The following is a 56,000-nucleotide window of genomic DNA, read 5'->3' as shown; positions in this document are numbered from 1 at the left end:
GCTGATGGCCCAGCACCCGGAAATCAAGGGCGTGCGTGCCGACACCATCCGCCTGCTGCGGGAAAACCGTCACCTGATCGACGACAGGTTCCGCAACGACATCCGCAATACCAGCCTGTTCATCGAGCTGTTCAAGTGCGAGATCGGAATCCACCGCAACCTGCGAAGGATGAACCGCTACGGCATCCTCGGCCGCTACCTGCCGGAGTTCGGCCTGATCGTCGGGCAGATGCAGCATGACCTGTTCCACATCTATACGGTGGACGCCCACACCCTCAACCTGATCAAGCACCTGCGCAAGCTGCAGTACACGCCGGTGTCGGAAAAATTCCCGCTGGCCAGCAAGCTCATGGGCCGCCTGCCCAAGCCGGAGCTGATCTACATGGCCGGGCTCTACCATGACATCGGCAAGGGCCGCCAGGGCGACCACTCCGATCTGGGCGCGGTGGACGCCCGGGCCTTCTGCGAGCGCCATCAATTGCCGGCGTGGGACAGCCGCCTGATCGTCTGGCTGGTGCAAAACCACCTGGTGATGTCGACCACCGCCCAGCGCAAGGACCTTTCCGACCCGCAGGTGATCCACGACTTCGCCCAGCATGTCGGCAACCAGGTCAATCTCGACTACCTCTATGTGCTGACCGTCGCCGATATCAATGCGACCAACCCCAGCCTGTGGAACTCCTGGCGCGCCAGCCTGCTGCGCCAGCTCTACACCGAGACCAAGCGCGCCCTGCGCCGCGGCCTGGAAAACCCGCTGGACCGCGAGGAGCAGATCCGCCAGACGCAAAGCGCGGCGCTGGACATCCTGGTTCGCGAAGGCAACGACCAGGACGACGTCGAACAACTCTGGTCGCAACTGGGCGACGACTATTTCCTGCGTCACACCGCCGCCGACGTGGCCTGGCACTCCGACGCGATTCTCCAGCAGCCGGCCGACAGCGGCCCGCTGGTGCTGATCAAGGAAACCACCCAACGCGAGTTCGAGGGCGGTACGCAGATCTTCATCTACGCCCCGGACCAGCACGACTTCTTCGCCGTGACCGTGGCCGCCATGGACCAGTTGAACCTCAACATCCACGATGCGCGGATCATCACCTCGAGCAGCCAGTTCACCCTCGACACCTATATCGTGCTGGACAACGACGGCGGCTCGATCGGCAACAACCCGCAGCGGGTCAAGCAGATCCGCGACGGCTTGAGCGATGCCCTGCGCAACCCGGACGACTACCCGAGCATCATCCATCGCCGGGTACCGCGCCAGCTCAAGCACTTCGCCTTCCCGCCGCAGGTCACCATCCTCAACGACGCCCAGCGCCCGGTGACCATCCTCGAACTGATCGCTCCCGACCGCCCGGGCCTGCTGGCGCGTATCGGCAAGATCTTCCTGGACTTCGACCTGTCGCTGCAGAACGCCAAGATCGCCACCCTCGGCGAGCGCGTGGAAGACGTGTTCTTCATTACCGATGCCGACAACCAGCCACTTTCCGACCCACAACTGTGCAGCCGCCTGCAGGACGCCATCGTCGAGCAGTTGCGGGTCGACCAGGCCAGCGGAACCGAATCCTTTCGCCTGACCATTTGATGCCTTGACGAGACCTTGCGCCGATGAACAACGCTTTGAACCAGCTTCAGCCCTACCCGTTCGAGAAACTCCGCGCCCTGCTGGGCGGCGTTACCCCTGCGGCGGACAAGCGCGCCATCGCCCTGTCGATCGGCGAGCCGAAGCACACCTCGCCGGCCTTCGTGGCCAAGGCGCTGGCCGACAACCTCGACCAGATGGCCGTCTACCCGACCACCCTCGGCCTGCCGGCCATGCGCGAGTCCATCGCCCACTGGTGCGAACGGCGTTTCGGCGTGCCGGCCGGCTGGCTGGACGCCGCGCGCCATGTGCTGCCGGTCAACGGCACCCGCGAGGCGTTGTTCTCCTTCACCCAGGCAGTGGTCAACCGCAGCGATGACGGCCTGATCATCAGCCCGAACCCGTTCTACCAGATCTACGAAGGCGCGGCGCTGCTGGCCGGGGCCAAGCCGCATTACCTGGCCTGCCTCGACCGCAACGGCTTCAACCCGGACTTCGACGCGGTGCCGGCGGACGTCTGGCAGCGCTGCCAGATCCTCTTCCTGTGCTCGCCGGGCAACCCGACCGGCGCACTGGTGCCACTGGAAACCCTGAAGAAGCTGATCGCCCTGGCCGACCAGTACGACTTCGTCATCGCTGCCGACGAATGCTACAGCGAACTGTACTTCGACGAACAAAGCCCGCCACCAGGCCTGCTCACCGCCTGCGCCGAACTGGGCCGCAGCGACTTCAAGCGCTGCGTGGTGTTCCACAGCCTGTCCAAGCGCTCCAACCTGCCGGGCCTGCGCTCCGGCTTCGTCGCCGGCGACGCCGAGATCCTCAAGGGTTTCCTGCTGTACCGCACCTACCACGGCTGCGCGATGCCGGTGCAGACCCAACTGGCGAGCATCGCCGCCTGGAACGACGAAGCCCACGTGCGCGACAACCGCGACCTGTACCGCGAGAAGTTCGACGCCGTGCTGGAAATCCTCGGCCCGGTGCTGGACGTGCAAAAGCCGGACGGCGGCTTCTATTTGTGGGCCAAGGTTCCGGGCAACGACGACGCGGCGTTCTGCCGTGGCCTGTTCGAGCAACAGCATGTAACCGTGGTGCCGGGTTCCTACCTGTCCCGTGAAGTCGACGGCGTCAATCCGGGCGCTGGCCGGGTGCGCATGGCGCTCGTTGCCCCGCTGGCCGAGTGCGTCGAGGCAGCCAAACGGATTCGGGCGTTTATCGAAGGCTGATCGCTTTTTCGCAACCGCTGCGGTTCGGCAGCCCGACAAGCCAGCTCTCACAGGGTTTTGCAGTGACCCGGTCCCTGTGGGAGCTGGCTTGCCAGCGATGAGGCCTTCAGCAACAACGAAGATCTCACTTCACCTGCCCAAGATTGGCCTCGCTCATATCCAGCTCGCCCAGCACCTTGCGCACCACGTCATCGCCGACCTCGTGATGCCGGTGCATGCGGTACAGCTCAAGCCGCTGCGCCCGCAGCGCGCGCAGGCGCAGGCGGCGTTCGAGCTGGTCCATCTGCTCGGCCAGGGCCCGTGCCTCGGCGCTGTCGTTGTAGGCGTCCAGTTGCTGGCGGTATTCGGCCATCAGGCGGGCCTTGAGCTCTGCCGCCAATGCCGCCTGCGAGGCATCCTGGGCGGCGCCCGGTTCGGCGGTTTCCTCCGCTTCGAGCGCGTGGATCGCGGCAACCGCGGTTCGCCGCCAGGTTTCGTCGGCCTCCTGTTGCAAGGCGTCGTCCGGACTTTTCTCGACGCCGCGAAGCAACAACGGCAGCGCAATGCAGGCGGCAACCAGCGACAGCAGGATCACCCCGGCCGCAATGAAGATCAGCAGATCCCGTTCCGGGAAGCCGGTGCCAGCACTGATCAGCAAAGGCACCGACATGACGCCCGCCAGGGTCACCGCCCCCCGCACACCGCCGATGGTCAGCAACCAGCAGGAGCGCGCGTCCGGCAGCAGCACCAGCTCCGATTTGCCACGCCAGCGCCGCATCACGCCAATCAGGCGCCAGATGCTCTGCACCCAGACGAAACGCAGGACCACCAGCACGGCGAAGATCGCCACCACATCCAGGCAGCGCCAGGCCAGGGTCGGCCACAGCGAAGCCTCGTGACTGGTCACCGCCTTGATGATGTCCGGCAGTTGCAGGCCCAGCAGCAGGAAGATCAGACCGTTGAAAGCGAACTCCAGCAATGACCAGACACTGCGGTTGAGCAGGCGCGTGCTGGTCTGGCGCGGCAGCAGGTCGAGCCAGCTCTGCATCATCCCTGCCGCCACCGCCGAGAGGATCCCGGAAGCGCCAAGGCGTTCGGCCAGCACATAGGCGGCGAACGGCAGCAACAGCATGAACACCACGTGAGTGGCCGGATCATCCCAGCTACGGGCGATCATCCAGGCGCGCAGGCGCCCTACCAGCCAGCTCAGGGCCACGCCGATGGCCAGGCCGCCGAGGGCGACAAGGACGAAGGTCAGGCTGGCTTCGGTGAGGGAGAATACCCCGGTGATCGCGGCGGCCAGGGCGAACTTGAAGGTCACCAGGCCAGAGGCGTCGTTCATCAGGGCCTCGCCCTGGAGCATATGCATCAACGGCGTGGGCAGGCGGTCCTGGGCGATCGCCGACACCGCCACCGCGTCGGTCGGCGAGAGCACGGCGGCCAGGGCGAACGCCACCGGCAGCGGGATGCTCGGGATGATCCAATGAATGAAGTAGCCGGCCCCGACCACGGTGAACAGCACCAGGCCCACCGCCAGGGTCAGGATCGGCCCGCGCAAGCGCCAGAGCTCGCGCTTGGGCATGCGCCAGCCGTCGGAGAACAAGAGCGGCGGCAGGAACAGGAAAAGAAACAGTTCCGGATCCAGCGCCACGTGCAGGCCGAGCGTCGGCCAGGCCAGCAACGCCCCCGCCCCGATCTGTACCAGCGGCAGGGGCAACGGAATCATCCGTCCCACCAGCTTGGACACGCTGACCAGCATCAGCAGGATAAGGACGGTATAGGCTGACTGCATGTAACGCGTTTCCTGTTCGATTCAAAAGCTTGCCTGCCCGGGCTGGACAGGCGCCGGGCATTGGACACATATAGTAACGAGCCGTGCCACCGACAAGCCGCTGAACCTAAGTCGCAGGTCGCCGGGCAATATGTAACACCATGCTACACAACTGGAATATCCAGAACGCCCTGCCATGATCCGCAGCGTGATTACCAGGAAGGCCCCGATGAGCACAGCAACGAGCAACGATGCAGTAAAGACCGATAGCCCAGACCGCGCCCTGTTGGTGATCGATATCCAGAACGACTTCACGCCCGGCGGCGCTCTCGAAGTGCCTCGTGGCGACGAGATCGTGCCGCTGGTCAACCAGATCGCCGCAGGTTTCCGCAATGTGGTCCAGGCACAGGACTGGCACCCGGCCGGACATGCGTCCTTCGCCTCCAGCCATCCAGGCAAGCAGCCCTTCGACATCATCGAGCTGCCCTATGGTCCACAGGTCCTGTGGCCGGACCACTGCATCCAGGGCAGCCACGGCGCCGGATTCCACCCCGGCGTGGACCTGGCCCACACCCAGCTGATCGTGCGCAAGGGCGGCAATCCGCTGGTAGACAGCTACTCTGCCTTCTACGAAGCCGACCAGCAGACCACCACCGGCCTCGCCGGCTACCTGCGGGAAAAGGCGATCAAAACCGTCTATGTCGTGGGCCTGGCCCTGGATTTCTGCGTGGCCTGGACCGCCCTCCACGCGCGCCGCGAAGGCTTCGCCACCTATGTAGTGCTCGATGCCTGCCGGGCCATCGACAACGACGGTTCGCTGGAAAACGCCATGAACGAGATGCGCCGGGCCGGGGTGGTGTTCATCGAATCCCGACAGTTGCTCGGCGATGCCTGAAACTCGTCGGTCAGAAGCCGGCGCCACAGCCGTGGCGCCGTGCCGTTCGATCCCGCATAATCCCGCCCACCCCACTTTTCGAGGAGTTGCGGGGTCGCCCCGGGCAAGCCCGGCGCCCCTTTGAGTTCAATGGCTTACATTCTCTACGGCATCAAGGCCTGTGACACGATGAAGAAGGCGCGTACCTGGCTCGAAGAAAAAGCCATCGGCTACGACTTCCACGACTACAAGACCCAGGGCATCGACCGCGACAGCCTGAACCGCTGGTGCGACGAGCATGGTTGGGAAAAGATCCTCAACCGCGCCGGCACCACCTTCCGCAAGCTCGATGACGCGCAGAAGGCCGACCTCGACCAGGCCAGGGCCGTCGAGCTGATGCTGGCCCAGCCGTCGATGATCAAGCGGCCGGTCCTCGACCTTGGCGGCAAGACCCTGGTGGGTTTCAAACCGGACCTGTACGCGGCCGCCCTGCCGTGAGCCGCCCGCTTTCAATCAATTTCAGTACGAGGTAACCGCATGTCCAATTCCCTGTTCAGCCTGGCCTTCGGTGTCGGCACCCAGAACCGCCAGGGCGCCTGGCTGGAAGTCTTCTACGCACTGCCCCTGCTCGATCCGTCCGCCGAACTGGTCGCTGCGGTCAGCCCGCTGCTGGGCTATGAAGGCGGCAACCAGGCGATCGCCTTCAGCCCGGCCCAGGCCGGTCAACTGGCCGACGCGGTGAAGTCGATCGACCCACTGCAGGCCGCCCTGCTGACCCGCCTGGCGGAAAGCAGCAAGCCGCTGGTCGCCACCCTGCTGGCCGAAGACGCTACCCTCAGCTCGACTCCGGAAGCCTACCTGAAGCTGCACCTGCTCTCGCACCGCCTGGTCAAGCCGCATGGCCTGAGCCTGGCCGGCATCTTCCCGCTGCTGCCGAACGTGGCCTGGACCAGCCAGGGCGCCATCGACCTGGCCGAACTGGCCGAAGCGCAACTGGAAGCACGCCTGAAGGGCGAGCTGCTGGAAGTGTTCTCCGTCGACAAGTTCCCGAAGATGACCGACTACGTGGTACCGAGCGGCGTGCGCATCGCCGACAGTGCCCGCGTACGCCTGGGCGCCTACATCGGCGAAGGCACCACGATCATGCACGAAGGCTTCGTCAACTTTAACGCCGGCACCGAAGGCCCGGGCATGATCGAAGGCCGCGTCTCCGCGGGCGTCTTCGTCGGCAAGGGCTCGGACCTGGGCGGCGGTTGCTCGACCATGGGCACCCTGTCCGGCGGCGGCAACATCATCATCAAGGTCGGCGAAGGCTGCCTGATCGGCGCCAACGCCGGTATCGGCATCCCGCTGGGCGACCGCAATACCGTGGAAGCCGGCCTCTACATCACCGCCGGCACCAAGGTGCAACTGCTCGACGAGCAGAACCAGCTGGTGAAAGTGGTCAAGGCCCGCGACCTGGCCGGCCAGACCGACCTGCTGTTCCGCCGCAACTCGGTGACCGGCGCAGTGGAATGCAAGGCCCACAAGTCGGCGATCGAGCTGAACGAAGCGCTGCACGCCCACAACTAAGTGGTACGATCGGGTCTGGCCATTCGCCAGACCCGATACCCAGGCCCTACGAATATGTTCCAACCCTCTTCCTGGCGCGCGGACTTTCCCGCCATCGCCACCCTGCAACGCCAGCACCAGACCTACCTGGACAGCGCGGCGACCACGCAGAAACCCCAGGCCCTGCTCGATGCCCTGAGCCATTACTACGTACATGGCGCAGCCAACGTGCACCGCGCCCAGCATTTGCCCGGTGCATTGGCGACCCAGGCCTTCGAAGCCAGCCGCGACAAGGTCGGCGCCTGGTTGAATGCCGGGGCCGGCAGCCAGATCGTCTTCACTCACGGCGCCACTTCTGCGCTGAACCTGCTCGCCTATGGGCTGGAACACCGCTTCGAAGCGGGTGAAGAGATTGCCGTCAGCGCCCTTGAGCATCACGCCAACCTGCTGCCCTGGCAACAACTGGCCAAGCGTCGTGGCCTCAAGCTGGTGATCCTGCCCCTGGCGGGCAACGGCCAGATCGACCTTGACGCCGCCTTGCAGTTGATAGGCCCCAGGACCCGGGTGCTGGCGGTCAGCCAGCTATCCAACGTGCTGGGTACCTGGCAACCACTGCAACCCCTGCTCAACCACGCCCGCGCCCAAGGCGCGATTACCGTGGTCGATGGCGCCCAGGGCATCGTCCACGGTCGCCACGACGTCAGTCAGCTGGGCTGCGACTTCTATGTGTTTTCCAGCCACAAGCTCTACGGCCCGGATGGCCTGGGGGTTCTCTACGGGCGCAACGACGCCCTGGCGAAGCTGCGCCACTGGCAGTTCGGCGGCGAAATGGTGCAACTGGCCGGTTACCAGGACTCCAGCTTCCGCCCTGCCCCGCTGGGCTTCGAAGCCGGCACCCCGCCGATCGCCAGCGTGATAGGTCTGGGTGCGACCCTCGACTACCTGGCCAGCCTCGATGCCACTGCCGTGGCCGAGCATGAAGCGGCCCTGCACCGTCATCTGCTGCGCGGCCTCAACGACCGTGAGGGCGTGCGCATCCTCGGCGCCCCGCAAGCGGCACTGGCCAGCTTCGTGGTGGAAGGCGTGCACAATGCCGACCTGTCCCACCTGCTGACCGAGCAGGGTATCGCCGTGCGCGCCGGTCATCACTGCGCCATGCCACTGGTCAACAGCCTTGGCCTGGACGGCGCGATACGCGTGTCGCTGGCGCTGTACAACGATTCGGACGACCTGCAGCACTTCTTCAGCGCCCTGGACCAGGCGCTGGAGCTGCTGCGATGAGCTTGCCGCCGGATGCCCGGGAAGCCCTCGACAGCTTCGCTGCCGCCGCCGGCTGGGAACAGCGCGCCCGCTTGCTGATGCAGTGGGGCGAGCGCCTGGCACCGTTGACGGACGAAGAGAAATCGGACGACAACCGTGTCCATGGTTGCGAAAGCCAGGTCTGGCTGGTGGCCCGTCAGGACGACGGGCACTGGCGCTTCGCAGCGGCCAGCGACGCACGCCTGATTCGCGGCCTGCTGGCCTTGCTGCTGGTGCGGGTCGAGGGTCTGTCCAGCGCCGAGCTGCGGCAATTGGACCTGCCGGGCTGGTTCAGGCAACTGGGCCTCGACCGCCAGCTTTCCCCTTCGCGCAGCAACGGCCTGAACGCCGTGCTGCAACGCATGGCTCAGCTGGCTTCGGGCGCCTGAGCCGCCTTGCGCTCGGACGGCCGCCGTGCGCCGGCCACCAGCTTGTCCACCGCCTTGCTCGCCGCGACCATGCCAAAGGTCGCGGTAACCATCATCACCGCGCCAAAGCCTCCGGCGCAGTCCAGCCGGGTGCCTTCGCCCACGAAACCCTTGTCCAGGCACACGCTGCCATCTGGCTGCGGGTAGCGCAGTTGCTCGGTGGAGAACACCACCGGCACGCCGTAGCTGCGGCTCTGGTTGCGCGAGAAGTTGTAGTCGCGACGCAGGGTCGAGCGCACCCGTGAGGCCAGCGGATCGTTGTAGGTGCGGTTGAGGTCGGCAACCTGGACCTGCGTCGGGTCGATCTGTCCGCCAGCGCCACCGGTGCTGATGATGGTGATCTTGCGCCGCTTGCACCAGGCGATCAGCGCCGCCTTGGACATCACGCTGTCGATGCAGTCGATGACGCAATCGATCCCTTCGGTGATGTATTCGGCCATGGTCTCGCGGGTGACGAAGTCGCTCACTGCATGCACCCGGCAGGCCGGGTTGATGGCGCGCAGGCGCTCGGCGGTGACCTCTACCTTGGCCTTGCCCACGTTGCCTTCCAGGGCATGGGCCTGGCGGTTGGTATTGCTGACGCAGACATCGTCCAGGTCGAACAGGGAGATCTCGCCCACCCCGCTGCGCGCCAGGGCTTCGGCCGCCCACGAGCCGACGCCGCCGATGCCGACCACCGCCACATGGGCATCGCGCAAGCGTTGCAGGCCATCGAGGCCGTACAGCCGGGCGATGCCGGCGAACCGTGGATCTTCGTTGCTCATGAGGCACACCCCGCAAAAAACCGGCGCGCATTATAGGCCCCTGCGATGGCAATGACAGCGCCTTCGGACAGCCCGTGCATTGGCATGAGGGAGGGCAATGCTGCTTTAATGTCCGCCGGAATGTCCTACGCTGCAAAAAGTCTTGGACGACACTAACGGGCTTGAGAACTTAGCCTTCTGAAGAAAATCCAATGGCTGCCCGGTCGAAATTCCCACAAGAACTGACCCGACGCTGCCCTGGATCCGCGCTTCCCGCGCCGGCCCGTTCCACTCTCCGGAACCAGAACTACTTATGTCATCGCGTAAATTTGGTATCAACCTGGTGATCGTCATGGCGATCGCCGCGCTATTCACCGGGTTCTGGGCGTTGATCAACCGCCCGGTATCCGCGCCGAACTGGCCGGAACAGATCTCCGGTTTCTCCTATTCGCCGTTCCGTCTTGGTGAAAGCCCGCAAAAGGGCCAATACCCCACCGAGGCGGAGATGCGCGAAGACCTCGAGCAAATGAGCAAGCTGACCGACAGCATCCGGATCTACACCGTCGAAGGCACCCAGGCGGAGATTCCGCGCCTGGCCGAGGAATTCGGCCTGCGGGTGACGCTGGGCGTGTGGATCAGCCCCGACCAGGAGCGCAACGAGCGGGAAATCCAGAAGGCCATCGAACTGGCCAATACCACCCGCAGCGTGGTGCGGGTGATGGTGGGCAACGAAGCGCTGTTCCGCGAGGAGATCACGCCCGAGGAACTGATCAAGTACCTGGACCGGGTGCGCGCTGCGGTGAAGGTGCCGGTGACCACCTCCGAGCAGTGGCACATCTGGAAGGAGCACCCGGAGCTGGCCAAGCACGTCGACCTGATCGCCGCGCACATCCTGCCGTACTGGGAATTCATCCCGATGAAGGACGCCGGGCAGTTCGTCCTCGACCGCGCCCGCGACCTGAAACATCTGTTCCCGCGCAAGCCGCTGCTGCTGTCCGAGGTCGGCTGGCCGAGCAACGGGCGCATGCGCGGCGGCGCCGACGCGACCCAGGCAGACCAGGCCATCTACCTGCGTACCCTGGTCAACAAGCTCAACCGCCAGGGCTACAACTACTTCGTCATCGAAGCCTACGACCAGCCGTGGAAAGCCAGTGACGAAGGCTCGGTGGGCGCCTACTGGGGCGTGTTCAACGCCGCCCGCCAGCAGAAATTCAACTTCGAAGGGCCGGTGGTGGCGATCCCGCAATGGCGGGTGCTGGCGGTGGGCTCGGTGGTCCTTGCCCTGCTCTCCCTGACCCTGCTGCTGATCGACGGCTCGGCCCTGCGCCAGCGCGGCCGCACCTTCCTGACCTTCATCGCGTTCCTATGTGGATCGGTGCTGGTGTGGATCGGCTATGACTACAGCCAGCAATACAGCACCTGGTTCAGCCTGACCGTAGGCTTCCTACTCGCCCTCGGAGCGCTGGGGGTGTTCATCGTCCTGCTGACCGAAGCCCACGAACTGGCCGAGGCGGTCTGGACCCACAAGCGCCGCCGCGAATTCCTCCCGGTGCATGCCGACGAAGCCTACAGGCCGAAAGTCTCGGTGCATGTGCCGTGCTACAACGAGCCGCCGGAGATGGTCAAGCAGACGCTGAATGCCCTGGCCGCGCTGGATTATCCGGACTACGAAGTCCTGATCATCGACAACAACACCAAGGATCCGGCCGTGTGGGAGCCGATCAAGGCCCACTGCGAGCTGCTCGGCGAACGCTTCAAGTTCTTCCACGTCTCGCCGCTGGCCGGTTTCAAGGGCGGTGCACTGAACTACCTGATCCCGCATACCGCGCCGGACGCCGAGGTGATCGCGGTGATCGACTCGGACTACTGCGTCGACCGCAACTGGCTCAAGCACATGGTCCCGCACTTCGCCGATCCGAAGATCGCCGTGGTGCAATCGCCGCAGGACTATCGCGACCAGAACGAAAGTACCTTCAAGAAGCTCTGCTATTCGGAATACAAGGGCTTCTTCCATATCGGCATGGTCACCCGCAACGACCGCGACGCGATCATCCAGCACGGCACCATGACCATGACCCGCCGCTCGGTCCTGGAAGAACTGGGCTGGGCCGACTGGTGCATCTGCGAGGACGCCGAGCTGGGCCTGCGCGTGTTCGAAAAAGGTTATTCGGCCGCCTATGCCCACAACAGCTATGGCAAGGGACTGATGCCGGACACCTTCATCGACTTCAAGAAACAGCGGTTCCGCTGGGCCTATGGCGCCATCCAGATCATCAAGCGCCACGCCGCCGCGTTGCTGCGCGGCAAGGACACCGAGCTGACCCGCGGCCAGCGCTACCACTTCCTGGCCGGCTGGCTGCCCTGGATCGCCGACGGCATGAATATCTTCTTCACCATCGGCGCGCTGCTCTGGTCGGCGGCGATGATCATCGTCCCGCAACGGGTCGATCCGCCGCTGCTGATCTTCGCCATTCCGCCGCTGGCACTGTTCGTGTTCAAGGTGGGCAAGATCGTGTTCCTCTACCGCCGTGCGGTCGGGGTCAACCTCAAGGACGCCTTCGCCGCAGCGCTGGCCGGGCTGGCGTTGTCCCACACCATCGCCAAGGCGGTGCTGTACGGGTTCTTCACCAGCAGCATTCCGTTCTTCCGCACGCCGAAGAATGCCGACAGCCATGGTTTGCTGGTGGCCCTCTCCGAGGCGCGCGAAGAGCTGTTCATCATGCTCTTGCTATGGGGCGCGGCCGCCGGGATCTACCTGGTCCAGGGCCTGCCGAGCAATGACATGCGCTTCTGGGTGGCGATGCTGCTGGTGCAGTCGCTGCCGTATGTCGCGGCGCTGGTGATGGCAATGCTGTCATCACTGCCCAAGCCGGCCGAGGCCGTGGAGCCTGCACAAGCCTCCTGATTCACCCCCTCCCCCCTGTGGGAGCGGGTTCACCCGCGATTACGGTGTTGAATTCACCGACGCAATCGCGGGTAAACCCGCTCCCACAGGGTCAGCGGTGCTCCTGCCAGCGCGCTTTTGCTATAAGATAACGCCCCAAAATCGTACCCCTGCCTTGCACCCGGAGTCCTTCATGACGGCCCCCGCCGAACTCTCGCCTACCCTCGAACTGGCCTGCGACCTGATCCGCCGGCCCTCGGTGACCCCGCTCGACTTCGATTGCCAGAAACAGATGATGCAGCGTCTGGGCGACGCGGGTTTCACCCTCGAGCCGATGCACATCGAGGACGTGGACAATTTCTGGGCCACCCACGGTACCCAGGACGGCCCGGTATTGTGCTTCGCCGGCCATACCGACGTGGTCCCCACCGGCCCGGTGCAGGCCTGGCAGAACGATCCGTTCGAGGCGCTGATCGATGCCGACGGCATGCTGTGCGGGCGCGGCGCCGCCGACATGAAGGGCAGCCTGGCCGCGATGATCGTCGCCACCGAGCGTTTCGTCGCCGACTACCCGAACCACCGCGGCAAGGTTGCCTACCTGATCACCAGCGATGAAGAAGGCCCGGCCCATCATGGCACCAAGGCTGTGGTCGAGCGCCTGCGCGAGCGTGGCGAGCGCCTGGACTGGTGCATCGTCGGCGAACCGTCGAGCACCACCCTGGTCGGCGATGTGGTCAAGAACGGCCGTCGCGGCTCCCTTGGCGCCAAGCTCACCGTGCGCGGCAAGCAAGGCCATGTGGCCTACCCGCACCTGGCCCGCAACCCCATCCACCTGGCCGCCCCGGCCCTGGCGGAACTCGCCGCCGAGCATTGGGACGAAGGCAACGCGTTCTTCCCGCCGACCAGCTTCCAGATCTCCAACCTGAACTCCGGCACCGGCGCCACCAACGTGGTCCCGGGCGAACTGACCGCGCTGTTCAACTTCCGCTTCTCCACGGAATCGACCGTCGAAGGGCTGCAGCAGCGCGTCTCGGCGATCCTCGACAAGCACCAGCTGGACTGGGACGTGGAATGGGCGCTGTCCGGCCTGCCGTTCCTCACCGAGCCGGGCGACCTGCTCGACGCCGTGTCGGCCAGCATCAAGGCGGTCACCGGGCGCGAAACCGAGGCCTCCACCAGCGGCGGAACCTCGGACGGACGCTTCATCGCCACCCTGGGAACCCAGGTGGTCGAGCTGGGTCCGGTCAACGCCACCATCCACCAGGTCAACGAGCGCATCCTCGCCAGTGATCTCGACGTACTGACCGAGATCTACTACCAGACCCTGGTCCGGTTGCTCGCCTGATGCTCACCTGTCCCCTCTGCCGCGAGCCATTGCGCGACCTCGACAACGGTGTCGGCTGCCCTGCCGGCCACCGTTTCGACCGGGCCCGCCAGGGCTACCTGAACCTGCTGCCGGTGCAGCACAAGAACAGCCGCGATCCCGGTGACAACCAGGCCATGGTCCAGGCCAGGCGCGATTTTCTCGACGCAGGCCATTACGCGCCGGTAGCCAGGCGCCTGGCCGAGCTGGCAGCCGAGCGCAATCCGGGGCGCTGGGTGGACATCGGTTGCGGCGAGGGTTACTACACCGCGCAGCTCGCCGAAGCCCTGCCGACCTCGGAAGGCTACGCGCTGGACATTTCCCGCGAGGCCGTCAAGCGAGCCTGCAAGCGCAGCCCGCGCGTGACCTGGCTGGTAGCGAGCATGGCACGGGTTCCGCTGGCCGACGCCAGTTGCCAGTTCATCGCCAGCGTCTTCAGCCCGCTGGACTGGCAGGAGGCACGCCGCCTGCTCGGTCCCGGTGGCGGGCTGATGCGGGTCGGCCCGACCAGCGGCCATCTGATGGAACTGCGCCAGAAGCTTTACGACGAAGTTCGCGAATATGCCGACGACAAGCACCTGGCCCTGGTCCCGACGAACATGGCCCATGCCCACAGCGAAACCCTCGAATTCCGCCTGAGCCTGGCCAATCCCGCCGACCGCGCCAACCTGCTGGCAATGACGCCCCACGGCTGGCGCGCCAGCGCCGAGCGGCGCGCGGCGGTCATCGACCAGGCGGAGCCGTTCGACGTCACGGTGTCGATGCGTTACGACTATTTTGTCCTGCAGGACTGACCCCTTTCCGGAGAATCCCATGCGCCAACCCGATATCGAGATCTACCTGAAGGACGCCGACGTCGACCACAAGCAGATCACTGCCTGGCTGACCGAGGCCGTTGGTCCGTGCAGCGAATGGAAGCAAAAAGGCCAGACCTTCAAATGCACTGCCGGTGACATTCCTGTTACCTGGCTGCCCAAGGCCGTAGGAAAATGGAACAGTCTTTACCTGGAAAGTGACAACACACCGTGGGAAGACGACATAGCCTGTGCTCGCGCTGCCTTCGCCGCATTGAACGTCGAAGTACGCTGCGCACCTGGAAGCTGGGTCGAGGAAGAAGGCGAGGACGACGCCGATCGCTGGATCCGCATCAGTGCCGATGGAGAAGAGGAAATCACCTGGCGCACCAGTTGAGGGACTGCAAGCTGCAAGCCTGGCGCGGTCAGCTTGCAGCTTGTGGCTGAAACCTTACAGTCCGACCACATCCTCGGCTTGAAGGCCTTTCTGGCCTTGGGTCAGGCTGTACTCGACCTGCTGCCCTTCGAGCAGCGTGCGATGCCCTTCACCCCGAATCGCACGGTAGTGAACGAAAACGTCCGCCCCGCCTTCACGTTGAATGAAGCCATAGCCCTTGGCGTCATTGAACCACTTCACACTTCCAGTCTCACGAGACGACATCAGTAACACTCCGGATTTTTATTTTGGACTCGCCTTGTCGACGGGGGTGGGAACCCCTGCCTACGCCGCTTGCCGAATATTCCTGCAAACAGCGGACCGAGTATAAGACAGCGATAAATTATTTTTCATGACCAGGGCGGTTTTTGCTCAACTTGCGCGGATACGTCACACTTGCCCGCCTGTCTGCACGACCGTTCCATTTTCCAGAGCACACTCCACATGATCCATTCCCCCCTGCGCCGCCTGATCTTCGGCGCACTGCGCCGACTGTTGTACCTGTGGGTTCGCTCCGAGACCATCAACCAGTCCGCTTTCACCCTCAACCTGGACCGTAGCCGTCCGGTGTTCTATGCCATCCAGTCGCCGTCGCTGACCGACCTGGCCGTACTGGACAAGGAATGCACCAAAGCAGGGCTGCCGCGCCCGGTATTGCCCGTGGCCGTCGGCAGCCTGATGGAGCCCGCCGCCTTCTTCTACCTGACCCCGGAGCCGGACTGGCTCGGCCGCCAGTACAAGCGCGGTGCCCCGCCGACCCTCGGCCGGCTGGTCAGTGCGGTCAGCCAGCAGCCCGAGCAGGATGCGCAGATCATTCCGGTCAGCGTGTTCTGGGGCCAGACACCGGCCAGCGAATCGAGCCCGTGGAAACTGCTGTTCGCCGATAGCTGGGCCGTCACCGGACGCCTGCGCCGGCTGCTGACCGTGCTGATTCTCGGGCGCAAGACCCGCGTGCAGTTCTCCGCACCGATCCACCTGCGCGAGCTGGTCGATCACAACAAGGGCCACGAACGCACCGTACGCATGGCCCAGCGCCTGCTGCGGGTGCACTTCCGCAACCTGAAGACGGCCGTGATCGGCCCGGACATCTCCCACCGGCGCAACCTGGTCAAGGGCCTGATCCATGACCCGCTGGTGCGCCAGGCGATCCTCGACGAAGCCGAGCGCGAGAAGATCCCGGTGGCCAGGGCCGAAGCCACGGCGCTGAAGTACGGCAACGAAATCGCCTCGGATTACACCTACACCGCAATCCGCTTCCTCGAGGTGGTGCTGAGCTGGTTCTGGAACAAGATCTACGACGGTATCAAGGTCAACCATATCGAGCAGGTGCAGGGCATCGCCCCGGGTCACGAGGTGATCTACGTGCCGTGCCACCGCAGCCATATCGACTACCTGCTGCTGTCCTACCTGCTGTTCCGCAACGGCCTGACCCCGCCGCACATCGCTGCCGGGATCAACCTGAACATGCCGGTGATCGGCGGCCTGCTGCGCCGCGGCGGGGCCTTCTTCATGCGTCGCACCTTCAAGGGCAACCCGTTGTACACCGCCGTGTTCAACGAGTACCTGCACACCCTGTTCACCAAGGGCTTCCCGGTGGAGTACTTCGTCGAGGGTGGCCGTTCCCGCACAGGACGCATGCTGCAACCCAAGACCGGCATGCTGGCCATTACCCTGCGCAGCTTCCTGCGTTCGTCGCGCACGCCGATCGTCTTCGTACCGGTGTACATCGGCTACGAGCGGGTGCTGGAAGGCCGCACCTACCTTGGCGAACTGCGCGGGGCGAGCAAGAAGAAGGAATCGATCTTCGACATCTTCAAGGTACTTGGCGCGCTCAAGCAGCGGTTCGGCCAGGTCTCGGTGAACTTCGGCGAACCGATCCGCCTCAACCAGTTCCTCGACCAGCAGCAACCCGGTTGGCGCGAACAGCAACTGGCGCCGCAATTCCGTCCGGCCTGGCTGAACGAAACGACTTCGCGCCTGGGCGAGAAAGTGGCCCGTCACCTCAATGAAGCTGCGGCGATCAATCCGGTCAACCTGGTGGCCCTGGCCCTGCTCTCTACCAGCCGCCTGGCCCTGGACGAACTGGCCCTGACCCGGGTGCTCGATCTTTACCTGGCGTTGCTGCGCCAGGTGCCCTATTCGCCCCACACCACCCTACCGGAAGGCGACGGCCTGGCGCTGATCGGCCATGTCCGCGGCATGGACCTGCTGGCCGAACAGCGCGACGCCCTGGGCAGGATCCTCTACCTGGACGAGCAGAACGCCGTCCTGATGACCTACTACCGCAACAATGTCCTGCACATCTTCGCCCTGCCGGCGCTGCTGGCGAGCTTCTTCCAGATCAGCTCGCGGATGAGCCGCGAGCTGATCCTGCAATACGTTCGCGCGCTGTATCCGTATCTGCAATCGGAACTGTTCATCCGTTGGGAGCTGGATGAACTGGACGACGTGGTCGACCAGTGGCTGGCAGCCTTCATCGAGCAGGGCCTGCTGCGCAAGGAGAACGACGTTTACCTGCGTCCGCCACCGAGCTCGCGACAATTCGTCCTGCTGACGCTGCTGGCACGGGCCATCACCCAGACCCTGCAGCGCTTCTACATGGCCACCGCGCTGCTGCTCAACAGCGGCCAGCACAGCCTCAGCGCCGAGGAGCTGGAGGACCTGTGCGTGGTCATGGCCCAGCGCCTGTCGATCCTGCACGGCCTGAACGCCCCGGAGTTCTTCGACAAGAGCCTGTTCCGCCACTTTATCCAGACCCTGGTCGAGCAGGGCGTGCTGCGCCCGGACGAAGCCGGCAAGCTGGGCTTCCACGACAAGCTCGGCGAACTGGCCGAAGGCGCGGCCAAGCGCGTGCTGTCGGCTGAGGTGCGCCTGTCGATCCGCCAGGTGGCCCTGCACCGCGATGAAGCCAGCAGCGGCGAATAATCCCATGGCATCGCGGGAAGTCGACTACCGAAAAATCCGCTAAAGTCCTGGGTGCCGGCCGCAAGCCGGTATCTAGGATCGGAGACCCCATGAAAAAACTCTTTCTGCTGTGCTGCGCCTCGCTGGTCGCGGCCTGCTCCAGCCACGCCCCTGTCGAAAAGGCTTCGCTGCATGGCGAAGTGTTCTACCTGCAACGCATTGCCCTGCCACCGACGGCCACCCTTAATGTAGCCTTGCAGGACGTTTCCCTGGCCGACGCCCCGGCGGTCACCCTCGCCAGCCAGAACGGCCCGGTCAAGGGCCAGGTGCCACTGCCCTTCCAACTGTCCTACGACAAGGCCCAGCTCAAGCCCGGCCATCGCTACGCGGTCAGTGCGCGTATCGAGCTGGACGGCAAGCTGCTGTTCATCAACACCGAGCAGCACAGCGTCAAGCTCGACGGCAGTGATCCGCAGCCGCTGCGGATCAAGGTCGATGCGGTCCGCTGATATTCCGTATTCCCCGCTTTCTCCAATAAGGATGTCGTCATGATTCGCCGTACCCTCACCTTTACCGGCCTGTGCGCCGGCCTGTTGCTGTCCGCCAGCGCCATGGCCCTCTCCTTGAACGACCTGTCGCAGAAAGACGCCTCCGGGGGCCTCAAGGACGCCCTGAGCCAGGGCGCGCAGATTGCCGTCAAGCAACTGGGTAAGCCGGGCGGTTTCAGCAACAACCCGGACGTGCGCATCGAGTTGCCGGGCAACCTCGGCAAGGCAGCGAAAAAGCTCAAGCAGTTCGGCATGGGCGCGCAGGTCGACGAGCTGGAAACCAGCATGAACAAGGCCGCCGAAGCAGCGGTTCCGCAGGCCCAGGCACTGTTGCTGGATGCCGTGAAGAAGATGACCGTGGACGATGCCAAAGCCATTCTCGGCGGTGGTGACAATGCCGCCACCCAATACCTGAGCAAGACCAGCCGCGAGCAGATCCGCGAGAAATTCCTGCCGATCGTGAAAAGCGCGACCGACAAGGTCGGCGTGGCGCAGAAGTACAATCAGTTCGCCGGCCAGGCCGCAGCCTTTGGCGTGGTGGACGCCAAGAGCGCGAACCTGGAAGGTTATGTCACCGAGCAGGCACTCAACGGCCTGTTCGAGATGATCGGCAAACAGGAAGCCAGCATCCGCGAGAACCCGGCGGCAGCGGCAACCAGCCTGGCGAAGAAGGTCTTCGGGGCTCTGTGATCCGGGCCTGCTTTGCAGGCCATCGCCGGCAACGCCGGCTCCCACAGGATTAGCGGTGCACACGGCCTCTGTGGGAGCTGGCGTTGCCAGCGATGAGGCCGGCACTGACACAGAAAATGCCAGTGCCGGTCAGATACCTCACTCCTCTCTCTTGACCCTGAACCACGCCGCATACAACGCCGGCAGGAACAGCAGGGTCAAGGCCGTCGCCACGATCAGCCCGCCCATGATGGCCACCGCCATCGGCCCGAAGAACACGCTGCGCGACAGCGGGATCATCGCCAGCACTGCCGCCAGCGCGGTCAGCACGATGGGCCGGAAACGCCGCACCGTGGCTTCGATGATCGCTTGCCAGCGTCCCAGCCCCGCCGCGATGTCCTGCTCGATCTGGTCCACGAGGATCACCGAGTTGCGCATGATCATCCCCGACAGGGCGATGGTCCCGAGCATCGCCACGAAGCCGAACGGCTGGCGGAACACCATCAGGAACAGCACCACGCCGATCAGCCCCAGCGGCGCGGTGAGGAAGACCATGGCGGTGCGCGAGAAGCTGCGCAGTTGCAGCATCAGCAGGGTCAGCACCACCACGACGAACAGCGGCACCCCGGCGTTCACCGAGTTCTGCCCGCGGGTCGAATCCTCCACCGTGCCGCCGACCTCCAGCAGGTAACCGTCGGGCAATTCGGCCCGCACCGGCTCCAGTGTCGGCAGGATCTGCTTGACCAGGGTCGCCGGCTGGTCCTTGCCGTAGATATCGGCGCGCACGGTCACTGTCGGCAGACGGTTGCGGTGCCAGATGATGCCCTCCTCGAAGCCGTACTCCAGGGTCGCCACCTGGGACAAGGCGATGCTGCGGCCATTGTCGGTGGGTACCGACAGGCTCGACAGATGCTCCAGTTGGGTACGCTCTTCCTGGGTCCCGCGCAGGAGGATCTCGATCAGCTCGTTGTCCTCGCGGTACTGGCTGACGCTGCTGCCGGTCAGGGAGCTCTGCAGGAAGCGCGACAGCGCGGCGGTACTGACGCCCAGGGCCCGGGCGCGGTCCTGGTCGATATTCAGGTAGACCACCTTGCTCGGCTCTTCCCAGTCCAGATGGACGTTGGCCACGTGCGGGTTCTCGCGCACCCTGGCCGCCACCTTGCGGGCCAGGGCGCGGACTTCCTCGATATGCTCGCCGGTCACCCGGAACTGCACCGGGTAACCCACCGGCGGGCCGTTTTCCAGGCGGGTGACCCGCGAACGCAGGTCGGGGAACTGTTCGTTGAGGGTTTCGATCAGCCAGGTGCGCAGGGCCTCGCGGTCCTCGATGGTTTTCGCCAGCACTACGAACTGGGCGAAGCTGGCAGCCGGCAATTGCTGGTCCAGCGGCAGGTAGAAGCGCGGCGAACCGGTGCCGACATAGGCCACGTAGCTATCGATGCCTTCGCGCTTCTTGAGCATGGCCTCCAGGCGCTTGACCTGCTCGGCGGTATTGCTCAGGGAAGCCCCCTCGGCCAGCTTCAGATCGACCATCAGTTCCAGGCGCCCGGAGGCCGGGAAGAATTGCTGCTCGACGAAACGGAAGCTCATCACGCTACCGACGAACAAGGCAATGGTCAGCACGATCACCGTCTTGCGCCGGCTCACGCACCAGCTCACCACCCGGCGCACACGCTGGTAGAACGGCGTGCCGTAAGGGTCGGTCTCGCCGTTGGTGGTGCCATGTTTCTTCGCATGCAGCCTGGCCAGGTCCGGCAGCAGGCGCTCGCCCAGGTAGGGCACGAACACGACCGCCGCGATCCACGAGGCCAGCAAGGCGATGGTCACCACCTGGAAGATCGAGCGGGTGTATTCGCCGGTGCCGGACTGCGCCGTCGCGATAGGCAGAAAACCCGCCGCCGTTATCAAGGTGCCGGTGAGCATCGGGAACGCCGTGCTGGTCCAGGCGTAGCTGGCCGCCTTGAGCCGGTCGAAGCCCTGCTCCATCTTGATCGCCATCATCTCCACGGCGATGATCGCGTCGTCCACCAGCAGGCCGAGGGCCAGCACCAGGGCGCCGAGGGATATCTTGTGCAGGCCGATGCCCAGGTAATACATGGTGGCGAAGGTCATCGCCAGCACCAGCGGAATGGCCAGTGCCACCACCAGCCCGGTACGCATGCCAAGGGAGAAGAAGCTCACCAGCAGGACGATCGCCAGCGCCTCCACCAGCACCTGGACGAACTCGCCCACGCCGGTCTTCACCGCCGCCGGCTGATCGGACACCTTGCGCAACTCCATGCCGGCCGGGAGGTTGGTGGAAATCCGGGCGAATTCCGCCTCCAGGGCCTTGCCCAGCACGAGGATGTCGCCGCCGGGCTTCATCGAAACCGCCAGGCCGATGGCATCCTCGCCCATGAAGCGCATGCGCGGCGCAGGCGGATCGTTGAAGCCGCGATGGACCTGGGCCACATCGCCGATGCGGAAGGTGCGCTCACCCACGCGGATCGGGAACTGCTCGATCTGCTCGACGCTGTCGAAACGCCCGGTCACCCGCAATTGCAGGCGCTCGCTCGGGGTCTCGAAGAAGCCGGCGGTGCTCACCGCGTTCTGCTCTTCCAGCGCTTGCTGCACCGCAGCCAGCGGCAGGCCAAGGGTGGACAGCTTGGTGTTGGACAGCTCGATCCAGATTTTCTCGTCCTGCAGGCCGAGCAACTCGACCTTGCCCACGTCCTTGACCCGTTGCAGTTGGATCTGCACGCGGTCGGCGTAATCCTTGAGCACGGCGTAGTCGAAGCCCTGCCCGGTCAGCGCGTAGATATTGCCGAAGGTGGTGCCGAACTCGTCGTTGAAGAACGGGCCCTGGATGCCTGGAGGCAAGGTGTGGCGGATATCCGCGACCTTCTTGCGGATCTGGTACCAGAGCTCGGGGATATCCGCCGAATGCATGGAATCCCGCGCCATGAAGGTCACCTGGGATTCGCCGGGCCGCGAGAACGACACGATCTTTTCGTACTCGCCGGTTTCCATCAGCTTCTTTTCGATGCGTTCGGTGACCTGGCGCGAGACTTCCTCGGCGCTGGCGCCGGGCCACAGGGTGCGGATGACCATCGCCTTGAACGTGAAGGGGGGGTCCTCGCTCTGTCCGAGCTTGGTATAGGACAGCGCCCCGACAAGGGCGAGAAGAATCATCAGGAACAGTACGATCTGCCGATTGCGCAGGGCCCAGGCGGAAAGGTTGAAACCCATCGGGACTTACTCCTTGGCCGCCAGATTCACCGTACGATTGGACCGGTCCACCGGTCGTATCCGCTCGCCCTCATGCAGCACATGGCCACCGGCCGCCACCACCCAGTCGCTGGCGCTGAGGCCTTCGAGCACCGGAACGCTGTCCTGGCCGTAGGCGCCGACCCGCACCGGCACGCGCTGCAAGGTACTGTTGGCATCGACACGCCAGACGTAGGTCTGGCCATTCTCCGCGCTCAGCGCCGACAACGGCACCGCCAGCGGAATCTGCTCGGCATGCTGGATGAACACCCGGGCGCTCTGGCCCAGCTCGGCGGGAACCTTGCCGGTATTGAAGGCGATGCGCGCGGCGAAGGTACGCGAACGCGGATCGGCGGCCGGCGACAGCTCGCGGATACGGCCGTCGAAGCGCTGCCCAGGTTGCGACCAGAGCTCCACGGTCACCGGCTGGCCCACGCTGAAACGGCCGAAGTTCTGCTCCGGCAGGCTGATCAGCACTTCGCGCTCGCCATCGGCGGCGAGGGTGAACACGGTCTGCCCGGCAGCCACCACCTGGCCGACTTCCACCTGGCGCTTGGACACGACCCCGTCCTGGGACGCGCGCAACACCGAGTAGCCGGCCTGGTTGCCGGCCACATCGAACTCGGCGCGCATCTGCTTCACCCGGGCAAGGCCGGCGCGATAGAGGTTTTCCGCGTTGTCGTACTGCGACTGGCTGACCATCTGCCGCTCCAGCAGCCTCTTGTAGCGATCGCGCTCGGCCTGCACCAGGTTCAGGTTGGCCTCGGCCGCGGCGACCTGGGCGCGGGTCGCTTCCAGTTGCAGGCGCACATCCTGCGGATCCAGTTCGGCCAGCGGCTGATCCGCCTTGACCCGCTGCCCCTCCTCCACCAGGCGCTTGCTCACCTTGCCGCCGATCCGGAACGCCAGCTCCGGCTCGAAGCGCGCGCGCACCTCGCCGGGGTAGCTGTCCACCGCGGCCGAAGCCGGCTGCGGCTGCACCACCATGGCGGGACGGATAACGGTGGGTGCCGCGGCTTCCTGCCCGCAAGCGGACAGCAGCGCGGCCAGGATGGCAGGCAGAGCGAGGGGCAAGGCATGACGCAACATGAGTGATGACCTTTCGCGAAGGGGGTGCTTCGAATATTTATACTGGCGGGTATATTAAATCAGCGGGTTGCGGTGGGGAAGGTGGATTTTTCGGTCTGGATAGATCAATAAATGCGCATTGTTTTACGTATTACATTGCATATACTCCAACTCATGTGTGCCGCGCTCAGTGCGGCCATCCTCTGCAAACATATTGAGGCAAATGACATGAGCGCACTTCTTGACCGGGCCGAACAGGCGGTGTCTGCTACCGCGATGGTTCGAAGCTTCAGCGCCAAACTGAAGGAGGTTACCAGCGGGAAGCACTCCCACTTGGTAATTTTCAAGGACAACGAGCCCGCTGCGGTACTGATTGGAGTCAAGTCCTTTCAAGCGCTGCAGGACGAACTCGAAGACCTTCGCGCCGAGCGGCTCGCCATCGATCGCCTGTCCACCCTGGATGAAGAGAAAACAGTGAGCCTTGAAAACATGGAGGCTCGCTTCAGGTAACCAGTTGTTCAGGTAATGGCAGTTGTGCGTGTGGGCACTTTATGTGCGCCGGGATGCCTATGACCCGGTCTGTCAACCCGCGCATGATTGCCTCCCTGAATAACGAAATTGTCGCTGTCAGGAGGCCTTCGCAGGCAAGCCAGCTCCTACAGGGGACCGCGCTCAGGCTTCACGATCTTGTTGCAAATGACCAGGGAACTTCACCGATTTCCGACTTCCTTGTAGGCAATTTCCCAAGCATACTCGCTGGCCCTATCAGTCGTTGCGTTCCCGAGAGATCACACCTAGTCTCCGTCGGTCGTTGAAAAATCAACGACAGGGCTTTGACAGGCTCTTGGGTCATTACGCTCGGTTGCTATGGCGGCTGTGCGTGTGGGCACCTTCGGGTGCGCCAGGCTTTCTATGGCCCCTGGTCTGTCAACCCGCGCACAGTTGCCACCCTCCGTTTGACAGCGGACTTGGCAATCCCGATCAACGGCCATAGAGATACACCATGAAAAAACTCGTCCCCGATCCACCTCCCGTCCTCTGCATCCGCGCCGGGATCTCTCACGAAAAATCCATCCATCTGGCGCAGCAGCACATCGACAGCGCCATGAACATCGCCCACGAAATCGCCGCACATGCCTGCACTGACCAACAGGAGCGGATCAACGCGGCCATCCTGCAGATGCAGATCACCCGTGCCTTGCTGAAGGTCTCGGCGGCAACGCTGGAGGTGGTGGTGTAACCGCCAATCGCGACGGTTCGGCAGCCTCGCGGCCGTCGCGATTGCAGCATTTCGACAACCTGACCTGACCCCGCCTCGCCCGCGTTGTACTATTCCTCGCTTCAATCCCTGCAAAAGTGACCCATGTCCCAAGATCCCACCGTATCCAGCGGCCCAGGACGGCCCAAGGATCTGGCCAAGCGCCAGGCCATCCTCGAGGCCGCCAAGGACCTGTTCCTCGCCAATGGTTATGCCAGCACCAGCATGGATGCGGTCGCGACAGCGGCAGGTGTGTCGAAACTCACGGTCTACAGCCATTTCAATGACAAGGAAAACCTGTTCGCCGAGGCCATCATCGCCACCTGCCAGGCGCAGTTACCGGGGCTGATCTTCGAGCTGCCCGAAGGCGTGCCGCTGGAGCAGGTACTGATGAAGATCGGCCGCGGGTTCCAGGTGCTGATCAACAGCGATCATTCGGTGAAGCTGCATCGCCTGATCATCACCCAAGGGCCACAGGATCCGAAGCTGGGGCAGATGTTCTTCGAGGCGGGACCGGCACGGGTACTGCGCGAAACCGAGGCACTGCTGAGGCTGGCGGACGAACGCGGCATGCTGCGGATTGCAAATCCGGCTTCGGCGGCAGAGCATTTTTTCTGCCTGCTCAAGGGTGGGGCGAATTTCAGGCTGCTGCTCGGGTGTGCCGGGCCGTTGGAGGCTGAAGAGGCCGAGGCCCATGTGCGGGAGGTGGTGGAGCTGTTTCTGCGGGCTTATCGCGTCTAGCCCAGGCACCGCACCCCCCTGTGGGAGCTGGCTTGCCAGCTCCCACAGGGATTTGTGGGGTCTGCCAAATCGAGTCAGATCAGGGCTTGAGCGCCTTCTTCGGATAGATGTCATACCGGCTGGATTTCCCCTCCAGGCTATGACTCGGCTTGGCGCCCTCGATGATCGGCGCTTTGCGCGGGCGCTTGACCACTACCCGGTGGGTCGCCAGGGCCAACGCCGCTTCGAGCAGGGCCGGGGCATCAAGGTCGTCCCCCACCAGCGGCCGGAACACGCGCATTTCCTTTTTCACCAACGCGCTCTTGTCGCGATGGGGGAACATCGGGTCGAGGTAGATCACCTGCGGCGGCTCGCCTTGCCAGTTGCGCATGCGCTCGATGGAGTTGCCGTGCAGCAGTTCCATGCGCGCCACGATCGGGCCGACCTCTTCATCCCCGGCAGCCCGTGCCAGACCATCCTCGAGCAGTGCCGCGACCAGCGGCTGGCGCTCGATCAGTTGCATCCGGCAGCCGAGGGTGGCGAGCACGAACGCGTCCTTGCCAAGCCCGGCCGTGGCGTCCAGCACATGGGGGCGCACGCCCTGGGCGATACCGACCGCCTTGGCGATCATCTGCCCCGCACCGCCGCCATACAGGCGCCGATGGGCCGCACCGCCTTCAAGAAAGTCGACCCGCACCGGGCCCGGTGCCTGCGGCCCGAGCTGCTGGATCTGCAGGCCGTCCACGCCCACCTGCACGGCGAACGCCGCCTCGGCATCGTCCAATGGCAGCCCCAGGCGCGCCGCCCATTGCTCGGCCTGCGCCTGATACCCGGCGTCCAGTGCCTCGACCCGGATCCCGCCTTCGACCTGCTGCTCCACGCTCACCTTCCTGCCCAAAAAAAGTTAAAGATCGGCGCCTGCGGCCGATACACAAAGTACGCGCCATTTTGCCAGAGCTCTTCGACAACCATGTCAGAGATTCTTCAACTTCCCTCAGGCTACCTGTCACCCGTCGGTGACTACAGCCGCCACAACACCCAGGCCCTGGGCGGCGTCAGCCACCTGTGGTCGGACTTCTTCGCCCGCGCCCTGGCTGCGCAGCAGGAAGAAGGCGTGGTGCGCGAGGCGCTGCCGGTCGAAGAAGTGGACGTGCAGACCGGCGAACCGATCAGCGGCAGCCAGACCCTGGCGCAGATCCACAGCCAGCGCCTGTGCGAAGTAACCGACACCGAGATCGCCCCGCCGGAGCCCCTGTTCCTGCCGATCGCCGAATTCGAGCTGGACCTGCTGGACAAACCCGCCCCACCCTTCAGCGCCGCCGAACTGATCGAGCAGCAACGCCAGCTGGACATCAGCAACAACTGGGTGCGCCCGGTGGTCATGAGCCAGGGCCATCCGCTTCCCGAACCGGGCCCGGCACCGGCGCCTTATCCGTTGCACCTGCCGATCGCCGAACTGGAGCGCAAGCTGCTGGACCCGGCGCCGGAACCTTTCGACGAGGCCACCCTGGCCAAGCAGCAGCACGACCTGGAATTCGATATCCACTGGGCTCGCCCGGTCGTGCTGAACAACGTGCGCATCGCCGCCTAACGGCAGACCCGCCAACGCCCCATGTCCAGATGAAAGTGGTTGTGATGGGCGCTGTTGTAGTCCGGCCCGAGTACCGTGTTGAAGCTCTCGCAGGCAGCATCCCGCGCTTCGCGCAGAAAGCGGGCCTTGGGCCCGTCGCCGCTCCAGTCCTTTTGCAATTCGATGCGCCGGCCGTCCTTCAGGCGAAACCCGGAGATATCCAGGGCATTCGCCGTAGCATGCTGGCTGAGCCGGCCTTCGGCGCGGTTGTAGACGTTGCGACAGGCATAGCTGCCCAGATGATCGACCTGGGTCACCGGCTGCCCGAAAACCCGTTGCGCCGCCGGTTGCAGGCCATGCCGCTCGAACAGGGCGAAGGCTACGGCTACCGGGCAGGTAGCAAGGAAGCTGCTGCTCAGTTTCACGTCTGCGCCCTGGACGCGGACCACGTTGGTCAGCGGGCAATGGCCGCCAGTGGTATCCGCCTGCGGGCTGTAACGCAGGCCGGACGTGGCCAGCACCTCGGCGCACAGCCGCGGATCATCGCGCAGGCGGCCCAGTTTCCATGAAGTCAGGAGGTTGGGCGGCTCGCGCACATCCAGCGGCGCCCAGGGGTTCCATTGCCCGGGCAGGCGCCAGCCCTGTCGCCAGCCGAACAGCGCCACGCCGGCCAGCACCGCCAACAGCACCAGTGCGCCATGGCGCATGGTCACCTCAGCGCCGGAACAGGTCGTTGAGCCGGGCGAAGGTCATGGCTTTGTCGCCATGGTCAAAACGCCCTTCCCCGCGAATCCGCGTCGCCGCCTCGAAGAATGCACCGTAGGCGACCCGGGCCAGGGACGAACCCACACTGATGCGCTTCACGCCCAGCGCCTTGAGGTCCTCGAAGCCCAGGTCCATGCCTGCAAGCCCCATCAACACATTGACGGGTTTCGGTGCCACCGCCTTGACCACCCGCTGGATGTCCTCGGCAGTGCGCAGTCCCGGCGCATAGAGCACATCGGCCCCAGCCTCGGCGAAGGCCTGCAGGCGGGCGATGGTGTCGTCGAGATCATTGCGCCCGTGCAGCAGGTTTTCCGCACGGGCGCAGAGCATGAAGGGAAAGTCCAGGCTGCGGGCGGCCGCAACCGCGGCCTCGACCCGCTCCACGGCGCGATGGAAGTTGTAGATGGGCTCATCCTCGCGACCGCTGGCGTCCTCGATGGAGCCGCCTACCAGGCCCATCTTCGCTGCCTGCAGGATGGTGTCGGCGCAACCGCCCGGCTCATCGCTGTAGCCGTTCTCCAGGTCCGCCGCCACCGGCAGGGCCGTGGCATCGACGATGGACTGCGCATTGGCCAGGGTCTCGTCGCGACTCACCGCACCTTCGGCATCCGGGCGCCCAAGGGCGAACGCCAGGCCGGCGCTGCTGGTAGCCAGGGCCTCGAAGCCGAGGCTGGCGAGCAGCTTGGCCGAACCGGCATCCCACGGGTTGGGAATGACGAAGGTTCCGGGGCGTTCGTGCAGCGCCTTGAAGGCTTCGGCACGCAGGGTTTGCACATCCATGGTGGAACTCCCAGGCAGACGACGGGAAATCACAACAGTCCGAGTTGTTCGACCTGCGGCCCCCGATCGGGTTCATGCAACGGCGCAAGCCCAGGCAGGCGTTCCATCAAGCCTTGATGGAAACGCCGGGCCAGGGCTGCGGCCAGGCGGTTGTCAGCGGTATGCAGGAAAACGTAGGGGCTGCGCCCTTCCTCGATCCAGGCGGCGACCTTGTCCAGCCACGGCACCAGGAACGGCTCGTTCGCCGCCAGTTCCGGATGGCCGATGAAACGCACCTGCGGTTGCTGGCTGAAGGCAGCGGGACGCGGCGGCACCCGTGGCTTTTTCGATTGGGCGTGGAGCACGCTCGGGTCGCGGGAGGTGCAACTGAACAGTGCCCGCGGGTCGAGACAGATGCGCTCGATGCCTCGCTCGTTGAGCAACCGGTTCAGCAGGCGCTCGTCCTCGCCCTTGGCGAAGAAAGCGTCGTTGCGCACCTCGACGGCCAGCGGCACGGCAAGTTCGTCGATGAACTGCATGAGTTCGCCAAGCCGCGCCGGCCCGAAGCTCGCCGGCAACTGCAACCAGTACGGCGATACACGGGCGCCCAGGGGCTGGAGCAACTGCACGAAGGTGCCCGCGGCCTCCAGTTGCGCATACAGGTCGCCGCTGTGGCTGATATCACCGGGAAACTTGGCAGTGAAGCGAAAGTGCGCGGGCATGACCTGGGCCCAGCGCTCGATAGTGGCCGGCGCAGGCCGGGCATAAAAGGTGGTATTGCCCTCGACGGCATTGAAGACCTGGCAGTAGAGGCCAAGAAAATCGCTGCTTTTCGCGTCGCTGGGGTACAGATAGTCGCGCCAGGCGTTTTCACTCCAGGACGGACAACCGAGGAAATAAGGTAAGGATGCTGAGCTCATTGGCTCAAATGTACAGATCCAGCCCCAGCACTTCCATCTCCCAATCGACGAACCCGGCCGTGGTCAGGTAGCTGGCCAGGGCGCCGGCGGTGCGCCGGTCGCGGGCCCGGGGGAAGATCATGTCCTGCGGACGGGCCGGCAGGTTGGGGAGGGCGCGCTGCGAAGTGCCGGGGTTATCGGCGGCTTGCGCCTCGACTTCGAACTCGCCGGCGATGTCTTCCTGCGACTCCTCCACCCGCACCGGCCCTTTGCGCTGAGGGCGCTTGAGCGGGTAACTCGATGAGGAAAAGCCGTCGATACGCATGGCAATGAACTCGGGGTCGATGATGGCAATTTAGCGGCACCTGACACCTTGCGCAAATGCCCTACTGATAACTGGACCACATATACACAAATTGGTTTACCGCCTTTGGCGATAACCGACCGGAGGTCGTCAGCCTTTCTTCGGCGTGGCAACCTTGTCACGCAGGTACACCGGCTGGGCCTGCTCGGCCGGCACGCTCTCGCCGCGCGCCCAAGCGAATCCGGCCAGGGTCAGCAGGTCGAGCGCGTGGGGCAGCATGGCCTGGTCCTGCGCGGCGACCTTGACCGCCAGGCGTTCGGCATAGCCCCAGCCGGTACCGGCACCGAACCAGGAATCGCCGTTAGCGTCGGGAAGCGCCACCTGCCCGGGCGGCAGCACGGCCTCGCTCCCCTGCAATTGCATTTCGCCCTTCACCTCTTGATAGCAGCCCCAGTAGACCTCGTCCATGCGCGCATCGATGGCCGCCGCGACCCGGGTGGCGCCGTGTTCGCGCAAGGCGCGCTGGGCCAGCACCGCCAGGTTGGACACCGGCAGCACCGGGCGCTCCAGGGCGAAGGCCAGGCCCTGGACCACGCCGATGGCGATACGCACCCCGGTGAAGGCTCCCGGGCCGCGGCCGAAGGCGATCGCATCCACCGACGAAAGCGCCACACCGGCATCGGCCAGCAGGGCCTGGATCATCGGCAACAGCTTTTGCGCGTGCAGGCGCGGAATCACCTCGTAATGGCTCGTGATCTTGCCCTCGTGCAGCAGGGCGACGGAGCAGGCTTCAGTGGCGGTATCCAGGGCCAGCAAGGTGGTCATCGGGGTGTTCCAGGCGAGAAAAAAGAGCGGCAGTATAAACGACAACGGCCCGCAAGCGGGCCGTTGGCGGTACAACGAACGGGATCAGCTCAGGGCTGCCAGGACCTTGGCGGTGATCGCCTCGACCGAACCGACGCCAGGAATGTGGCTGACCTTCGGCTTGCCATTGGCGGCTTCGAGCTTCTGGTAGAAGTCCACCAGCGGCTTGGTCTGCTCGTGGTAGACCTTCAGGCGGCCACGCACGGTTTCTTCGTTGTCGTCCGGGCGCTGGATCAGGTCCTCGCCGGTGACGTCGTCCTTGCCTTCCACCTTCGGCGGGTTGTACACGACGTGGTAGACACGACCGGAGTCCAGGTGAACGCGGCGGCCGGCGATGCGCTGGACGATTTCTTCATCATCGACAGCGATCTCGACTACCGCATCCAGAGACACGCCAGCGGCAACCATGGCTTCGGCTTGAGGGATGGTGCGCGGGAAACCGTCGAACAGGAAACCGTTGGCGCAGTCAGGCTGGGCGATACGGTCCTTGACCAGGTTGATGATCAGGTCGTCGGAAACCAGCTTGCCGGCATCCATCACGGCCTTGGCTTCCAGGCCCAGCGGAGTGCCGGCCTTGACCGCGGCACGCAACATGTCGCCGGTGGAGATCTGCGGAATACCGAATTTTTCGGTGATGAACTTTGCCTGAGTACCTTTACCGGCCCCGGGAGCTCCCAGCAGAATTACGCGCATCTTGTGCTCCTCATTTTTTATAAGCAAATCAATGGATTCGCGAGCGTTGGCGAATCGCAGGAAATCGGGCGATGACCATAAATCGGTCAAAAGGCTGCCCAAGATACACAGCGCATGGGGACCATACAAGCGGTCGAAAGTCGGAAAAACCTGCGACAGGACGCCACGGTGTATACAGGTTGCGCCCGGCGCAACCTGCCCTTTATACGGTCATTTCCTACGCGCCTGGGAATACATTCCGACACCTGACAGCCATCCAGCCGACACTCAACCCGTGTTGCGCAACCCTGCGGCGATGCCTGCTACCGTCACCAGCAAGGCCTGCTCCAACGGGCTGTCCAGAGCGGCTTCGCGCTCTCGCGAGCGGGCCAGCAGCTCGGCCTGGAGCAAGTGCAACGGATCCAGGTAGGTATTGCGCAGGCGGATGAACTCCAGGGTCTCCGGGCTGTGCGCCAGTAGCACCGGCTGCCCGGTCAGGCCCAGCACCACCTGGCATGCCTGCGACAATAGGTCGCGCAAATGCTCACCCAAAGGTCGCAGGTGCGGTTGCACCAGACGTTCGTCGTAGGACGCGGCGATTTCCGCGTCGGCCTTGGCCAGCACCATCTCCAGCATGTCGATGCGGGTGCGGAAGAACGGCCACTGCTCGCGCATCTGCTCCAGCAGCGGCCCTTGGCCACGAGCCAGGGCGTTGTTCAGCGCGGCTTCCCAGCCGAGCCAGGCTGGCAGCATCAGGCGGGTCTGGGTCCAGCCGAAGATCCACGGGATGGCCCGCAGGCTTTCGATGCCACCGGCGCGGCGCTTGGCCGGGCGGCTGCCCAAGGGCAGGCGGCCAAGCTCCTGCTCCGGCGTGGATTGGCGGAAATACTCGACGAAATCAGGGGTTTCCCGCACCACGCCACGGTAGGTCTTCACCCCGTCGGCGGCCAACTGGTCCATCACCTCGCGCCAGGCCGGCCGAGGGGGCGGCGGCGGCAGCAAGGTGGCTTCCAGCACGGCGGCCAGGTACAGGTTGAGGTTCTGCTCGGCGATATCGGCCAGCCCGAACTTGAAGCGGATCATCTCGCCCTGCTCGGTAGCGCGGAAACGCCCGGCCACCGACCCCGGCGGCTGCGACAGGATCGCCGCGTGGGCCGGCGCGCCGCCGCGCCCGACGGTGCCGCCGCGGCCATGGAACAGCAGCAGCTCGACTTCCTGCTCCCGGCAGATCTGCACCAGGGTTTCCTGGGCGCGGTACTGCGCCCAGGCTGCAGCGGTGGTGCCGGCGTCCTTGGCCGAGTCGGAATAGCCGATCATCACTTCCTGCGGGCCGTGCAGCCCGGCGCGGTAACCCGGCAGGGACAGCAGGCGCTGCATCACCGGCCCGGCGTTATCCAGGTCGGCCAGGGTTTCGAACAGCGGCACCACGCGCATCGGCCGTTGCAGGCCGGCCTCCTTGAGCAGCAGTTGCACCGCCAGCACGTCGGACGCCGCGCCGGCCATGGAGATGACGTAGGACCCGAGGGACGCGGCGGGCGCCGCAGCGATCTCGCGGCAGGTGGCAAGCACTTCGGCGGTGTCGGCCTGGGGCTGGTAATGCGCCGGCAAGAGCGGGCGGCGGCTGGCCAGCTCGCGCTGGAGGAAGTCGATCCGCGCTTCCTCGTTCCACTCGGCATAGCTGCCCAGGCCAAGGTACTCGGTGATTTCGCTGAGCGCGGCGGCGTGGCGGGTGGAGTCCTGGCGCACATCGAGGCGCACCAGGAACAGGCCGAACGTCACGGCGCGGCGCAGGCAATCCAGCAGCGGACCGTCGGCGATCACCCCCATGCCACATTCATGCAGGGACTCGAAGCACAGGTGCAGGGGCTCGAAGAGTTCGCGGTTGTCCTGCAGCACCAGCGGGCCCGGTGCCTGCGCCGTGGTCAGGGCCGACTGGGCCCAGGCACGGGTTTCCCGTAGCCGCTCGCGCAGCGGCTTGAGCAGCGCACGATAGGGTTCGGCGCAATCACCGACCCTGGCGCGCAGGGCCGGGCTGGCCTGCTGCATGGACAGCTCGGCGGCGAGGGAATGCACGTCGCGCAGGAACAGGTCGGCAGCCATCCAGCGCGCCAGCAACAGCACTTCGCGGGTGACGGCTGCGGTGACATTGGGGTTGCCGTCACGGTCACCGCCCATCCACGAGGCGAAGCGGATCGGCGCAGCCTCCAGCGGCAGGTGCAGGCCGGTGGCGGCGTGCAGGGCCTTGTCGGCCTTGCGCATGTGGTTGGGAATGGCGTGCCAGAGTGAGTGCTCGATCACCGCGAAGCCCCACTTGGCCTCGTCCACCGGAGTCGGTCGGGTGCGGCGGATTTCCTCGGTGTGCCAGGCCTCGGCGATCAGCCGTTGCAGGCGCTCGCGGACCTGCTCGCGTTCGGCGGGGGTCAGGTCGCGGTGATCCTGGACGGCAAGCTGCGCGGCGATGGCGTCGTACTTCTGGATCAGCGTGCGCCGCGCCACCTCGGTGGGGTGGGCGGTCAGCACCAGTTCGATGTTCAGCTTGCCGAGCTGGCGGGCCAGGGCGTCGTCGCTATGGCCGGCGGCCTTGAGGCGGGCCAGCAGCTCGGGCAGCACCCGGGCCTCGAACGGCTCCGGCTGGTCGGCGTCGCGACGGCGGATCAACTGGTACTGCTCGGCGATATTGGCCAGGTTGAGGAACTGGTTGAAGGCCCGGGCCACCGGCAGCAGCTCATCGTCGGCGAGGTCGGCGAGGGTCGAACTGAGCTGCTCTTCGCCGCCGCTACGGTCGGCCTTGGCGCTGTGGCGGATCGCCTCGATCTTCTGCAGGAACGCCTCGCCATGTTGCTCGCGTACCGTATGGCCCAGCAGCTCGCCCAACAGATGAACATCTTCCCGCAAACGCACATCGATATCGGTCATCAACCTTCTCCACCCTGGAAATACTGCGTCGTTGCAGAGTGCCCCACTACCGGTCGTGCTTTCAAGGCACGGGCGCGGGCGAACTGGCTACGCTGTAACCAGTCGCCATGGTTTTACGGAGGGCATCATGAAGATTCGCGAACTTGCACAGTACTGGGAACAGCACGCCAAAGGACGTCTGAGCCCGACCGGTCATGTCCTGCACCTGGACGTCGAGGCCTCGGCGCGCCTGGCGGCGCTGGCCGAGATGTACCCCAAGCGCACCCCGGAAGAATTGCTCGGCGAACTGCTGGGTGCGGCACTGGAAGAGCTGGAAGCGAGTTTTCCGTACGTCAAGGGGCAGCAGGTGATCGCCACCGATGAAGAGGGCGATCCGCTGTACGAGGATGTCGGGCCGACGCCGCGCTTCCTGGCGCTGTCGCGCCAGCATCTGCATGCGCTGAGCAGTGGCGAGGATGGTTCTACCTAATGACGCATTGGTCCTCTGTGGGAGCGGGTTCACCCGCGATTGCGTCGTTGAACTCACTACCGTAATCGCGGGTGAACCCGCTCCCACAGGGTTTGGTACGCGCAGGAAAATTCCTCGATACCACTCCATCCCCGCAAAAGTTCCCGCCCCTCCCCGCTGACCGATCAGTCAGAAAAACTCGCCCATCAAGCGGCACTTTTTGTGAACTTTTCAAAAAACCGGCGACTCCGAGCCAATAGCCACTACGGCAAAATTCCTCCCGGCTCCCTCCGGAGAGGTGTGTCGATGGACTGTTACGGATGTTCATCAGGAGTGATCCAATGGAGTTGACCACCATGAAGACCCGCATCGAGAAATCCCCGTTCCAACTGCGCGGGATCAAGCTGGCCGCCCTGGCCCTGGGCAGCAGCCTGGTTCTGGCCGGCTGTGCTGGCAAGCCACCCACCGAGCAGTACGCCGTGACTCAGTCGGCCGTTAACTCTGCGGTGAGCGCCGGTGGCACCGAGTTCGCCGCCGTCGAGATGAAGGCCGCGCAGGACAAGTTCAAGCAAGCCGAAATCGCCATGCACGACAAGAAGTATGACGAAGCGAAGATTCTCGCCGAACAGGCCGAATGGGATGCCCGTGTTGCCGAACGCAAGGCCCAGGCCATGAAAGCCCAGAAAGCCGTGCAGGATGCCCGCCAAGGCGTCCAGGACGTACGCGAGGAAGGCATGCGTGCCGCTGACCCGCTGCAGCCGCAGCAGTAAGCGCCGCCGCGCTCCGTGCATTCGAAATCGATCAAAGGACGAACACTATGCGTAACCACGTGATGATTCCCGCCCTCCTAGCCGTGAGCATGGGCCTGGTCGCCTGCGCCCACCAGCCGAACCCCAACCTGGAGTCGGCCCGGACCAACTTCTCCGCCCTGCAAAGCGACCCGCAGGCGAGCAAGGTCGCCGCCCTCGAAACCAAGGACGCCCAGGACTGGCTGAACAAGGCCGACAAGGCCTACATGGACAAGGAAGACGACAAGAAGGTCGACCAACTGGCCTACCTGACCAACCAGCGCGTCGAGGTGGCCAAGCAGACCATCGCCCTGCGCACCGCCGAAGCCGAGCTGAAAAACGCCGCCGCCCAGCGCGCCCAGGCCCGCCTGGACGCTCGCGACGCGCAGATCAAGAAGCTCCAGGAAAGCCTCAACGCCAAGCAGACCGAGCGCGGCACCCTGGTGACCTTCGGTGACGTGCTGTTCGACTTCAACAAGGCCGAGCTGAAGAGCAGCGCCTACCCGAACATCACCAAGCTGGCCCAGTTCCTCCAGGAAAACCCGGACCGCAAGGTGATCGTCGAAGGCTACACCGACAGCGTCGGCAGCGCCGGCTACAACCAGTCCCTGTCCGAGCGCCGCGCCAACTCGGTGCGCATGGCGCTGGTACGTGCCGGCGTGGACCCGGCCCGTATCGTCGCCCAGGGTTATGGCAAGGAGTATCCGGTAGCGGACAACTCCAGCAACTCTGGTCGCGCGCAGAACCGTCGGGTGGAAGTGACCATTTCCAACGACAACCAGCCGGTGGCACCGCGCAGCAGTGTGAGCAGCGCGCAGTAACCTGCTGGCTGTGACGAAAAATCCCGCCGGTTGGCGGGATTTTTTTTACCCACCAAAAAGCAAAAGCACCTATAAAAGCACCTTTAAAGACACCCATTAAAGAGCTACCATTCCGGCCACGCAGTATCGGCTTCGATCAGGATCTGAAATACGGATTCGGACTACCGATCCCGGAGCTATCTCCCGACAGCAGAACTCGACAGGAAGTGTTGCCATGGTAATGACATTCGCGGTGTTGGCCGATGTAGCGGCATCGGTCACCGACCTTAAAAAAGATCCAATGGGCACTTTGCGCGAAGGCAAAGGCGAAACCGTGGTCATCCTCAACAGAAACGCACCGGCCTTCTATGCAGTTCCACCGGACCGCTATGAGGCAATGATGGATCTGATCGACGATGTCCAGTTGGCAGAGCTTGTACGCCAGCGGCGTGGCGAACCCACTGTCAAGGTAGATATCGATGAGCTCATCGCAGACGCCAAAGGAAGCGGCAACTGACTACGCGCTGGAATTCAATCTGAGGGCCAAAAAGGAGTTCGACAGGCTGGATGCAGCGATCCGCCTGCAACTGGCCAAAAAGCTGAAATCCAGGCTGGCTGAACCGAGGGTGGACGCCGACAAGCTTTCAGGGATGCCGGACTGCTACAAGATCAAGTTGCGCAGTTCTGGTTATCGGCTGGTTTATCAGGTTTTCGATAAGCGATTGGTGGTGCTGGTAATTGCAGTGGGCAAGCGGGAGAACAACCAGGCTTACGGCGCGGCCTTATCACGGTTCACACACTGATAGCGCTTGCACCACCGCTATCGCCGGCAACGCCAGCTCCCACAGGGTCTGCGGTGCACGCACCCCTTGTGGAGTTGGCGTTGCCAGCGATATGACAGGGAAGACACAACAAACCTACTGGACCGCCTGCGGCGTCTCCTGCCCCATGCAGCGCACCGCCTGCTTCTTGCTGTCCACGAGCACGCCGGTCAAGCCCTTCTGCTGCATGTCGAACAGCACCAGCACGCCGTCGATGCACTGGGCCATCTGCGGTGCCGGGTTGATCGATAGCTTGTAGTCCTCGCCCGGCACCGTCTTGAGCATGGTGAATTCCGACAGCAACAAGGCGTCCTCCGGCTTGGCGAAATGCAGGTAGCCGTAGTACCACAGGGCGCAGACCGTGCCGACGATGCTGCAGACCCCGGTGATGATCAGGGGGATGGCGTTGCGTTCTTCACTCATTGCGACTTCTCGTCAGGGTAGTTGGGGACTTCGGCCAGGCGGCGCAGGCCGTTGAAATGTTCGGGGTCGTCGAGGAAGCGCAGCATGACCTGGCGCCAGGTCGGGTCGCCGAAGGTCTGCACGTGCCCGCCGCGGACCAATTGCAATACCCGCGGCGGCGGCGCGGCCTGGTACAGGCGGATACCGTTGTCCATGGGCACCAGCGCATCGTCGATGCTGTGGAAGAACAGCTTGGGCGGGCTGTCCAGGCGCGCGATTGAACGGATCGCACTGTCTCCATCGGGCACCAGCCACGACAGCGGCACCTGCATCGGCCAGGTCAGCCATGAGGTCCCCAGGGCGAAACGTCCGACATCGCGGTAACTGGCCGGGACGCCGTCGAACACCAGGGCCTTGAAGCGCGCAGCCTGCTCGGGATGCTGCGCCAGGTAGTGAATGGCCATCGCCCCGCCCAGGCTTTGCCCAAGCAGGACCCGCGGCTTGCCCTGGACGTCCGGGGCCTTGTCCAGCCAGTCGAAGGCGGCGGCGAGGTCCTGGTAGACCTCGGGCAGCCTCGGCTTGCCTGCCGACAGCCCATAACCGCGGTAGTCGATCATCAGCACCTGGTAGCCCTGTTCCGGCAGCCAGTAGCTCGCCCCCAGATGCCAGGCCAGGTTGCCGCCATTGCCGTGCAGGTGCAGCACCGTGCCCTTCACCTCGACGCCTTCCTTGGCCGGCAGCCACCAGCCATGCAGGCGCGTGCCATCGGCGGCGGTGAGGGTCACGTCGCGCCAGGCGATCCTGGCTTTTTCTGGCGTGAACGGCTGCCCGGGCTCGGGATAGAACAGCAGCGAACTGCACCCGGACAACCCCGGCAGCAACAGGCACGAGAGCACTATCGCGCGCCAGCGCTCAGAGAATGTTCGAATAGTCGGCTTCAATGCGATCCAGGCTCAGGTGATTGAGGAAGTTGGAGAAGCACATCCATGCCGACAGGGCATTGAGGTCGCGGAACTGCTCCGGCAGGTACTTGGGCGGTTCCACCAGCCCTTCGTCGACCAGCTGGCGCAGGGTGCGCATGTCTTCCAGGGTGGTCTTGCCGCAGAACAACAGCGGGATCTGCTCGAGCTTGCCCTTCCTCACGGCCAACTGAATGTAGTTGTAAACCATGATGAAACCCTTGAGGTAGGACAAGTCCTTGGTAAATGGCAGGCCGTTCGGCACCGAACCCCGGAACACCCGGCTGGCATTGCCATAGCTCTCCGCCATTTCGAAGCCCTGGTCGCGGAAGAACTGGTAGATCTGCAGGAAGTCGGCGCCCTCCTCCACCATATGGATGGCGCGGGTGCGGTTGGTCAGCTTGCGCAGGCGGGTCGGGTAGGAGGCGAAGGCGATCACTTCCATGAGGATCGCCAGGCCTTCCTGGGTGACGGTGGATGACGGCGGGCCCTTGGCGAGGAAGGTGCAGATCGGCTGGTTGAGGCCGTTGAGGGTAGTGCCGACGTGGACCAGCCCTTCGTGGACCTCCAGCGCCCGCACATCGCGGCTGTTGAACATGGCGTCGGCGCGGATCTTGATGTAGTCGGCGCCCGCCGCCGCGTCGGCGACGATACCGTCGGACTCGAACACGCGAATGGTCCCCTCCGCCTCGCCGAATACGGTATTCAGGCGGCGCTGGAGGATTTCCACGGCCTCCTTGGCGGTGAGGTTCTTCGGCTCGTCCTTGAGGTCGCCACGGCCGTCGATATTGTTCAGGTAGTCGGAGAGCATCAGGCCGAGATCGGCAAGGGTCGGGTCACCCGCGTGGAACGCGTCGGACGCGGCGCCGTAGAGTTCCTGGGAGATCAAGCCGAAATCCTCGGTGCCACGCGCCTCGAGCATGCGCACCACCATGCGGTACTCCTTGCACATGCGCCGCATGATCTGCCCGACCGGGTTGAACTGGCCGAGCTGACGGGTGATATCGCGCTCGATGTTCTGGAATTCCAGCTTCAGCGCAGCGGAATCGAAGGACAGTGGCCGGTTCTGGTAGTACTCGCGGCTGATCGCCGGTGGCTCCTTGCCCTTGGCCTTGAAGAAGCCCTGGCGGATGCTGTCGTCCCACTTCACCGCATCCAGCACGCGTATCGGCGTCTGCGCCTGGACGATACGGTCGGAAAGGGTGCGAATCGTCTGCTGGTACTCGTCCACGCTCATGCCTCGCTGTTCCTTTTGTTTCGGCTTACTTCCCCGCCCGCTGGAAGCGCGCCACTTCCACGAACAGGTCGGAGTTGGCGGGATCGTCCAGATAGGCCAGGACCCGCTCGGCCGGGCTGTCGATCAGCACACCCTGGCCGTTGTCCTCGGGGACTTCGATGCTGCGTCCGCTCAGTTCCTTGTTGTCCAGGGCCTGGGTGACCTGCTCGACGTCGAGGTTGTAGACCACCAGTTCGTTGTTATCGATCACTTCGAAGCCGCCGATCAGGAAGTTGCCGCCCAGCTTCTTCGGCACCCCGGCCGACAGGTACCAGCGGTTGCCGTGGCGGGACACGGTGAAGGCGTACTCCTCGCGCGGCTTGCCCTTGGCACTGGCCACGGCCTTGTAGGCATTGCCGCCGGACCGGCTGATCTGCAGGGTCAGCGGCTCGCCCCAGGCGTCCTTGCTCGACCACTTGCCGAGCAACGCCCTGGGCGCCGCCTGGTTGGCCGGGATCGGCTCGTTGAAGGTCACCAGGCAGCCATTCAACAGCAGGAAAGACAGGGCCAGCAGCACACGCCAGGCTTTCATCGAAATCTCCTTGAAAGGCGCTCGCGGCTCACTCCGCCGCCAGCACCAGGTGCAGGTATCGGACAAGAATAGCGAGCATCTGCCCTTCAGCCTGCGGTTTTGCGGCTTCGAGCAGGCCCTGATACTCCATCTGCTCGATGATTGCCGTCAATACAATGGCGTCCTGTTGCGGCTGGCGCGAGCCCACCACCTGCAAAAGCTGGCAGGCGCCACGCAGGAGGATCTGCTCGTGCGACTTCACCAGCTCGGCCAGGCGCGGGCTCAGCAGCGCTTCCTGGCGGAAGGCCTGCTCGGCCATGAGGAAGTCGCGGCGATTGTGCAATTGGCGCTGGACATACTCGCAGGTCATCTTCGCCACCTCGTCGGCCAGCCGCGCGCGGGAAGCCGGGCTGCCATCACCCTGGGCCAGCAACTGGCGCAGGACCACCTCGGTGCTTTCCCACAGCTTGGCCATGTAGGCGGCACTGCGTTCGACGTACTGGGCGAAGGTATCGCTGAGCAGGTCCTGGATATCGTCGAAGTAGTAGGTGGTGGCCGACAGCGGCACGCCCGCCTCTGCAGCCACCGCGCGGTGGCGCACGCCGCGCACGCCGTCACGGACGACAATGCGCATGGCCGCGTCGAGGATCTGCTGGCGGCGCTGCTCGCTGCCCTGGCGGCTGGCCTTGCGGCCCTGGTACTGGACGCTTTCGGCGACGGCGGAGGCAACGCCGGCGGCGCCTTGTTGGGGCTGGGAGGGAGTCACGGCGGTTACCTCGAAATCGGGATTTTCGGGCATGAAAAAGCCGCTCTTGGCGGCTGATTCATAGTGTCCTTCAGGGCCTCATCGCTGGCAAGCCAGCTCCCACAGGTGCGGCGCGGCTTGCCAGCGATGGGGACCTCAAACCTGATGCAATCAGGCCTGCGGACGCATGTGCGGGAACAGGATCACATCACGGATCGACGGCGAGTTGGTCAGCAGCATCACCAGGCGGTCGATACCGATGCCTTCACCGGCAGTCGGCGGCATGCCGTATTCCAGGGCGCGGACGAAGTCGGCGTCGTAGTGCATGGCTTCGTCGTCACCGGCGTCCTTCTCGGCCACCTGGGCGAGGAAACGCTCGGCCTGGTCTTCGGCATCGTTGAGCTCGGAGTAGGCGTTGGCGATCTCGCGGCCACCGATGAACAGCTCGAAGCGGTCGGTAACGTTCGGGTTGGCGTCGTTGCGGCGCGCCAGCGGCGAGACTTCGAACGGGTACTCGGTGATGAAGTGCGGCTGCTCCAGCTTGCTCTCCACCAGTTCCTCGAAAATCATCACCTGCAGCTTGCCCAGGCCTTCGTGACCGAGGACCTTGGCGCCGGCCTTCCTGGCGATTTCGCGCGCCTTGTCGACGTCCAGCAGGTCAGCCTCGGTCAGTTCCGGGTTGTACTTGAGGATCGAGTCGAATACCGACATCCGCGCGAACGGTTCGCCGAAGTGGAACACCTTGTCGCCGTACGGCACGTCGGTAGTGCCAAGCACCAGTTGCGCCAGCTCGCGGAACAGTTCCTCGGTGAGGTCCATGTTGTCGGTGTAGTCGGCGTAGGCCTGGTAGAACTCGAGCATGGTGAACTCGGGGTTGTGCCGGGTCGAGACGCCTTCGTTGCGGAAGTTGCGGTTGATCTCGAAGACCTTCTCGAAGCCACCGACCACCAGGCGCTTGAGGTACAGCTCCGGCGCGATGCGCAGGAACATCGGCATGTCCAGGGCGTTGTGGTGGGTTTCGAACGGCTTGGCCGCAGCGCCGCCCGGAATGGTCTGCAGCATCGGCGTCTCGACTTCGAGGAAGTCGCGCTTGGCCAGGAAGCTGCGGATATGCGAGATCACCAGGGAACGCACGCGGAAGGTTTCACGGGTGTCTTCGTTGACGATCAGGTCGACGTAGCGCTGGCGATAGCGCTGCTCGGTGTCGGTCAGGCCGTGGTGCTTGTCCGGCAGCGGGCGCAGCGACTTGGTCAGCAGGCGCACGCGGGTCATCTCGACGTACAGGTCGCCCTTGCCGGAACGGGCCAGGGTGCCTTCGGCGGCGATGATGTCGCCCAGGTCCCAGGTTTTCACCTCGGCCAGGGTTTCTTCGGGCAGGGTCTTGCGGTTGACGTAGACCTGGATGCGCCCGGTCATGTCCTGGATCACCATGAACGAACCGCGGTTGAGCATGATGCGCCCGGCAACCTTGACCGGGATCGCAGCCGCTTCCAGCTCTTCCTTGGTCTTGTCGACATACTGCTTCTGCAGGTCGTTGCAGTAGCTGTCGCGGCGGAAGTCGTTGGGGAAGGCCTGGCCCTTGGCGCGCGCTGCGGCAAGTTTTTCCTTGCGCAGGGCGATCAGGGCGTTTTCTTCCTGTTGCAGGTCTTGCGATTCGGTCTTGAGGTCGCTCATGTCGTCATTCTTTCCATCAGGTATTCGTTGCCCGTTCCGGGCAGGGCACGCGCCCCAGGCGCTTGGCCTGGGGGCGCGGCAGTGGTGTACGGCTTACAGCCCCTGCTTGAGGCTCGCTTCCAGGTACTGGTCGAGGTCGCCGTCCAGGACCTTCTGGCAGTCGCTGCGCTCGACGCCGGTACGCAGGTCCTTGATACGCGAGTCGTCCAGCACGTAGGAGCGGATCTGGTGACCCCAGCCGATGTCCGACTTGCTGTCTTCCAGGGCCTGGGAGGCGGCATTGCGCTTCTGCATTTCCAGTTCGTACAACTTGGCCCGCAGCATCTTCATGGCGGTGTCCTTGTTGGCGTGCTGGGAGCGTTCGTTCTGGCAGGCCACCACGGTGTTGGTCGGCACGTGGGTGATACGCACCGCCGAGTCGGTGGTGTTGACGTGCTGGCCACCGGCGCCGGAGGAGCGGTAGGTGTCGATGCGCAGGTCGGACGGGTTGATCTCGATCTCGACCTTGTCGTCGATCTCGGGCGAGACGAATACCGCCGAGAACGACGTGTGGCGACGGGCGCCGGAGTCGAACGGGCTCTTGCGCACCAGGCGGTGCACGCCGATCTCGGTACGCAGCCAGCCGAAGGCGTACTCGCCCTTGATATGCACGGTCGCGCCCTTGATGCCGGCGACCTCGCCCTCGGACAGTTCGATGATGGTCGCGTCGAAGCCGCGCTTGTCGGCCCAGCGCAGGTACATGCGCAGCAGGATGTTGGCCCAGTCCTGCGCTTCGGTACCGCCGGAGCCGGCCTGGATGTCCAGGTAGGCGTTGTTCATGTCCATCTCGCCGCTGAACATGCGCCGGAATTCCAGCTTGGCCAGGTGTTCCTCGAGTTGCTGCAACTCGGCCACGACGTCTTCGACGGCGCTCTCGTCGTTCTCCTCGACGGCCATGTCGAGCAGGTCCTTGCAGTCGGCGAGGCCGCCGGAGAGCTTGTCCAGGGTGTCCACGACCTGCGCCAGCATGGCGCGCTCGCGGCCAAGGCCCTGGGCGTATTCGGGCTTGTTCCAGACGTTCGGGTCTTCGAGCTCGCGGTTGACTTCGATCAGGCGGTCATGCTTGTGATCGTAGTCAAAGATACCCCCGAATGGACTCGGAACGCTCGGTGAGGTCCTTGATGGTATTCAGGATCGGATTGATTTCCATGGGCGGGCTGCTCTCGTGCGTAATTCGGTGAAAAGCCGGGGAGTATAGCGCAGGGGGGGTGGCGGGGGACAAGCTGGAAGCTACGGGCGGCAGGCTGATTTACAGGGGAATATCGGAAAATGGCTTTGCTTTTGCCGGCCCTATCGCTGGCAAGCCAGCTCCCACAGGTGCATGCAGTCCCTGTGGGAGTCAGCCCAGCCTTTCAGGCTGCGCTGTCGCGCAGAGAACAGTTTTCAAAGCACGACGCGTACCCTGTGGGAGCGGGTTCACCCGCGATTGCGGTAGTGAGTTCACCATAGCAATCGCGGGTAAACCCGCTCCTACAAAGTCCCTGCAAATCAAAGAGTTATGTTTTGTTCTATGAGAGCTGGCTTGCCAGCGATAGGGCCCTCAAGCCACGGCTACACGGTTGCGGCCGCCGTTCTTGGCCTGGTACAGGGCATTGTCCGCCGCCGAGATCAGTTGCCGGCAGTGGCTGCCGATCCCCGGGGTCTGGGTGGCCAGGCCGATGCTGACGCTGAGCACCGAGTCCTGCTGCGGCATGATATGGGCGATGCGCGCGGCCTCCACGGTCTGGCGCAGTTTCTCGGCCAGCAGGCGGGCGCCACCCGGCGAGGTATTGGGCAGCACCAGGGCGAACTCCTCGCCGCCATAGCGCGCCGGCAGATCGCTTGGCCGCGCGCAGCACGAGCGAATGGCCTCGGCCACCTGGCGCAACGCCTCGTCGCCGGCCAGGTGGCCGAAGGTGTCGTTGAACGACTTGAAGTAATCCACGTCCACCATCAGCAACGACAACTGCGACTGGTCGCGCATGGCCCGGCGCCATTCCAGCTCCAGGTACTCGTCGAAGTGACGACGATTGGACAACCCGGTCAGGCCGTCGGAGTTCATCAACCGCTGCAGCACCAGGTTGGTATCGAGCAACTGCTGCTGGCTGACCCGCAGCGCACGATAGGCCTCGTCGCGCTGCAACAGGGTCATGTAGGACCGCGAGTGATAGCGGATCCGCGCCACCAGCTCGATGTTGTCGGGCAGCTTGACCAGGTAGTCGTTGGCCCCGGCGGCGAAGGCCGCGCTTTTCACCAGCGGGTCTTCCTTGGTCGAGAGGACGATGATGGGGATGTCCTGGGTCGCCGGATTGGCGCGGTACTCGCGCACCAGGGTCAGGCCGTCGAGGCCCGGCATGATCAGGTCCTGGAGGATCACCGTCGGCTTGATCCGCACCGCCTGGGCCACCGCGTCGTGCGGATCGGCGCAGAAGTGGAAGTCGATGTTGTCTTCCTGGGCCAGGCCCCGGCGCACGGCTTCGCCGATCATCGCCTGGTCATCGACCAGCAGCACCATCGCCGAATTCTCGTCAGAGGTTGAAAAGCCGTCGATCGGTAGATCATTCATGCGCTGTCACCTGGGCACTGCCGGCGCCGCCGGCGTGACTCAATACATATCGTCATTTCGGGAAAATTTCCATTAGTCGTGGGGCTATCCGCTCCAGCGGACGCACTTCCACGGCCGCGTCGATGGCGACGGCGGCCTTGGGCATGCCGTACACCGCACTGCTCTGCTGGTCCTGGGCGATGGTCAGGAAGCCCTGCTCGCGCATGAGCTTGAGCCCCTGCGCGCCATCGCGGCCCATGCCGGTAAGCAGCACGCCCACCGCATCGCCACGCCAGAACCGCGCCACGCTCTCGAAGAACACGTCGATCGAGGGGCGGTAGATTTCGTTCACCGGCTCCGCCGTATAGGCCAGGGTGCCATCCCTGAGCAGGCGGATATGGTGGTTGGTCCCGGCCAGCAGCACATGCCCGGGTTGCGGCGGTTCGCCCTCGCGGGCCAAGCGCACGTTCTGCCCGGAACTGCTGGCCAGCCACTCGGCCATGCCGCCGGCGAATACCTGGTCGACATGCTGGACCAGCACGATCGAAGCCGGAAAAGTCCTGGGCAAGCCCTTGAGCAGCACTTCCAGCGCGGCCGGCCCGCCCGCGGAAGAACCGATGGCAACCAGGCCCTGGCGTTGCACCGCCTGGCGCACCGGGGCCGCCACCGGGCGTACGCTGCTGCCGCGTTGCTGGCCGATGAGCCAGGAGATATTGAGGATCTTGCGCAACAAAGGGGCTGCGGCTTCCTTCGGATCGCCGCTGCCCAGCGCCGGCGTATCGACCACGTCCAGCGCGCCATGCCCCATGGCCTCGAATACCCGGTGCACGTTCTGTTGCCGATCGACGGTAACGATAACGATGGCGCACGGCGACTCGGCCATGATCCGCCGGGTCGCTTCCACACCGTCCATCAGCGGCATGATCAGGTCCATCAGCAGCAGGTCCGGGGTCTGCTCGGCGCAGCGCTGCACCGCCTCCACGCCGTTGCTGGCGACCCAGATCACCTCGTGCGCCGGCTCGAAGGCCAGCGCCCGGCGCAGGGCCTCCACGGCAAGGGGCATATCATTGACGATGGCGATCTTCATCCCTGGGCACTCCCGATCAGCTCGACTACGGCATCCAGCAAGGCGTCGTCATGGAAACTCGCCTTGGCCAAATAATAGTCAGCCCCGGCATCCAGCCCGCGCCGTCGGTCTTCTTCCCGGTCCTTGTAGGACACCACCATGACCGGCAACGATTGCAGGCGGCTGTCGCGGCGCACCAGCGTCACCAGCTCGATACCGTCCATGCGCGGCATGTCGATATCGGTGATGAGCAGGTCGAAATCCTCGCTGCGCAGGGCGTTCCAGCCGTCCATGCCGTCCACCGCCACCGCCACCTGGTAGCCGCGGTTGCTCAGCAGCTTGCGTTGCAGCTCGCGCACGGTAAGCGAGTCGTCCACCACCAGTACGCGCTTGCGCGCCGCTTCACGGGCACTGCCGCGGCGTTCGATACGCTCCAGGCGGCCGGTACCGAGCAGTTTTTCCACCGAACGCAGCAGGTCCTCGACATCGACGATCAACACCACCGAACCGTCGTCCAGCAAGGCTCCGGCAGAAATGTCCTGGACCTTGCCCAGGCGCGAATCCAGCGGCATGACCACCAGCACGCGCTCGCCGACCAGGCGGTCGACGGCCACGCCATACAGCGTCTCGCGCTCGCGGATCACCACCACCTTGATGCTCTGCTCGCCGTTCTGGCCGACCGGTCGATTGAGCAACTGGCTGGCCGACACCAGCCCCACGGCCCGGCCCTCGTGCCAGAACTGCTGGCGCCCCTCGATCTGCACGATCGCCTCGGCGGACAGTTCCAGGGTGCGTTCGATATGGGCCAGGGGGAAGGCGTAGGCTTCGCCGCTCACCTGCACCACCAGGCTGCGCACCACCGACAGGGTCAGCGGGACTTCCAGATGGAAACGACTGCCGCTGCCGTCGCCCTGGGTCATCCCGACCTGGCCGCGCAACTGGCGGACCATATGCTGCACCGCGTCCAGGCCGACACCGCGCCCGGACACCTCGGTAACCTTGTCGCGCAGGCTGAAGCCGGGCAGGAAGAGGAAGGTCAGCAGCTCGGCCTCGCTCATCTGCGCCACGGTCTCGGCCGGTGACAGATTGCGCTCGACGATGCTGCGACGCAGGCGCTGCAGATCGACGCCGCCGCCATCGTCGCTCAATTCGAGCATCAGCAATCCGGCCTGGTGGGAAGCGCGCAAGCGGATGGTACCTTCCGCCGGCTTGCCCGCGGCCAGGCGCTGCTCCGGCAGTTCGATGCCGTGATCGACGGCATTGCGCAGCAGATGGGTCAGCGGCGCTTCGAGTTTTTCCAGCACGTCGCGGTCCACCTGGGTCTTCTCGCCTTCGACTTCCAGGCGCACCTGCTTGCCAAGGGAACGCCCCAGGTCGCGGACCATGCGGCTCTGTCCGGCCAGCACATCGGCGAACGGGCGCATGCGACAGGCCAAAGCCATGTCGTAGAGGTTCTGCGCGCGTTGCCCGGCCTGCCAGCCCAGTTCGTCGAGGTCGACCATCTGCTGCTGCAGCATCTGTTGTGCATCGCCCAGCAACTGCTGGGTCAGGGCCAGGGCCTGGCGAATGTCCTCGCCCTGCGCGCCGGCCTCGATCTGCGCCTTGAGTTCGTCGAGGGCGCGCAGGCTCTGGCCCTGCACGCGCTTGAGGCGCTGCAGGGTGGCCAGGAACGGCTTGAAGCGCTGGGTTTCCACCAGGGCCTTGCTGGACAGGTCGAGCAGGCTGTTGAGGCGCTCGGCCGTGACCCGCAGGACCCGCTCGCCACCCTCGACCGCCTTGCCCTTGGACACCGGTCGTGGTTCGGGCTCGGCTTGCGGCTCCTCGGGCGCAGCCGCTGCCACGGGCTCCGGCTCGGGCACCGGTGGCACAACCGGCACCGGTGCCGGCGCAGCACCGGGCTGCAACAGCTCGGCCACCTGAACCAGGTACGCCTGCACCGCCGCGTCCACCGCCGTATCCCCTGGCGTGGCGATACGCATCAGCAGATCGGTGCCCTGCAGCAATGCATCGATATGTTCCGGACGCAGGCGCAGGCGTCCTTCCTGGGCTTCCACCAGGCAATCTTCCATGACATGGGCCACGCTGACCCCGGCATCGATGCCGACGATCCGTGCTGCGCCCTTGAGCGAGTGCGCAGCACGCATGCACGCCTCGAGCTGGTCGGCCTGGGCCGGATTGCGCTCGAGCGCCAGCAGCCCGGCGCTGAGCACCTGGGTCTGGGCTTCGGCTTCGAGGCTGAACAGCTCCAGCAACGAGGCATCGCGCATCTGCTCTGGGGTCATGAAAGGCTCCGCTCGACTGCAGACAACAACTGGTCTTCATCCAGGATTCGCACGCTTCGCCCGCGCCACTGCAGGATGTGCCGGGTAAAACGGTTTTCGTGGGCGGTTTCGCCGCGCAGGCGCAGGTCGAGAGCGTGGATGCCGTCCACCTCGTCCACCGGCAGCACCACCGCGCCGCCCCTGGCCGCCAGGATCAGCATGCGCGGCATGACACGGCCGGCGCCGGGCGGGGCTTCGGTCAGCTCCAGCCCGAGCAGGTCACCGAGGGCCAGGCAAGGCACCAGTGCGCCGCGCACATTGGCCACCCCCAGCAGCATCCGCGAGCGCTGGTGCGGCAGCGAGTGCACCGGTTGCACCGGCGCCACTTCGGCCAGGCAGCGGGTGGCCAGGGCCATCCATTCCTCGCCGAGACGGAACAGCAGCAGCGAAGGCCCCTGCTCCGCCTGTTCCTCGACCACTTCGCGAACATGGGCGTCCTGGGCCAGGGCATAACGGTCCAGCAGGCGCGTGGCCGCAGCGGCATACACCGGGCAATTGCGACAATGCACATGCTCTTCGAGCAACGGGCAGCTCTTGTCGCCGTGCACGCCGATGCGGTTCCAGCAGTCGTCGATACGCTGCACATCGCCGCTCAGCACATTGATTCCTTCGCTCATCGATCAGCCTCCCGCTCGCGCCGCGCGGCGCGCTCCTGCAAGCGCCGGGCACCGGCCGTATCGCCCCGCGAGGCGAGCAATGCCGCCAGGTGGGCCAGGGCCTCGGGATGCTGCGGTTCCAGATACAGCGCCTTGCGGTACTGATTGACGGCGTCGCTGCTGTCGCCGGCGGTGTCGCTGAGCAGCCCCAGCCAGTAGAACACCTGGGCCGAAGGCTCGAACTGCTTGAGGTAACGCTGGCAAGCGGCGCGGGCCTGCTCGCTGTTGCCGGCATTGGCGAGGACGGCGATCTGGGCCAGCAATTCGCCGGGCTGCTCGTTGCGCGCGGGCTGCGCCGGTCCAGGGGCCGGCGCGGGGATCCTGCGCCGCGCAGGTGGCGGCGCGGCCACTGCCGCCTGGCGCGGCGGCACGGCCCGAGGCGCAGCTACCTGCGCGGCCGGGCGCGGCGCCGGCCTGGCTTCGGCCACCTGGCGGACATAGGCGAACGACTGGGCAATGCCCACCGGGCGCATGCCCAGGCGCGCCAGCAGGCTGCCTTCGGCCGGGCCGATGAACAGCACGCCATCGGCATGGGTCAGGTTCTTCAGCACCTCGAATACGCGCTGCTGGGTCGCCAGGTCGAAATAGATCAGCAGGTTGCGGCAGAACACGAAGTCATAGCTGCCCTGGCGAACCAGCAGGGCCGGGTCCAGCACATTGCCCACCTCGAAACGCACCTGGCGCTGCACCCGTGGGTCGAGCTCATGGCCCTCCTCGCTTGCGCTGAAATGCCGCTCGCGAAACGCCTGGTCGGGCCCGCGGAAGGAGTTGCGCCCATACAGGGCGCGCTGGGCCCGGGCAATGGAATTGGGGCTGATGTCCATGGCCTCGACGGTGAACGCCTGGGCCGGCACACCGCCATCAAGCAGGGCCATGGCAATGGAATAGGGTTCCTCGCCGGTGGAACAGGGCAGGCTGAGAATCTTCAGAGGCCGCGCACCGCCCAGTTCCGCCAGGCGTTTGCGCGCCAGTTCCAGAAGCGCAGCGAAAGACTCCGGATAGCGGAAGAACCAGGTCTCGGGAACGATCACCGCCTCGATCAGTGCTTGCTGTTCGGCGTGGGACTGCTGCAACTGCACCCAGTAATCGTTCAGGTCATTGGCCGCCAGCGCCGCGCAGCGCTGGCGCAGGGCGCGCTCGACCATCTGCTCGCCGACCGAGCTGACATCCAGCCCGATACGCTCCTGAAGAAAACGGAAGAAACGCCGCTCGATGGTCATGCCGGGCCCCCTTCGGCGGGGAACAGCATCGAACGTACCTGCTCGTCGAGCAGGTCCTGCACGCCGATCCATTGCAACAGGCCATCGGCATCCTCGCGCACCGGGCCGAGATAAGGCGCCTCGCGGTTGTCCACGCCGTAGGGGCGGAACTGTGCCGGATCGCAGCGCAGGGTATCGCTGGCCTGTTCGAGGATCAGCCCAAGCAGCAGGTCCGGCCGTGCCGGATCGAAACGGTAATGCACCAGCACCAGGCGCGTGCTGGTGCGCTGCGGCGCTGGTGTACCGAAGGTCAGGGCGCTGACGTCGATCACCGGCACCAGCGCGCCACGGTGGGCCAAAACCCCGGCGACATAGCCCGGGGCATGGGGCAGCGGTTTCAAGGGCAGGCGCGGCAACACCTCGGCGACTTCCCGGGTGTCCAGGGCAAAACGCTCGGCGCCGATGCGGAACACCAGGAACAGGCGTTCCTGGCAAGCCGCGTCCGGGCTGCGGCGGGGCGTGGGCTCGGTCATCGTCACGTCAGACTTTGAACCGCGAGACACCGCCGCGCAGACCGACCGCGACCTGGCTCAATTCGTCGATGGCAAAACTGGCCTGGCGCAACGACTCCACGGTCTGGCTGCTGGCATCGCTGAGCTGGGCCAGGGCGTGGTTGATCTGCTCGGCGCCCGTGGCCTGGGCCTGCATGCCTTCATTGACCATCAGCACCCGCGGCGCCAGGGCCTGGACCTGATGGATGATCTGGCTCAACTGCTCGCCGACCTGCTGGACCTCGAACATGCCGCGGCGCACTTCCTCGGAGAACTTGTCCATGCCCATCACCCCGGCGGAGACCGCCGACTGGATCTCGCGGACCATCTGCTCGATGTCGTAGGTGGCCACGGCGGTCTGGTCGGCCAGGCGCCTCACCTCGGTGGCGACCACGGCAAAACCGCGACCGTACTCGCCAGCCTTCTCGGCCTCGATCGCCGCGTTGAGCGACAGCAGGTTGGTCTGGTCGGCGACCTTGACGATGGTCACCACCACCTGGTTGATGTTGCCGGCCTTCTCGTTGAGGATCGCCAGCTTGTTGTTGACCAGGTCGGCGGCGCCCATCACCTGGTGCATGGTTTCCTCCATGCGCGCCAGCCCTTGCTGGCCGGAGCCGGCGAGCACCGAGGCCTGGTCGGCGGCGGTGGTCACTTCGGTCATGGTGCGTACCAGGTCGCGGGAGGTGGCGGCGATTTCCCGCGAGGTGGCGCCGATCTCGGTGGTGGTGGCCGCGGTTTCGGTGGCCGTGGCCTGCTGCTGCTTGGAAGTGGCGGCGATCTCGGTCACCGACGTGGTCACCTGCACCGAGGACCGCTGGGCCTGGGAGACCAGGCCGGTGAGTTCGCTGACCATTTCGTTGAACCCGGTTTCCACCGCGCCGAACTCGTCGTTGCGCTCCAGGTTCATGCGTACGCTGAGGTCGCCGCCGCGCAGGGTTTCCAGGGAGCGCACGATGCGCTGCATGGGCTCGGTGATGACCCGCATCAGCAACAGGCCGCAAACACCGGCGGCGATCACCGCCAGGATCAGCGACACCACCATGCTCAGCTTGGCGGTACTCACTGCCGAAACGATGCTGTCGGTGGCCTGGTCGGCATAGCGACGGTTCCAGTCGATCAGGTTGTTGACGCTCTTGCGCCCGGCGGCCCAGGTCGGCATCAGGTCTTCCAGGAGCACGCGCTGGGCTTCGGCGTAGTCCTGCTTGCCGTAGGCGTTGAGCACGGTGGTGAGGTACTGCTTGTACTCGGCGACCATGCCTTCGAACTGGGCGAAGTTGGCCTGGTCTTCCGAGTCGTTCATGGTCTTACGGTAGTTGCCCATCTGCTGCTGCAGGTGTTCGTCGTAGCTCCTGTACAAGGCCATGTCGGCATCGGTCAGCGCGCGCCGGTCGTTGAGGCCGACCAGGCGCTGGGTCAGGATGAAACTGTCGACCCAGGCGCTGCGGATCATCGAGCTGTAGTAGACGCCGGGCATGCTGTCGGCACGGACTGCCTGCTCGCTTTCCTCGATGGTGATCAACCGCGAGTAGGCGGCGACCACCATCAACGACATGATGGCGATGATCACGGCGAAACTTGCCAGGATCCGTTGGCGCAATGTCCAGTTCTTCACAATCAGCCCTCGAGCGTTGTACGCGGCAGGAAAAATGGGCTGATTATAGCCTAGGGCCTACGTACCGATAGGACTGATCCTACAGGGTTGATTGGGCAAAATGGCGACGCGCCGTGGCCATTTGCCCAGTTTGTTGACTCAGGTCGCACGAACCTGACGTTCCAGCTCGGCTTTCAGCGCCGGATCGAGGCGCAACTGTTTGGCCAGCTCGTCGAGGTAGGCGCGCTCCATGAAATGCTCCTCGTCCACCAGCATCACGCTGGCCAGGTACATTTCCGCAGCCATTTCCGGGGTGCTGGCAGCACGCGCGACCTCGGCCGGATCCAGCGGCTTGCCCAGCTCGGCGTGCAGCCAGTGCTGAAGATCGCGGTCATCGCCGGACAGCCTGACGAACTCACCCTCGATCAGTTCCCGCTCGCGTTCATCCACATGCCCGTCGGCCCTGGCGGCGGCGACCAGCGCCTTGAGGATCGCCTGGCTATGCTGCTCCATCTGGGCCGGGGGCAGCCGGTCGACGGTCTGCGGCTCGCCCTTGGGCGCTGCCGCCTGCTGCGCCTGCCAGTTGCCATAGGCCTTGTAGGCCAGCACGCCAAGCGCCGCCAGGCCACCGTAGGCCAGGGCCTTGCCGCCGTATTTGCGGGCTTTCTTGCTGCCCATCAGCACCCCCAGCGCCCCGGCCGCCGCCGCGCCGCCGCCCATGCCGGAGAGCAGGCTGCCCAGCCCGCCGCCGCTTTTCGATGCGCCTGGCGCGCCGGTCTGTTTTTGCAGCAGGTCCTGCCCGGACCTGAGCAGTTGATCGAGCAAACCTCGGGTATTCATTGCAATGCTCCTCGGAGAATCAATGTAGGAAAAATCCATTGATTGTTAAGAGAGGCATGCTACCCGGGGGTTTCCCGGAAGCAGGATGAAAATCTATTTCCGGTAATGACAAAGGACCGGTTGGCAAACGCATCAGGTTCAACAGTCGGGAAATGATTCAGCACACCGTTTCGCAGTTGCCCTTTTCCGCGCCAGCGCGAACGCTGGGCCCGGCAAGTGCCGGAGGTGCTTCGGGAAGACGCCGGAAATCCGTACTATCGCTGGTTCCTGGGCCTGCAACCCTGAGCGCCGCGCAGGCCCCATTAGAAAAAAAAGATACGGAAATCCGCATGTCGAAAAAGCCTGATGTGGTCTCCCCTGCGCGCCGCCGCAGTGCGCTCTGGCCGGTCCTGGCTGGGTTGTTGTTGCTGGTTGTCGCGGGCGTCTGGTTCGCCCTGGACCGAGGGCCGGCGCCGCTGCCGGTGACCACGCCACGCGCGGCGCCGGTCGCCGACACCAAGCCCGTACGCCCGGCGCCGCACCTGGTGGACGAAAACCAGTGCCAGGGCTGCCACAGCCAGCAAGTCGAGCACTGGAAAGGCTCCCACCACCAACTGGCGATGCAAGTGGCGGACGACGCCAGCGTGCTCGGCAACTTTGCCGATGTCACCTTCAAGAGCGACCGCGAGACCACCCGCTTCTTCAAGCGCGACGGCGGTTTCTGGGTCAACACGCCGGGTAGCGACGGCAAACCGAAGGACTTCCCGGTGGCCTATGCCTTCGGCATCGAACCCTTGCAGCAGTACCTGATCGACACGGGCGCCGGGCACTTGCAGGCGCTGGGTGTCGCCTGGGATACCCGGCAGAACACGTGGTTCCACCTGTACCCGGGCCAGGGCGTGGACTTCAGGAACCCGCTGCACTGGAGCAAACCGCAGCAGAACGCCAACTTCATGTGCGTGGAGTGCCATACCACCGGTTTCAAGCGTAATTTCAGCGCCGCCGCAAACAGTTTCTCCAGCCAGTGGCAGAGCCTCGGGGTCGGTTGCCAGGCCTGCCATGGCCCGGCTTCTGGTCACCTCGAATGGACAACGAAAAAGACCCCGCTCGACCACGCCGGCTTCCAGCAAAGCCTGCTGGGCGGCAACAACCTCAAGGAAGTGGAAACCTGCGCCCGCTGCCATGCGCGCCGGGCGCCGCTGGGCGATGGTTTCGTCGATACGCACCGGCTGATGGACGACTTCCTGCCCAGCCGCCTGACCCGCGAGTTGTACGAACTCGACGGCACGATCAAGGACGAGGTGTTCGAATACGGCTCCTTTACCCAGAGCAAGATGTTCGCCAAGGGCGTGCGTTGCAGCAACTGCCATGAACCCCACAGCACCCGGCTGCGGGCCGAGGGCAACGGGGTCTGCCTGCAATGCCACAACCCGGCGGGCAAGACCAGCGTGGCCGGGGTCGATGGCAGCGGCCTCAAGGCCAGGGACTACCGATCACCCGAGCATTACCAGCAGGTGCCGGGGCTTTCGGGTTCGCAGTGCGTGGATTGCCATATGCCGGGCAAGTTCTACATGGTCAACGACTGGCGGCATGACCATGGTTTCAGCATTCCACCCCAGGCCCGGGCGCTGCTCGGTGACAGCCCGACCCAGCGCTACGCCCAGAGCCTAGATGCCTTGCGCAGCGGCAAGCCGGGCGCGGCAGCGGCGCTGTTCGAACAACTGCAACGCAATGACCTGCCAGCGATTCGCCGTGCCACCCTACTGGCCGAGCTGCCCAACTATCCCAGCCAGCGCGCTCTCGAACTGGCCTCAAGGGACCTGCGCAACGACGGGCCGCAGGTGCGGCTTGCCGCCGTGGAAGCCCTGGCTGCACTGCTGCCTGGCGAACAGCGGGTGCAACCACTGGCGCCGCTGCTCAAGGACCCGATCCGCGCGGTGCGCACTGCAACCGCCTACGCCCTGTTGCCGGCGCGCCAGGCGGTATCCGGCGCTGATTTCGACAAGGCGCTGGGTGAATACGAGCAGGTCCAACTGAGCCTGCTGGAACGGGCCGAGGCCAATCTCAACCTGGCGATGCTCTATCGCGCCACCGGGCGGCTCGACCAGGTCGAGCCCCATCTTCGCGCGGCACTGGTGCGCGACGAAGGCTTCGATCCGGCGCGGGTGGCGCTGGTGCAATGGCTCGATGGCCAGGGACAGCAGGCGCAGGCGCGGCAGTTGCTGGACGACGGGCTGGCGCGGCATCCCGAATCGGCGCTGTTGCAGCACGCCAAGGGCCTGGCGCTGGTGCGTGCCGGTCAACGGGACGAAGCGCTGAAGGCCCTGCGCAAGGCCGTGGAACTGGAGCCCGGCAACACCGGCTTCGGCTACGTGCTGGCAGTGGCGCTGCATGACCAGGGCCAGCGTGGCGCGGCCATGGCGCAATTGTCGAAGAGCCTGGAACAGCAGCCGTACAACCGCGATGTACGGCTGGCGCTGATGCATTACCTGCAACAGGCGGGTGAGGTGGACAAGGCCAATGGGCTGGTCGAGGCGTTAAGGGCGATCAATCCGGAGGATCCGATGCTGCGGCCGAGATCGTGAAGTGTTGGTGTCGCTGATGGCCTCATCGCTGGCAAGCCAGCTCCCACAGGGTTGCGGTGCACACAAAACCCGTGGAAGTCCGCCCAGCCTTTCAGGCTGCGCTGTCGCGCAGAGAACAGTGCCAAAGCACGGCGCGTAC

52 protein-coding genes (1 of these 52 running past the window's edge) are annotated in these 56,000 nt (G+C 64.8%); 24 read left to right on the top strand and 28 right to left on the bottom strand.

Features of this window, described 5'->3' with window-relative positions; translation table 11 throughout:
- Window positions 1-1,582: the 3' portion of a [protein-PII] uridylyltransferase gene (locus tag ACKLLE_RS10765; protein WP_420057907.1), read on the top strand. 1,121 nt of this gene lie to the left of the window's left edge; only the last 1,582 of its 2,703 coding nucleotides appear in the window; the start codon falls outside the window, past its left edge; its stop codon occupies window positions 1,580-1,582.
- 23 nt (window positions 1,583-1,605) lie between these two features.
- On the top strand, window positions 1,606-2,802 hold the full coding sequence (dapC, locus tag ACKLLE_RS10760; protein WP_420057906.1) for a succinyldiaminopimelate transaminase: 1,197 nt from the start codon (window positions 1,606-1,608) through the stop codon (window positions 2,800-2,802).
- A 124-nt stretch (window positions 2,803-2,926) separates the two neighbouring features.
- On the opposite strand, the gene ACKLLE_RS10755 is transcribed toward dapC, so the two are convergent.
- The gene (locus tag ACKLLE_RS10755) at window positions 2,927-4,573 is read right to left on the bottom strand and encodes a Na+/H+ antiporter (protein WP_420057905.1); all 1,647 of its coding nucleotides are present in this window, start codon (window positions 4,571-4,573) and stop codon (window positions 2,927-2,929) included.
- Between the two features lie 208 nt (window positions 4,574-4,781).
- On the opposite strand from ACKLLE_RS10755, the gene pncA reads away from it, so the two are divergent.
- From pncA to ACKLLE_RS10730, 5 genes are all read left to right on the top strand, one after another.
- A complete protein-coding gene (pncA, locus tag ACKLLE_RS10750; protein WP_420057904.1) occupies window positions 4,782-5,447 on the top strand; it encodes a bifunctional nicotinamidase/pyrazinamidase in 666 nt (221 codons plus the stop codon).
- 129 nt (window positions 5,448-5,576) lie between these two features.
- Entirely contained in the window at window positions 5,577-5,924 is a 348-nt protein-coding gene (locus ACKLLE_RS10745) for an ArsC family reductase (protein ID WP_064303318.1), read from the top strand.
- 39 nt (window positions 5,925-5,963) lie between these two features.
- Window positions 5,964-6,998, top strand: a complete 1,035-nt coding sequence (gene dapD / locus ACKLLE_RS10740) for a 2,3,4,5-tetrahydropyridine-2,6-dicarboxylate N-succinyltransferase (protein ID WP_009395279.1) — start codon at window positions 5,964-5,966, stop codon at window positions 6,996-6,998.
- A 54-nt stretch (window positions 6,999-7,052) separates the two neighbouring features.
- Window positions 7,053-8,258, top strand: a complete 1,206-nt coding sequence (locus ACKLLE_RS10735) for an aminotransferase class V-fold PLP-dependent enzyme (RefSeq protein WP_420057902.1) — start codon at window positions 7,053-7,055, stop codon at window positions 8,256-8,258.
- Window positions 8,255-8,665: a SufE family protein gene (locus ACKLLE_RS10730; RefSeq protein WP_009395282.1), complete on the top strand. Its 411-nt coding sequence runs from the start codon at window positions 8,255-8,257 to the stop codon at window positions 8,663-8,665. Before ACKLLE_RS10735 ends, ACKLLE_RS10730 begins: the two co-directional genes overlap by 4 nt.
- Here the strand turns inward: ACKLLE_RS10730 and tcdA are convergent.
- The gene (tcdA, locus tag ACKLLE_RS10725) at window positions 8,644-9,468 is read right to left on the bottom strand and encodes a tRNA cyclic N6-threonylcarbamoyladenosine(37) synthase TcdA (RefSeq protein WP_420057901.1); all 825 of its coding nucleotides are present in this window, start codon (window positions 9,466-9,468) and stop codon (window positions 8,644-8,646) included. The genes ACKLLE_RS10730 and tcdA overlap by 22 nt on opposite strands.
- Window positions 9,469-9,760: 292 nt before the next feature.
- Here tcdA and ACKLLE_RS10720 point away from each other — a divergent pair, with 292 nt between their 5' ends.
- The 4 genes from ACKLLE_RS10720 to ACKLLE_RS10705 all read left to right on the top strand — a co-directional run bounded on the left by ACKLLE_RS10720 (window position 9,761) and on the right by ACKLLE_RS10705 (window position 14,885).
- The gene (locus ACKLLE_RS10720; RefSeq protein WP_064303322.1) at window positions 9,761-12,352 is read left to right on the top strand and encodes a glycosyltransferase; all 2,592 of its coding nucleotides are present in this window, start codon (window positions 9,761-9,763) and stop codon (window positions 12,350-12,352) included.
- Between the two features lie 172 nt (window positions 12,353-12,524).
- A complete protein-coding gene (gene dapE / locus ACKLLE_RS10715; RefSeq protein ID WP_420057900.1) occupies window positions 12,525-13,676 on the top strand; it encodes a succinyl-diaminopimelate desuccinylase in 1,152 nt (383 codons plus the stop codon).
- Window positions 13,676-14,488, top strand: a complete 813-nt coding sequence (locus ACKLLE_RS10710) for a putative RNA methyltransferase (RefSeq protein ID WP_064303324.1) — start codon at window positions 13,676-13,678, stop codon at window positions 14,486-14,488. Before dapE ends, ACKLLE_RS10710 begins: the two co-directional genes overlap by 1 nt.
- Window positions 14,489-14,507: 19 nt before the next feature.
- Window positions 14,508-14,885: a hypothetical protein gene (locus ACKLLE_RS10705; RefSeq protein WP_009395289.1), complete on the top strand. Its 378-nt coding sequence runs from the start codon at window positions 14,508-14,510 to the stop codon at window positions 14,883-14,885.
- A gap of 54 nt (window positions 14,886-14,939) precedes the next feature.
- Here the strand turns inward: ACKLLE_RS10705 and ACKLLE_RS10700 are convergent, their stop codons facing one another.
- Complete coding sequence (locus tag ACKLLE_RS10700; protein ID WP_009395290.1) at window positions 14,940-15,149, bottom strand: cold-shock protein; 210 nt, start codon at window positions 15,147-15,149, stop codon at window positions 14,940-14,942.
- Between the two features lie 219 nt (window positions 15,150-15,368).
- On the opposite strand from ACKLLE_RS10700, the gene plsB reads away from it, so the two are divergent.
- From plsB to ACKLLE_RS10685, 3 genes are all read left to right on the top strand, one after another.
- Window positions 15,369-17,849 carry a glycerol-3-phosphate 1-O-acyltransferase PlsB gene (plsB, locus tag ACKLLE_RS10695; RefSeq protein WP_420057898.1) on the top strand — a complete coding sequence of 827 codons (2,481 nt, stop codon included), beginning with the start codon at window positions 15,369-15,371 and terminating at the stop codon, window positions 17,847-17,849.
- A gap of 89 nt (window positions 17,850-17,938) precedes the next feature.
- Window positions 17,939-18,337, top strand: coding sequence for a YbaY family lipoprotein (locus tag ACKLLE_RS10690; RefSeq protein WP_064303326.1), 399 nt, complete (start codon window positions 17,939-17,941; stop codon window positions 18,335-18,337).
- 39 nt (window positions 18,338-18,376) lie between these two features.
- Window positions 18,377-19,066, top strand: coding sequence for a DUF4197 domain-containing protein (locus ACKLLE_RS10685; RefSeq protein WP_420057897.1), 690 nt, complete (start codon window positions 18,377-18,379; stop codon window positions 19,064-19,066).
- Window positions 19,067-19,204: 138 nt separating this feature from the next.
- On the opposite strand, the gene ACKLLE_RS10680 is transcribed toward ACKLLE_RS10685, so the two are convergent.
- Together ACKLLE_RS10680 and ACKLLE_RS10675 are read right to left on the bottom strand one after the other, a co-directional pair.
- The gene (locus ACKLLE_RS10680) at window positions 19,205-22,273 is read right to left on the bottom strand and encodes an efflux RND transporter permease subunit (RefSeq protein ID WP_064303328.1); all 3,069 of its coding nucleotides are present in this window, start codon (window positions 22,271-22,273) and stop codon (window positions 19,205-19,207) included.
- 6 nt (window positions 22,274-22,279) lie between these two features.
- Complete coding sequence (locus tag ACKLLE_RS10675) at window positions 22,280-23,380, bottom strand: efflux RND transporter periplasmic adaptor subunit (protein ID WP_420057896.1); 1,101 nt, start codon at window positions 23,378-23,380, stop codon at window positions 22,280-22,282.
- Between the two features lie 255 nt (window positions 23,381-23,635).
- Here ACKLLE_RS10675 and ACKLLE_RS10670 point away from each other — a divergent pair, with 255 nt between their 5' ends.
- From ACKLLE_RS10670 to ACKLLE_RS10660, 3 genes are all read left to right on the top strand, one after another.
- Window positions 23,636-23,869 carry a type II toxin-antitoxin system Phd/YefM family antitoxin gene (locus ACKLLE_RS10670; RefSeq protein ID WP_420058009.1) on the top strand — a complete coding sequence of 78 codons (234 nt, stop codon included), beginning with the start codon at window positions 23,636-23,638 and terminating at the stop codon, window positions 23,867-23,869.
- Between the two features lie 493 nt (window positions 23,870-24,362).
- Window positions 24,363-24,599 (top strand): hypothetical protein, encoded by a 237-nt coding sequence (locus ACKLLE_RS10665; protein WP_064303330.1) that lies wholly within the window; start codon window positions 24,363-24,365, stop codon window positions 24,597-24,599.
- A gap of 123 nt (window positions 24,600-24,722) precedes the next feature.
- Entirely contained in the window at window positions 24,723-25,358 is a 636-nt protein-coding gene (locus ACKLLE_RS10660) for a TetR/AcrR family transcriptional regulator (protein ID WP_009403255.1), read from the top strand.
- A gap of 79 nt (window positions 25,359-25,437) precedes the next feature.
- Here ACKLLE_RS10660 and ACKLLE_RS10655 read toward each other — a convergent pair whose 3' ends face one another.
- Window positions 25,438-26,217 (bottom strand): class I SAM-dependent methyltransferase, encoded by a 780-nt coding sequence (locus tag ACKLLE_RS10655; protein WP_420057894.1) that lies wholly within the window; start codon window positions 26,215-26,217, stop codon window positions 25,438-25,440.
- Window positions 26,218-26,307: 90 nt separating this feature from the next.
- Here ACKLLE_RS10655 and ACKLLE_RS10650 point away from each other — a divergent pair, with 90 nt between their 5' ends.
- On the top strand, window positions 26,308-26,928 hold the full coding sequence (locus ACKLLE_RS10650; protein ID WP_009403258.1) for a hypothetical protein: 621 nt from the start codon (window positions 26,308-26,310) through the stop codon (window positions 26,926-26,928).
- On the opposite strand, the gene ACKLLE_RS10645 is transcribed toward ACKLLE_RS10650, so the two are convergent.
- The 7 genes from ACKLLE_RS10645 to ppc all read right to left on the bottom strand — a co-directional run bounded on the left by ACKLLE_RS10645 (window position 26,925) and on the right by ppc (window position 34,086).
- Window positions 26,925-27,614, bottom strand: coding sequence for an extensin-like domain-containing protein (locus ACKLLE_RS10645; protein ID WP_420057893.1), 690 nt, complete (start codon window positions 27,612-27,614; stop codon window positions 26,925-26,927). The two genes, ACKLLE_RS10650 and ACKLLE_RS10645, sit on opposite strands and share 4 nt — an antisense overlap.
- 7 nt (window positions 27,615-27,621) lie before the next feature.
- Window positions 27,622-28,452, bottom strand: coding sequence for an isocitrate lyase/PEP mutase family protein (locus tag ACKLLE_RS10640; RefSeq protein ID WP_420057892.1), 831 nt, complete (start codon window positions 28,450-28,452; stop codon window positions 27,622-27,624).
- 29 nt (window positions 28,453-28,481) lie between these two features.
- On the bottom strand, window positions 28,482-29,351 hold the full coding sequence (locus ACKLLE_RS10635; protein WP_420057890.1) for a DUF72 domain-containing protein: 870 nt from the start codon (window positions 29,349-29,351) through the stop codon (window positions 28,482-28,484).
- 4 nt (window positions 29,352-29,355) lie between these two features.
- Complete coding sequence (locus ACKLLE_RS10630) at window positions 29,356-29,655, bottom strand: hypothetical protein (protein WP_420057889.1); 300 nt, start codon at window positions 29,653-29,655, stop codon at window positions 29,356-29,358.
- Window positions 29,656-29,784: 129 nt separating this feature from the next.
- Window positions 29,785-30,459 (bottom strand): tRNA (adenosine(37)-N6)-threonylcarbamoyltransferase complex dimerization subunit type 1 TsaB, encoded by a 675-nt coding sequence (gene tsaB / locus ACKLLE_RS10625; protein WP_420057887.1) that lies wholly within the window; start codon window positions 30,457-30,459, stop codon window positions 29,785-29,787.
- A gap of 84 nt (window positions 30,460-30,543) precedes the next feature.
- Window positions 30,544-31,191 (bottom strand): adenylate kinase, encoded by a 648-nt coding sequence (gene adk / locus ACKLLE_RS10620; protein WP_009403268.1) that lies wholly within the window; start codon window positions 31,189-31,191, stop codon window positions 30,544-30,546.
- A gap of 267 nt (window positions 31,192-31,458) precedes the next feature.
- Window positions 31,459-34,086, bottom strand: coding sequence for a phosphoenolpyruvate carboxylase (ppc, locus tag ACKLLE_RS10615; RefSeq protein WP_420057886.1), 2,628 nt, complete (start codon window positions 34,084-34,086; stop codon window positions 31,459-31,461).
- A gap of 127 nt (window positions 34,087-34,213) precedes the next feature.
- Here ppc and ACKLLE_RS10610 point away from each other — a divergent pair, with 127 nt between their 5' ends.
- The 5 genes from ACKLLE_RS10610 to ACKLLE_RS10590 all read left to right on the top strand — a co-directional run bounded on the left by ACKLLE_RS10610 (window position 34,214) and on the right by ACKLLE_RS10590 (window position 36,925).
- Window positions 34,214-34,555, top strand: coding sequence for a pilin assembly protein (locus tag ACKLLE_RS10610; protein WP_420057885.1), 342 nt, complete (start codon window positions 34,214-34,216; stop codon window positions 34,553-34,555).
- Between the two features lie 320 nt (window positions 34,556-34,875).
- The gene (locus ACKLLE_RS10605; RefSeq protein WP_009403273.1) at window positions 34,876-35,304 is read left to right on the top strand and encodes a DUF4398 domain-containing protein; all 429 of its coding nucleotides are present in this window, start codon (window positions 34,876-34,878) and stop codon (window positions 35,302-35,304) included.
- A 47-nt stretch (window positions 35,305-35,351) separates the two neighbouring features.
- Window positions 35,352-36,143 carry a lipotoxin F family OmpA-related lipoprotein LptF gene (gene lptF, locus ACKLLE_RS10600; RefSeq protein ID WP_009403275.1) on the top strand — a complete coding sequence of 264 codons (792 nt, stop codon included), beginning with the start codon at window positions 35,352-35,354 and terminating at the stop codon, window positions 36,141-36,143.
- Window positions 36,144-36,363: 220 nt separating this feature from the next.
- Window positions 36,364-36,639, top strand: a complete 276-nt coding sequence (locus ACKLLE_RS10595) for a type II toxin-antitoxin system Phd/YefM family antitoxin (protein ID WP_205884606.1) — start codon at window positions 36,364-36,366, stop codon at window positions 36,637-36,639.
- Complete coding sequence (locus ACKLLE_RS10590) at window positions 36,602-36,925, top strand: type II toxin-antitoxin system RelE family toxin (RefSeq protein WP_009403283.1); 324 nt, start codon at window positions 36,602-36,604, stop codon at window positions 36,923-36,925. The genes ACKLLE_RS10595 and ACKLLE_RS10590 overlap by 38 nt, the downstream gene beginning before the upstream one ends.
- A 114-nt stretch (window positions 36,926-37,039) precedes the next feature.
- Here the strand turns inward: ACKLLE_RS10590 and ACKLLE_RS10585 are convergent, their stop codons facing one another.
- From ACKLLE_RS10585 to ACKLLE_RS10515, 15 genes are all read right to left on the bottom strand, one after another.
- Complete coding sequence (locus tag ACKLLE_RS10585) at window positions 37,040-37,366, bottom strand: PA3694 family proteiin (RefSeq protein ID WP_009403285.1); 327 nt, start codon at window positions 37,364-37,366, stop codon at window positions 37,040-37,042.
- A complete protein-coding gene (locus ACKLLE_RS10580) occupies window positions 37,363-38,286 on the bottom strand; it encodes an alpha/beta hydrolase (protein WP_420057883.1) in 924 nt (307 codons plus the stop codon). Before ACKLLE_RS10580 ends, ACKLLE_RS10585 begins: the two co-directional genes overlap by 4 nt.
- A complete protein-coding gene (locus ACKLLE_RS10575) occupies window positions 38,258-39,541 on the bottom strand; it encodes a flavohemoglobin expression-modulating QEGLA motif protein (RefSeq protein WP_170394947.1) in 1,284 nt (427 codons plus the stop codon). The genes ACKLLE_RS10580 and ACKLLE_RS10575 overlap by 29 nt, the downstream gene beginning before the upstream one ends.
- A 25-nt stretch (window positions 39,542-39,566) precedes the next feature.
- Window positions 39,567-40,112 carry a LolA-like protein gene (locus ACKLLE_RS10570; protein ID WP_009403292.1) on the bottom strand — a complete coding sequence of 182 codons (546 nt, stop codon included), beginning with the start codon at window positions 40,110-40,112 and terminating at the stop codon, window positions 39,567-39,569.
- A gap of 28 nt (window positions 40,113-40,140) precedes the next feature.
- Entirely contained in the window at window positions 40,141-40,890 is a 750-nt protein-coding gene (locus ACKLLE_RS10565; RefSeq protein WP_064303341.1) for a TetR/AcrR family transcriptional regulator, read from the bottom strand.
- 117 nt (window positions 40,891-41,007) lie between these two features.
- The gene (gene lysS / locus ACKLLE_RS10560) at window positions 41,008-42,510 is read right to left on the bottom strand and encodes a lysine--tRNA ligase (protein ID WP_064303342.1); all 1,503 of its coding nucleotides are present in this window, start codon (window positions 42,508-42,510) and stop codon (window positions 41,008-41,010) included.
- Window positions 42,511-42,603: 93 nt separating this feature from the next.
- A protein-coding gene (prfB, locus tag ACKLLE_RS10555; protein WP_158467776.1) for a peptide chain release factor 2 occupies window positions 42,604-43,699 on the bottom strand; the annotation gives its coding sequence in 2 pieces (ribosomal slippage) (window positions 42,604-43,626 and window positions 43,628-43,699; 1,095 coding nt in all).
- A 390-nt stretch (window positions 43,700-44,089) separates the two neighbouring features.
- Window positions 44,090-45,094 carry a response regulator gene (locus ACKLLE_RS10550; protein WP_064301739.1) on the bottom strand — a complete coding sequence of 335 codons (1,005 nt, stop codon included), beginning with the start codon at window positions 45,092-45,094 and terminating at the stop codon, window positions 44,090-44,092.
- Window positions 45,095-45,146: 52 nt separating this feature from the next.
- Entirely contained in the window at window positions 45,147-46,160 is a 1,014-nt protein-coding gene (gene cheB / locus ACKLLE_RS10545) for a chemotaxis response regulator protein-glutamate methylesterase (protein WP_064301738.1), read from the bottom strand.
- Entirely contained in the window at window positions 46,157-48,421 is a 2,265-nt protein-coding gene (locus ACKLLE_RS10540) for a hybrid sensor histidine kinase/response regulator (protein WP_420057882.1), read from the bottom strand. Before ACKLLE_RS10540 ends, cheB begins: the two co-directional genes overlap by 4 nt.
- Window positions 48,418-49,077: a chemotaxis protein CheW gene (locus ACKLLE_RS10535; protein ID WP_420057881.1), complete on the bottom strand. Its 660-nt coding sequence runs from the start codon at window positions 49,075-49,077 to the stop codon at window positions 48,418-48,420. Before ACKLLE_RS10535 ends, ACKLLE_RS10540 begins: the two co-directional genes overlap by 4 nt.
- A complete protein-coding gene (locus ACKLLE_RS10530) occupies window positions 49,074-50,336 on the bottom strand; it encodes a CheR family methyltransferase (RefSeq protein WP_420057880.1) in 1,263 nt (420 codons plus the stop codon). Before ACKLLE_RS10530 ends, ACKLLE_RS10535 begins: the two co-directional genes overlap by 4 nt.
- Window positions 50,333-50,848 (bottom strand): chemotaxis protein CheW, encoded by a 516-nt coding sequence (locus ACKLLE_RS10525; RefSeq protein ID WP_420057879.1) that lies wholly within the window; start codon window positions 50,846-50,848, stop codon window positions 50,333-50,335. The genes ACKLLE_RS10530 and ACKLLE_RS10525 overlap by 4 nt, the downstream gene beginning before the upstream one ends.
- A gap of 7 nt (window positions 50,849-50,855) precedes the next feature.
- Entirely contained in the window at window positions 50,856-52,418 is a 1,563-nt protein-coding gene (locus ACKLLE_RS10520; protein WP_240160580.1) for a methyl-accepting chemotaxis protein, read from the bottom strand.
- Window positions 52,419-52,616: 198 nt separating this feature from the next.
- Entirely contained in the window at window positions 52,617-53,297 is a 681-nt protein-coding gene (locus ACKLLE_RS10515; protein WP_420057878.1) for a tellurite resistance TerB family protein, read from the bottom strand.
- A 329-nt stretch (window positions 53,298-53,626) separates the two neighbouring features.
- Between ACKLLE_RS10515 and ACKLLE_RS10510 the strand changes: the two genes are divergently transcribed.
- Window positions 53,627-55,861: a tetratricopeptide repeat protein gene (locus tag ACKLLE_RS10510; protein WP_420057876.1), complete on the top strand. Its 2,235-nt coding sequence runs from the start codon at window positions 53,627-53,629 to the stop codon at window positions 55,859-55,861.
- Window positions 55,862-56,000 lie beyond the last annotated feature (139 nt).

Origin of the sequence: Pseudomonas bharatica, assembly GCF_048586865.1 — a bacterium.
Taxonomy (GTDB): domain Bacteria; phylum Pseudomonadota; class Gammaproteobacteria; order Pseudomonadales; family Pseudomonadaceae; genus Aquipseudomonas; species Aquipseudomonas bharatica.
Note: the sequence above shows the minus strand (reverse complement) of the source record. Positions and strands in the feature narration are given on the sequence as shown.

Bases quoted from the DNA above. Each gene is read 5' to 3' on its own strand.
- ACKLLE_RS10530 (WP_420057880.1), bottom strand. From the start codon at position 50,336: ATGACCATCGAGCGGCGTTTCTTCCGTTTTCTTCAGGAGCGTATCGGG.
- ACKLLE_RS10595 (WP_205884606.1), top strand. From the start codon at position 36,364: ATGACATTCGCGGTGTTGGCCGATGTAGCGGCATCGGTCACCGACCTT.
- ACKLLE_RS10685 (WP_420057897.1), top strand. From the start codon at position 18,377: ATGATTCGCCGTACCCTCACCTTTACCGGCCTGTGCGCCGGCCTGTTG.
- lptF (WP_009403275.1), top strand. From the start codon at position 35,352: ATGCGTAACCACGTGATGATTCCCGCCCTCCTAGCCGTGAGCATGGGC.
- ACKLLE_RS10520 (WP_240160580.1), bottom strand. From the start codon at position 52,418: ATGTCGTTGATGGTGGTCGCCGCCTACTCGCGGTTGATCACCATCGAG.
- ACKLLE_RS10525 (WP_420057879.1), bottom strand. From the start codon at position 50,848: ATGACCGAGCCCACGCCCCGCCGCAGCCCGGACGCGGCTTGCCAGGAA.
- ACKLLE_RS10510 (WP_420057876.1), top strand. From the start codon at position 53,627: ATGTCGAAAAAGCCTGATGTGGTCTCCCCTGCGCGCCGCCGCAGTGCG.
- adk (WP_009403268.1), bottom strand. From the start codon at position 31,191: ATGCGCGTAATTCTGCTGGGAGCTCCCGGGGCCGGTAAAGGTACTCAG.
- ACKLLE_RS10610 (WP_420057885.1), top strand. From the start codon at position 34,214: ATGAAGATTCGCGAACTTGCACAGTACTGGGAACAGCACGCCAAAGGA.
- ACKLLE_RS10575 (WP_170394947.1), bottom strand. From the start codon at position 39,541: ATGAGCGTGGACGAGTACCAGCAGACGATTCGCACCCTTTCCGACCGT.
- ACKLLE_RS10550 (WP_064301739.1), bottom strand. From the start codon at position 45,094: ATGAATGATCTACCGATCGACGGCTTTTCAACCTCTGACGAGAATTCG.
- ACKLLE_RS10585 (WP_009403285.1), bottom strand. From the start codon at position 37,366: ATGAGTGAAGAACGCAACGCCATCCCCCTGATCATCACCGGGGTCTGC.
- ACKLLE_RS10540 (WP_420057882.1), bottom strand. From the start codon at position 48,421: ATGACCCCAGAGCAGATGCGCGATGCCTCGTTGCTGGAGCTGTTCAGC.
- pncA (WP_420057904.1), top strand. From the start codon at position 4,782: ATGAGCACAGCAACGAGCAACGATGCAGTAAAGACCGATAGCCCAGAC.
- ACKLLE_RS10675 (WP_420057896.1), bottom strand. From the start codon at position 23,380: ATGTTGCGTCATGCCTTGCCCCTCGCTCTGCCTGCCATCCTGGCCGCG.
- ACKLLE_RS10535 (WP_420057881.1), bottom strand. From the start codon at position 49,077: ATGAGCGAAGGAATCAATGTGCTGAGCGGCGATGTGCAGCGTATCGAC.
- dapD (WP_009395279.1), top strand. From the start codon at position 5,964: ATGTCCAATTCCCTGTTCAGCCTGGCCTTCGGTGTCGGCACCCAGAAC.
- ACKLLE_RS10650 (WP_009403258.1), top strand. From the start codon at position 26,308: ATGTCAGAGATTCTTCAACTTCCCTCAGGCTACCTGTCACCCGTCGGT.
- ACKLLE_RS10755 (WP_420057905.1), bottom strand. From the start codon at position 4,573: ATGCAGTCAGCCTATACCGTCCTTATCCTGCTGATGCTGGTCAGCGTG.
- ACKLLE_RS10665 (WP_064303330.1), top strand. From the start codon at position 24,363: ATGAAAAAACTCGTCCCCGATCCACCTCCCGTCCTCTGCATCCGCGCC.
- ACKLLE_RS10690 (WP_064303326.1), top strand. From the start codon at position 17,939: ATGAAAAAACTCTTTCTGCTGTGCTGCGCCTCGCTGGTCGCGGCCTGC.
- lysS (WP_064303342.1), bottom strand. From the start codon at position 42,510: ATGAGCGACCTCAAGACCGAATCGCAAGACCTGCAACAGGAAGAAAAC.
- ACKLLE_RS10590 (WP_009403283.1), top strand. From the start codon at position 36,602: ATGAGCTCATCGCAGACGCCAAAGGAAGCGGCAACTGACTACGCGCTG.
- ACKLLE_RS10645 (WP_420057893.1), bottom strand. From the start codon at position 27,614: ATGCGCCATGGCGCACTGGTGCTGTTGGCGGTGCTGGCCGGCGTGGCG.
- tsaB (WP_420057887.1), bottom strand. From the start codon at position 30,459: ATGACCACCTTGCTGGCCCTGGATACCGCCACTGAAGCCTGCTCCGTC.
- ACKLLE_RS10700 (WP_009395290.1), bottom strand. From the start codon at position 15,149: ATGTCGTCTCGTGAGACTGGAAGTGTGAAGTGGTTCAATGACGCCAAG.
- ACKLLE_RS10605 (WP_009403273.1), top strand. From the start codon at position 34,876: ATGGAGTTGACCACCATGAAGACCCGCATCGAGAAATCCCCGTTCCAA.
- dapE (WP_420057900.1), top strand. From the start codon at position 12,525: ATGACGGCCCCCGCCGAACTCTCGCCTACCCTCGAACTGGCCTGCGAC.
- ACKLLE_RS10735 (WP_420057902.1), top strand. From the start codon at position 7,053: ATGTTCCAACCCTCTTCCTGGCGCGCGGACTTTCCCGCCATCGCCACC.
- ACKLLE_RS10635 (WP_420057890.1), bottom strand. From the start codon at position 29,351: ATGAGCTCAGCATCCTTACCTTATTTCCTCGGTTGTCCGTCCTGGAGT.
- ACKLLE_RS10710 (WP_064303324.1), top strand. From the start codon at position 13,676: ATGCTCACCTGTCCCCTCTGCCGCGAGCCATTGCGCGACCTCGACAAC.
- cheB (WP_064301738.1), bottom strand. From the start codon at position 46,160: ATGAAGATCGCCATCGTCAATGATATGCCCCTTGCCGTGGAGGCCCTG.
- ACKLLE_RS10660 (WP_009403255.1), top strand. From the start codon at position 24,723: ATGTCCCAAGATCCCACCGTATCCAGCGGCCCAGGACGGCCCAAGGAT.
- ACKLLE_RS10570 (WP_009403292.1), bottom strand. From the start codon at position 40,112: ATGAAAGCCTGGCGTGTGCTGCTGGCCCTGTCTTTCCTGCTGTTGAAT.
- tcdA (WP_420057901.1), bottom strand. From the start codon at position 9,468: ATGAGCAACGAAGATCCACGGTTCGCCGGCATCGCCCGGCTGTACGGC.
- ACKLLE_RS10720 (WP_064303322.1), top strand. From the start codon at position 9,761: ATGTCATCGCGTAAATTTGGTATCAACCTGGTGATCGTCATGGCGATC.
- ACKLLE_RS10630 (WP_420057889.1), bottom strand. From the start codon at position 29,655: ATGCGTATCGACGGCTTTTCCTCATCGAGTTACCCGCTCAAGCGCCCT.
- ACKLLE_RS10680 (WP_064303328.1), bottom strand. From the start codon at position 22,273: ATGGGTTTCAACCTTTCCGCCTGGGCCCTGCGCAATCGGCAGATCGTA.
- ACKLLE_RS10515 (WP_420057878.1), bottom strand. From the start codon at position 53,297: ATGAATACCCGAGGTTTGCTCGATCAACTGCTCAGGTCCGGGCAGGAC.
- ACKLLE_RS10670 (WP_420058009.1), top strand. From the start codon at position 23,636: ATGGTTCGAAGCTTCAGCGCCAAACTGAAGGAGGTTACCAGCGGGAAG.
- ACKLLE_RS10640 (WP_420057892.1), bottom strand. From the start codon at position 28,452: ATGGATGTGCAAACCCTGCGTGCCGAAGCCTTCAAGGCGCTGCACGAA.
- ACKLLE_RS10730 (WP_009395282.1), top strand. From the start codon at position 8,255: ATGAGCTTGCCGCCGGATGCCCGGGAAGCCCTCGACAGCTTCGCTGCC.
- plsB (WP_420057898.1), top strand. From the start codon at position 15,369: ATGATCCATTCCCCCCTGCGCCGCCTGATCTTCGGCGCACTGCGCCGA.
- ACKLLE_RS10565 (WP_064303341.1), bottom strand. From the start codon at position 40,890: ATGCCCGAAAATCCCGATTTCGAGGTAACCGCCGTGACTCCCTCCCAG.
- ppc (WP_420057886.1), bottom strand. From the start codon at position 34,086: ATGACCGATATCGATGTGCGTTTGCGGGAAGATGTTCATCTGTTGGGC.
- ACKLLE_RS10745 (WP_064303318.1), top strand. From the start codon at position 5,577: ATGGCTTACATTCTCTACGGCATCAAGGCCTGTGACACGATGAAGAAG.
- dapC (WP_420057906.1), top strand. From the start codon at position 1,606: ATGAACAACGCTTTGAACCAGCTTCAGCCCTACCCGTTCGAGAAACTC.
- ACKLLE_RS10705 (WP_009395289.1), top strand. From the start codon at position 14,508: ATGCGCCAACCCGATATCGAGATCTACCTGAAGGACGCCGACGTCGAC.